The 56,092-nt window shown below is 67.4% G+C and carries 51 protein-coding genes (2 of these 51 cut by a window edge); 17 read left to right on the top strand and 34 right to left on the bottom strand.

Annotated features, from left to right (window positions below; genetic code table 11):
* Positions 1-948, bottom strand: the 5' portion of a protein-coding gene (locus Q8S38_RS06880) for an MFS transporter (protein WP_305679676.1). The gene continues 279 nt to the left of window position 1, outside the view; 948 of the gene's 1,227 nt are visible here — the first part of the coding sequence; its start codon is at positions 946-948; its stop codon lies off the left edge, out of view.
* Positions 949-1,166: 218 nt separating this feature from the next.
* Here Q8S38_RS06880 and Q8S38_RS06875 point away from each other — a divergent pair, with 218 nt between their 5' ends.
* The 8 genes from Q8S38_RS06875 to trmFO all read left to right on the top strand — a co-directional run bounded on the left by Q8S38_RS06875 (position 1,167) and on the right by trmFO (position 12,334).
* Complete coding sequence (locus Q8S38_RS06875; protein WP_305679675.1) at positions 1,167-2,348, top strand: pyridoxal-phosphate-dependent aminotransferase family protein; 1,182 nt, start codon at positions 1,167-1,169, stop codon at positions 2,346-2,348.
* Between the two features lie 458 nt (positions 2,349-2,806).
* A complete protein-coding gene (gene uvrA, locus Q8S38_RS06870) occupies positions 2,807-5,719 on the top strand; it encodes an excinuclease ABC subunit UvrA (protein WP_305679705.1) in 2,913 nt (970 codons plus the stop codon).
* A 234-nt stretch (positions 5,720-5,953) separates the two neighbouring features.
* Positions 5,954-7,654: a putative dsRNA-binding protein gene (locus tag Q8S38_RS06865; protein ID WP_305679674.1), complete on the top strand. Its 1,701-nt coding sequence runs from the start codon at positions 5,954-5,956 to the stop codon at positions 7,652-7,654.
* A 25-nt stretch (positions 7,655-7,679) separates the two neighbouring features.
* Positions 7,680-8,294, top strand: a complete 615-nt coding sequence (locus Q8S38_RS06860; RefSeq protein WP_305679673.1) for a hypothetical protein — start codon at positions 7,680-7,682, stop codon at positions 8,292-8,294.
* Between the two features lie 711 nt (positions 8,295-9,005).
* Complete coding sequence (locus Q8S38_RS06855; RefSeq protein ID WP_305679672.1) at positions 9,006-9,332, top strand: hypothetical protein; 327 nt, start codon at positions 9,006-9,008, stop codon at positions 9,330-9,332.
* A 348-nt stretch (positions 9,333-9,680) separates the two neighbouring features.
* A complete protein-coding gene (locus tag Q8S38_RS06850) occupies positions 9,681-10,187 on the top strand; it encodes an invasion associated locus B family protein (protein WP_305679671.1) in 507 nt (168 codons plus the stop codon).
* A 413-nt stretch (positions 10,188-10,600) separates the two neighbouring features.
* On the top strand, positions 10,601-10,756 hold the full coding sequence (locus tag Q8S38_RS06845; protein ID WP_305679670.1) for a DUF1127 domain-containing protein: 156 nt from the start codon (positions 10,601-10,603) through the stop codon (positions 10,754-10,756).
* A gap of 171 nt (positions 10,757-10,927) precedes the next feature.
* Positions 10,928-12,334, top strand: a complete 1,407-nt coding sequence (trmFO, locus tag Q8S38_RS06840; protein WP_305679669.1) for a methylenetetrahydrofolate--tRNA-(uracil(54)-C(5))-methyltransferase (FADH(2)-oxidizing) TrmFO — start codon at positions 10,928-10,930, stop codon at positions 12,332-12,334.
* A gap of 120 nt (positions 12,335-12,454) precedes the next feature.
* Here the strand turns inward: trmFO and Q8S38_RS06835 are convergent, their stop codons facing one another.
* The 5 genes from Q8S38_RS06835 to yajC form a co-directional block, all read right to left on the bottom strand.
* On the bottom strand, positions 12,455-13,348 hold the full coding sequence (locus Q8S38_RS06835; RefSeq protein WP_305679704.1) for a phytoene/squalene synthase family protein: 894 nt from the start codon (positions 13,346-13,348) through the stop codon (positions 12,455-12,457).
* Positions 13,349-13,530: 182 nt separating this feature from the next.
* Positions 13,531-13,908, bottom strand: a complete 378-nt coding sequence (locus Q8S38_RS06830; protein WP_305679668.1) for an Mth938-like domain-containing protein — start codon at positions 13,906-13,908, stop codon at positions 13,531-13,533.
* Positions 13,909-13,928: 20 nt separating this feature from the next.
* Complete coding sequence (secF, locus tag Q8S38_RS06825; RefSeq protein WP_305679667.1) at positions 13,929-14,882, bottom strand: protein translocase subunit SecF; 954 nt, start codon at positions 14,880-14,882, stop codon at positions 13,929-13,931.
* Positions 14,883-14,912: 30 nt separating this feature from the next.
* Positions 14,913-16,523 carry a protein translocase subunit SecD gene (gene secD, locus Q8S38_RS06820; protein ID WP_305679666.1) on the bottom strand — a complete coding sequence of 537 codons (1,611 nt, stop codon included), beginning with the start codon at positions 16,521-16,523 and terminating at the stop codon, positions 14,913-14,915.
* 72 nt (positions 16,524-16,595) lie between these two features.
* Positions 16,596-16,871, bottom strand: coding sequence for a preprotein translocase subunit YajC (yajC, locus tag Q8S38_RS06815; protein WP_305679703.1), 276 nt, complete (start codon positions 16,869-16,871; stop codon positions 16,596-16,598).
* 318 nt (positions 16,872-17,189) lie between these two features.
* On the opposite strand from yajC, the gene Q8S38_RS06810 reads away from it, so the two are divergent.
* Positions 17,190-18,077 carry an ATP-binding protein gene (locus tag Q8S38_RS06810; protein ID WP_305679665.1) on the top strand — a complete coding sequence of 296 codons (888 nt, stop codon included), beginning with the start codon at positions 17,190-17,192 and terminating at the stop codon, positions 18,075-18,077.
* Between the two features lie 198 nt (positions 18,078-18,275).
* On the opposite strand, the gene Q8S38_RS06805 is transcribed toward Q8S38_RS06810, so the two are convergent.
* From Q8S38_RS06805 to Q8S38_RS06735, 15 genes are all read right to left on the bottom strand, one after another.
* Entirely contained in the window at positions 18,276-19,712 is a 1,437-nt protein-coding gene (locus tag Q8S38_RS06805; RefSeq protein WP_305679664.1) for a LysM peptidoglycan-binding domain-containing M23 family metallopeptidase, read from the bottom strand.
* Positions 19,713-19,876: 164 nt separating this feature from the next.
* The gene (locus Q8S38_RS06800) at positions 19,877-20,563 is read right to left on the bottom strand and encodes a protein-L-isoaspartate O-methyltransferase family protein (RefSeq protein ID WP_305679663.1); all 687 of its coding nucleotides are present in this window, start codon (positions 20,561-20,563) and stop codon (positions 19,877-19,879) included.
* 155 nt (positions 20,564-20,718) lie between these two features.
* Entirely contained in the window at positions 20,719-21,480 is a 762-nt protein-coding gene (gene surE / locus Q8S38_RS06795; protein WP_305679662.1) for a 5'/3'-nucleotidase SurE, read from the bottom strand.
* 227 nt (positions 21,481-21,707) lie between these two features.
* Positions 21,708-23,270 carry a serine--tRNA ligase gene (serS, locus tag Q8S38_RS06790; RefSeq protein WP_305679661.1) on the bottom strand — a complete coding sequence of 521 codons (1,563 nt, stop codon included), beginning with the start codon at positions 23,268-23,270 and terminating at the stop codon, positions 21,708-21,710.
* Between the two features lie 218 nt (positions 23,271-23,488).
* On the bottom strand, positions 23,489-24,313 hold the full coding sequence (gene tatC / locus Q8S38_RS06785) for a twin-arginine translocase subunit TatC (protein WP_371125847.1): 825 nt from the start codon (positions 24,311-24,313) through the stop codon (positions 23,489-23,491).
* Positions 24,310-24,855: a Sec-independent protein translocase protein TatB gene (gene tatB / locus Q8S38_RS06780; protein ID WP_305679660.1), complete on the bottom strand. Its 546-nt coding sequence runs from the start codon at positions 24,853-24,855 to the stop codon at positions 24,310-24,312. The genes tatC and tatB overlap by 4 nt, the downstream gene beginning before the upstream one ends.
* 44 nt (positions 24,856-24,899) lie before the next feature.
* Entirely contained in the window at positions 24,900-25,139 is a 240-nt protein-coding gene (locus Q8S38_RS06775; RefSeq protein ID WP_305679659.1) for a twin-arginine translocase TatA/TatE family subunit, read from the bottom strand.
* Between the two features lie 67 nt (positions 25,140-25,206).
* The gene (locus tag Q8S38_RS06770; protein WP_371125848.1) at positions 25,207-26,253 is read right to left on the bottom strand and encodes an ABC transporter ATP-binding protein; all 1,047 of its coding nucleotides are present in this window, start codon (positions 26,251-26,253) and stop codon (positions 25,207-25,209) included.
* 249 nt (positions 26,254-26,502) lie between these two features.
* On the bottom strand, positions 26,503-27,183 hold the full coding sequence (gene scpB / locus Q8S38_RS06765) for an SMC-Scp complex subunit ScpB (protein ID WP_371125846.1): 681 nt from the start codon (positions 27,181-27,183) through the stop codon (positions 26,503-26,505).
* Positions 27,180-28,010 (bottom strand): segregation and condensation protein A, encoded by an 831-nt coding sequence (locus Q8S38_RS06760; RefSeq protein ID WP_305679657.1) that lies wholly within the window; start codon positions 28,008-28,010, stop codon positions 27,180-27,182. The genes scpB and Q8S38_RS06760 overlap by 4 nt, the downstream gene beginning before the upstream one ends.
* Positions 28,011-28,216: 206 nt before the next feature.
* On the bottom strand, positions 28,217-29,227 hold the full coding sequence (nagZ, locus tag Q8S38_RS06755) for a beta-N-acetylhexosaminidase (protein ID WP_305679656.1): 1,011 nt from the start codon (positions 29,225-29,227) through the stop codon (positions 28,217-28,219).
* Between the two features lie 168 nt (positions 29,228-29,395).
* Entirely contained in the window at positions 29,396-30,490 is a 1,095-nt protein-coding gene (locus Q8S38_RS06750; RefSeq protein ID WP_305679655.1) for a TRAP transporter substrate-binding protein, read from the bottom strand.
* 229 nt (positions 30,491-30,719) lie between these two features.
* The gene (locus Q8S38_RS06745) at positions 30,720-32,426 is read right to left on the bottom strand and encodes an SPOR domain-containing protein (RefSeq protein WP_305679654.1); all 1,707 of its coding nucleotides are present in this window, start codon (positions 32,424-32,426) and stop codon (positions 30,720-30,722) included.
* A gap of 99 nt (positions 32,427-32,525) precedes the next feature.
* Complete coding sequence (gene argS, locus Q8S38_RS06740) at positions 32,526-34,289, bottom strand: arginine--tRNA ligase (RefSeq protein ID WP_305679653.1); 1,764 nt, start codon at positions 34,287-34,289, stop codon at positions 32,526-32,528.
* A 35-nt stretch (positions 34,290-34,324) separates the two neighbouring features.
* Complete coding sequence (locus tag Q8S38_RS06735) at positions 34,325-35,572, bottom strand: deoxyguanosinetriphosphate triphosphohydrolase (RefSeq protein ID WP_305679652.1); 1,248 nt, start codon at positions 35,570-35,572, stop codon at positions 34,325-34,327.
* 85 nt (positions 35,573-35,657) lie between these two features.
* Here Q8S38_RS06735 and Q8S38_RS06730 point away from each other — a divergent pair, with 85 nt between their 5' ends.
* Entirely contained in the window at positions 35,658-36,008 is a 351-nt protein-coding gene (locus Q8S38_RS06730) for a HesB/IscA family protein (RefSeq protein ID WP_305679651.1), read from the top strand.
* Positions 36,009-36,115: 107 nt separating this feature from the next.
* Here Q8S38_RS06730 and Q8S38_RS06725 read toward each other — a convergent pair whose 3' ends face one another.
* Positions 36,116-36,730 carry a cold-shock protein gene (locus tag Q8S38_RS06725; RefSeq protein ID WP_371125845.1) on the bottom strand — a complete coding sequence of 205 codons (615 nt, stop codon included), beginning with the start codon at positions 36,728-36,730 and terminating at the stop codon, positions 36,116-36,118.
* A gap of 175 nt (positions 36,731-36,905) precedes the next feature.
* Here Q8S38_RS06725 and Q8S38_RS06720 point away from each other — a divergent pair, with 175 nt between their 5' ends.
* Together Q8S38_RS06720 and Q8S38_RS06715 are read left to right on the top strand one after the other, a co-directional pair.
* Positions 36,906-37,538 carry a LysE family translocator gene (locus Q8S38_RS06720; protein ID WP_305679650.1) on the top strand — a complete coding sequence of 211 codons (633 nt, stop codon included), beginning with the start codon at positions 36,906-36,908 and terminating at the stop codon, positions 37,536-37,538.
* A 198-nt stretch (positions 37,539-37,736) separates the two neighbouring features.
* Entirely contained in the window at positions 37,737-38,711 is a 975-nt protein-coding gene (locus Q8S38_RS06715; protein WP_305679649.1) for an alpha/beta hydrolase family protein, read from the top strand.
* A 22-nt stretch (positions 38,712-38,733) separates the two neighbouring features.
* On the opposite strand, the gene Q8S38_RS06710 is transcribed toward Q8S38_RS06715, so the two are convergent.
* Positions 38,734-39,189: a DUF3429 domain-containing protein gene (locus Q8S38_RS06710; protein ID WP_305679648.1), complete on the bottom strand. Its 456-nt coding sequence runs from the start codon at positions 39,187-39,189 to the stop codon at positions 38,734-38,736.
* Positions 39,190-39,304: 115 nt separating this feature from the next.
* Entirely contained in the window at positions 39,305-40,051 is a 747-nt protein-coding gene (locus Q8S38_RS06705) for an SIR2 family NAD-dependent protein deacylase (RefSeq protein ID WP_305679647.1), read from the bottom strand.
* A gap of 277 nt (positions 40,052-40,328) precedes the next feature.
* On the opposite strand from Q8S38_RS06705, the gene Q8S38_RS06700 reads away from it, so the two are divergent.
* A complete protein-coding gene (locus tag Q8S38_RS06700) occupies positions 40,329-41,513 on the top strand; it encodes an aminotransferase (protein WP_305679646.1) in 1,185 nt (394 codons plus the stop codon).
* A gap of 145 nt (positions 41,514-41,658) precedes the next feature.
* Here Q8S38_RS06700 and Q8S38_RS06695 read toward each other — a convergent pair whose 3' ends face one another.
* The 4 genes from Q8S38_RS06695 to Q8S38_RS06680 all read right to left on the bottom strand — a co-directional run bounded on the left by Q8S38_RS06695 (position 41,659) and on the right by Q8S38_RS06680 (position 44,722).
* A complete protein-coding gene (locus Q8S38_RS06695) occupies positions 41,659-42,051 on the bottom strand; it encodes a hypothetical protein (RefSeq protein ID WP_305679645.1) in 393 nt (130 codons plus the stop codon).
* A 156-nt stretch (positions 42,052-42,207) separates the two neighbouring features.
* Positions 42,208-42,576: a hypothetical protein gene (locus tag Q8S38_RS06690; RefSeq protein ID WP_305679644.1), complete on the bottom strand. Its 369-nt coding sequence runs from the start codon at positions 42,574-42,576 to the stop codon at positions 42,208-42,210.
* A gap of 60 nt (positions 42,577-42,636) precedes the next feature.
* A complete protein-coding gene (locus Q8S38_RS06685) occupies positions 42,637-44,166 on the bottom strand; it encodes a UxaA family hydrolase (RefSeq protein WP_305679643.1) in 1,530 nt (509 codons plus the stop codon).
* A 214-nt stretch (positions 44,167-44,380) separates the two neighbouring features.
* On the bottom strand, positions 44,381-44,722 hold the full coding sequence (locus tag Q8S38_RS06680; RefSeq protein WP_305679642.1) for a phasin family protein: 342 nt from the start codon (positions 44,720-44,722) through the stop codon (positions 44,381-44,383).
* A gap of 373 nt (positions 44,723-45,095) precedes the next feature.
* Between Q8S38_RS06680 and Q8S38_RS06675 the strand changes: the two genes are divergently transcribed.
* The gene (locus tag Q8S38_RS06675) at positions 45,096-46,709 is read left to right on the top strand and encodes an SPOR domain-containing protein (RefSeq protein ID WP_371125844.1); all 1,614 of its coding nucleotides are present in this window, start codon (positions 45,096-45,098) and stop codon (positions 46,707-46,709) included.
* Between the two features lie 63 nt (positions 46,710-46,772).
* Here the strand turns inward: Q8S38_RS06675 and Q8S38_RS06670 are convergent, their stop codons facing one another.
* Together Q8S38_RS06670 and Q8S38_RS06665 are read right to left on the bottom strand one after the other, a co-directional pair.
* Positions 46,773-47,486 carry a DnaJ domain-containing protein gene (locus Q8S38_RS06670; protein WP_305679640.1) on the bottom strand — a complete coding sequence of 238 codons (714 nt, stop codon included), beginning with the start codon at positions 47,484-47,486 and terminating at the stop codon, positions 46,773-46,775.
* On the bottom strand, positions 47,483-48,226 hold the full coding sequence (locus Q8S38_RS06665; RefSeq protein WP_305679639.1) for a VWA domain-containing protein: 744 nt from the start codon (positions 48,224-48,226) through the stop codon (positions 47,483-47,485). Before Q8S38_RS06665 ends, Q8S38_RS06670 begins: the two co-directional genes overlap by 4 nt.
* Before the next feature lie 90 nt (positions 48,227-48,316).
* Between Q8S38_RS06665 and panC the strand changes: the two genes are divergently transcribed.
* Both panC and Q8S38_RS06655 read left to right on the top strand, forming a co-directional pair.
* Positions 48,317-49,165 carry a pantoate--beta-alanine ligase gene (panC, locus tag Q8S38_RS06660; protein ID WP_305679638.1) on the top strand — a complete coding sequence of 283 codons (849 nt, stop codon included), beginning with the start codon at positions 48,317-48,319 and terminating at the stop codon, positions 49,163-49,165.
* A 140-nt stretch (positions 49,166-49,305) separates the two neighbouring features.
* Complete coding sequence (locus Q8S38_RS06655; protein WP_305679637.1) at positions 49,306-51,051, top strand: VWA domain-containing protein; 1,746 nt, start codon at positions 49,306-49,308, stop codon at positions 51,049-51,051.
* A 56-nt stretch (positions 51,052-51,107) separates the two neighbouring features.
* On the opposite strand, the gene Q8S38_RS06650 is transcribed toward Q8S38_RS06655, so the two are convergent.
* Complete coding sequence (locus Q8S38_RS06650; protein WP_305679636.1) at positions 51,108-51,545, bottom strand: DUF1489 family protein; 438 nt, start codon at positions 51,543-51,545, stop codon at positions 51,108-51,110.
* Between the two features lie 202 nt (positions 51,546-51,747).
* Between Q8S38_RS06650 and Q8S38_RS06645 the strand changes: the two genes are divergently transcribed.
* Positions 51,748-52,518: an SDR family NAD(P)-dependent oxidoreductase gene (locus Q8S38_RS06645; RefSeq protein ID WP_305679635.1), complete on the top strand. Its 771-nt coding sequence runs from the start codon at positions 51,748-51,750 to the stop codon at positions 52,516-52,518.
* A 147-nt stretch (positions 52,519-52,665) separates the two neighbouring features.
* Here the strand turns inward: Q8S38_RS06645 and Q8S38_RS06640 are convergent, their stop codons facing one another.
* The 3 genes from Q8S38_RS06640 to Q8S38_RS06630 all read right to left on the bottom strand — a co-directional run.
* Complete coding sequence (locus Q8S38_RS06640) at positions 52,666-54,651, bottom strand: acetyl/propionyl/methylcrotonyl-CoA carboxylase subunit alpha (RefSeq protein WP_305679634.1); 1,986 nt, start codon at positions 54,649-54,651, stop codon at positions 52,666-52,668.
* A gap of 29 nt (positions 54,652-54,680) precedes the next feature.
* Complete coding sequence (locus Q8S38_RS06635) at positions 54,681-55,328, bottom strand: cation efflux transmembrane domain-containing protein (protein ID WP_305679633.1); 648 nt, start codon at positions 55,326-55,328, stop codon at positions 54,681-54,683.
* Between the two features lie 162 nt (positions 55,329-55,490).
* On the bottom strand, positions 55,491-56,092 hold the 3' portion of the coding sequence (locus Q8S38_RS06630) for an SDR family oxidoreductase (RefSeq protein ID WP_305679632.1). The gene runs 175 nt beyond the window's last position; 602 of the gene's 777 nt are visible here — the last part of the coding sequence; its start codon lies beyond the right edge, outside the window; it ends in the stop codon at positions 55,491-55,493.

The following is a 56,092-nucleotide window of genomic DNA, read 5'->3' as shown; positions in this document are numbered from 1 at the left end:
CACCCCGGTCCAGAACAGGTCGGCGAAGGGCAGCATCAGCGTGAACGGCAGCGCGCCCAGGATCGAGAACCAGATGATCTTGTTGCGGCCGATCCGGTCACCCATGATGCCGCCGAAGATCGCGCCCGCCGCCGAGGAGCCGAGGAACAGGAACAGCATGACCTGCGAGGTCTGCACGCTGACCCCGAACTTGCCGATCAGGTAGAAGGTGTAGAACGAGCTGAAGCTCTGCGAATAGGCGTTCTTCGAGAACAGCAGGATCACCAGGATCGTGACCGCGAAGGCAACCGCCGCCGTCGAGCGCGCTGGGGCCGCCGCAGCCGCCTTCGCCTTTGCAGGTGCCGCCGCCTGCTGGCGCTGCAGCTGCGCATAGCGCCCGGCGGTCCAGGTCATCAGCATCATCGCGACCAGAGCCGCGGCGGAGAACCAGGCCAGGCTCGCCTGCCCGCGCGGCACGATGATGAAGGCGGCCAGCAGAGGCCCGAGCGCCCCGCCCGTCTGTCCGCCGACCTGGAAGATGCCCTGCGCCAGCCCGTGACGCCCGCCCGAGGCGTTGCGCGCCATGCGCGTCGCCTCCGGGTGGAAGATCGAGGAACCGAGCCCGACGCAGCCCGCCGAGAGCAGCAGCAGCGGGTAGCTGCCGGCATAGGCCAGCCCGATCAGCCCGGCGAGCGTGAAACCCATGCCCGCGACCATCGAATAGGGCATCGGGTTCTTGTCGGTATAGGCCCCGACCAGCGGTTGAAACAGCGAGGCGGTGATCTGGAAGGTCAGGGTGATCAGGCCGATCTGCCCGAAATCCAGGCCATAGGCGGTCTTGATGATCGGGTAGATCGCCGGGATCAGCGACTGCATCATGTCGTTGAGCAGATGCGTCGCGCTGAGCGCCAGCAGCACCGGCATGGCGGCGGCCTGGGCGATGCGGGCGGGCGGCGTGGTGGCGGTCATGTCCGAGGGGTATCCGGTTCGAGCCAGGCCATTTTGCTAGCCATTGAACCGGCGCGAGCCGCTAAGCCAGCGAAATGAATGCAGGGGCGCCATGCAGCAGCCCGCCGGTGACGGCATGACCCTGCGGCGTGCACGGCTCTTGCTTGTGGGCCGGCACTGTCGCTATGGCGACAGGGCCCCCCCTCAGGCACCCCGCCGCCACACAGGATTCCCGTCAGATGAGCGTCGCCAACGGCCGGCACATCCTCGCGATGCCGGGGCCGACCAATATCCCCGACCGCGTGCTCCAGGCGATGATGCGCCCGGCCGAGGAGCTGAGCTCGAAGCCGATCGTCGATCTGACGGAGTCGGTGCTGGCCGATCTCAAGCGCGTCTTCCGCACCACCGGCGAGACCTTCGTCTACGCCGCCAACGGCCATGGCGGCTGGGAGGCGGCGCTGACCAATGTGCTGTCGCGCGGCGACAAGGTGCTGGTGCTGGCGAGCGGCCGCTTCGCCATCGGCTGGGGCGAGATGGCCGCCTTCATGGGCGCCGATGTCGAGGTTCTGCCGGGAAGCTGGCGCGCTGCGATCGACCCCGCCGCCGTCGAGGCACGGCTGCGCGCCGATGACGGCCACGCCATCAAGGCCGTGCTGATGGTGCAGATCGACACCGCCTCGGGCGTCGTCAACGACGTCCCGGCCGTGCGCCGCGCCATCGACGCCGCAGGCCACCCGGCCCTGTTCATGGTCGACGGCGTCGCCTCGGTCGGCTGCATGCCCTTCGAGATGGATTCCTGGGGCGTCGACGTCGCCATGTCGGCCTCCCAAAAAGGGCTGATGACCTCGCCGGGGCTGGCCTTCGTCGCCGCCAACGAGAAGGCGATTGCCGCGCACAAGACCGCGACGATGAAGACGCTCTACTGGGACTGGTCGTCGCGGATGAACACGCTCGCCTATATGAAGCATTGCGGCACCGCGCCCGAGCATCTGCTCTTCGGCCTGCGCGCGGCGCTCGACATGATCTTCGAGGAGGGGCTGGAGGCCGTCTGGGAGCGCCACCGCCTCCTCGCCGGCGCGACCCATGCCGCCGTGGCACGCTGGTCGCAAGGCCAGGCCGTGACCTTCAACATCACAGACCCCGCCCAGCGCGCCCCCTCCGTCACGCCGATCCTGGTCCAGGGCGTCGAATCCACCGTGATCACCAACTTCGCCCGCGATATCGGCGGCGTCTCGCTCGGGCTCGGCATCGGCGATCTCACCGGCAAGGCCTTCCGCATCGCCCATATGGGCCATGTCAACGCGCCGACCGTGCTGGGAACGCTCGGCGTCGTCGAGATGGCGCTGCAGGCGAAGGGCGTGCCGCACGGTTCCGGCGGCGTCGATGCGGCGGTGGCGTATCTCGGGGCTGCGACAGCCTGAGCGTTCTCCAGTTCTGGTGACCAAGTCGTAAGGCGGGGTCATCCCGGGCGGAGCGAAGCGCAGACCCGGGATCCATTCCGGAACGCTGCTCGGTCAGCTTCCGGAATGGATCCCGGGTCTCCCGGAGCCTGCCCTTGGGGCGGCCGAAGGCCGGACCCGAGGGGTCGCCCGGGACGACGGCGCGTCAGGCGACGAGCCGCCCCCCCACTCCTGCCACACCCTGTCAGCATCGCGCCCCGCGACGACGCGCCGCTGGCGGCTTGCGTGATAGACAACGCCGCCGCCCGCCCCATGGGCTGGTGTGGCGCGGCTTTTGCCCTATCTCTACGCTTCATCCCTGACCGGACGCCCCCATGGCTCGCAAACCTTCCACCGGCGGCACATCCGCGTCCGGCTCCCGTACCGCCCCCGTCGGCAACAAGACCTCGCTCGCCGACCAGGCCGCGTCGCTGGAGGCGATGTTCGACGAGGCCCGCCGCACCGACTCGCGCATGATCACTGTGCGCGGCGCCCGCGAGCACAATCTCAAGAACGTCGACCTCGCGATTCCCCGCGACAAGCTCGTCGTCTTCACCGGGCTGTCGGGCTCGGGCAAATCCTCGCTCGCCTTCGACACGATCTATGCCGAGGGCCAGCGCCGCTATGTCGAGAGCCTCTCGGCCTATGCCCGCCAGTTCCTGGAGATGATGAGCAAGCCCGATGTCGACCAGATCGACGGGCTCTCGCCGGCGATCTCGATCGAGCAGAAGACGACCTCGAAGAACCCGCGCTCCACCGTCGGTACCGTCACTGAGATCCACGACTACATGCGCCTGCTCTGGGCGCGCGCCGGCGTGCCCTATTCGCCCACGACCGGCCTGCCGATCGAGAGCCAGACCGTGCAGCAGATGGTCGACCGGCTGGTCGAGCTGCCGGAGAAGACGCGCGGCTACCTGCTCGCCCCCGTCGTGCGCGGCCGCAAGGGCGAGTTCCGCAAGGAGATGGCAGAGTGGCTCAAGCGCGGCTTCCAGCGCGTGAAGATCAATGGCGAGTTCGTCGAGATTCCCGATGCGCCCGCGCTCGACAAGAAGTTCAAGCACGACATCGACGTCGTCGTCGATCGCCTTGTGATCCGGCCCGATCTCGGCGCGCGCCTCGCCGACTCGCTGGAGCAGGCGCTCGACCTCACCGACGGCATCGCCGTCTTCGAATATGCCGACGAGAAGGAGGAGGACGGCTCGCCGCGCCGCATCGTCTTCTCCTCGAAATTCGCCTGCCCGGTCTCCGGCTTCACGATCCCCGAGATCGAGCCCAGACTCTTTTCATTCAACAACCCCTTCGGCGCCTGCCCGGCCTGCGACGGCCTCGGCCACGAGATGCGCATCGACCCGGACATGATCGTCCCGGATCCCTCGCTCAGCCTGAAGAAGGGCGCCATCGCGCCCTGGGCCAAGTCGACCTCGCCCTATTACGGCCAGACGCTGGAGGCGCTCTCGCGCCATCTCGGCTTCTCGATGACCAAGCCCTGGGCCGAGCTCCCCGACAGCGCCAAGATCTCGATCCTGTTCGGCACCGGCGCCGAGCCGGTCCGCATGGCCTATAATGACGGGCTGCGCGCCTATGAGGTGAGGAAGCCCTTCGAGGGCGTCATCACCAATATGGAGCGGCGCTGGAAGGAGACAGAGTCGGACTGGGCCCGCGAGGAGATCGGCCGCTTCATGTCCGAGACGCCCTGCAAGGCCTGCCAGGGCTTCCGGCTCAAGCCCGAGGCGCTCGCGGTCAAGATCGACGGCTGCCATATCGGCGAGATCTCGCGGCTCTCGGTCAAGGACGCGCTCGACTGGGTCACCCGCCTGCCCTCGCGCCTCAGCCAGAAGCAGAACGAGATCGCCCCGCGCATCCTCAAGGAGATTCGCGACCGGCTGACCTTCCTGCTCGATGTCGGGCTGGAATACCTGACGCTGGCCCGCGCCTCGGGCACGCTCTCGGGCGGCGAGAGCCAGCGCATCCGGCTGGCGTCACAGATCGGCTCCGGCCTCACCGGCGTGCTCTATGTGCTGGACGAGCCCTCGATCGGCCTGCACCAGCGCGACAATGAGCGGCTGCTCGGCACGCTGCGCCGGCTGCGCGACCTCGGCAACACCGTCATCGTCGTCGAGCATGACGAGGACGCGATCCTCACCGCCGATTACGTCGTCGATGTCGGCCCCGGCGCCGGCATCCATGGCGGGCGCATCGTCGCCCAGGGCACGCCGCAGCAGATCCTCGACAATCCCGACTCGCTCACCGGCAAATACCTCACCGGCGAGATGTCGGTCGCGGTGCCCGTGCGCCGCCGCAAGGCGCAGAAGGGGCGTTCGCTCAGGATCGTCGGCGCCCGCGGCAACAACCTCAAGGATGTCTCGGTCGAGATCCCGCTCGGGCTGTTCACCTGCATCACCGGCGTCTCCGGCGGCGGCAAGTCGACGCTGGTCATCGACACGCTCTACAAGGCGGTGGCGCGCAAGCTCAACGGCGCGATCGACCACCCCGCCCCGCATGACCGCATCGAGGGCATCGAGCATCTCGACAAGGTCATCGACATCGACCAGTCGCCGATCGGCCGCACCCCGCGCTCCAACCCCGCGACCTATACCGGCGCCTTCACGCCGATCCGGGACTGGTTCTCCGGCCTGCCCGAGGCCAAGGCGCGCGGCTACCAGCCGGGCCGCTTCTCGTTCAACGTCAAGGGCGGCCGCTGCGAGGCCTGCCAGGGCGACGGCGTCATCAAGATCGAGATGCACTTCCTGCCGGATGTCTACGTCACCTGCGACGTCTGCAAGGGCAAGCGCTATGACCGCGAGACGCTGGAGGTGAAATACCGCGACCACTCCATCGCCGACGTGCTCGACATGTCCGTCGAGGAGGCCAAGGACCTGTTCAAGGCCGTGCCCTCGATCCGCGACAAGATGGAGACGCTCGCCCGCGTCGGGCTCGACTATGTCAAGGTCGGCCAGCAGGCGACGACGCTCTCGGGCGGCGAGGCCCAGCGCGTCAAGCTCTCCAAGGAGCTTTCCAAGCGCGCCACCGGCCGCACCCTCTACATCCTGGACGAGCCGACCACCGGCCTGCATTTCCACGACGTCGCCAAGCTGATGGAGGTGCTGCACGAGCTGGTCGAGCAGGGCAACTCCGTCGTCGTCATCGAGCACAACCTCGAAGTGGTGAAGACGGCCGACTGGGTGATCGACATGGGGCCCGAGGGCGGCGACGGCGGCGGCGTCGTGGTGGCCGAGGGCACGCCCGAGGCGATCGTCAAGGCCGGCAAGGGCCACACCGCCCGCTTCCTCAAGGAGGTGCTGGAGCGGCGGCCGATCGCGAAGGGCAAGGCGGTGCGGGAGGCGGCGGAGTGACGGTTCGGGCGCAATTCCTCACCCGTCTCCCACGGTAGCGCCTGCACCAATCCTGCACCAATCCTGCGGCTCGGGAGGCACGCCACGGCGACGAACTCCGAACAATGGGCAGCGTACCGCAAAAGACCTTGGCGACCCCGAATCGTCATCAAATTGAAAGTTTTTTGATCATCGCTTGCATTGGCACCGCCTGCCTGCTGTAATCTGCGCGTGTCAAAGATGCGTTGATCAATCATGAGCCTTGAACTATCAACACTTCGGCTAAATCATGTTCTCGCCGAAATGTCAGCGCGCGTTCGGGATATATATACCTCCGAGATCGAGCGTTTTGATGCGTCGATCACGGCGATGGAGAATCGACTAGCTGCGATAGTAAGTATGATTGAATCTCACAAAATTTACTGCGATTATTTTTCGCAACGCGTCAATCATTATATAAATGCACCAAAAAAATATGAATTTATATATTCTATACGACACAGTTCTTTGATTGGACACGAAGCTGGGCAAATAGATAGTGAATTTTCTCATTTCTATCAAAATATAAGTTCAACTACCGCTTCGGCCGGTAAGTCGATCTATAATTACTTAACTCTCAGAATACTTATACGATCGGGTTTCTTTTTATCGAGAGGCAGAGAACACGGATCGTTTGCCTGCAACCACCTTGGGCGCTTGGATTTTATTGCAACTGTTTGGCAAAAATCCGATCTAGGTAATATTTGCACAGATCAAAATCATATATTCTCGGAGTCAGATCTTTCTCGAGCATATTTCGAAACTATTCATTCGCTACACATAAACGGTTCAAGTTTCTCGGATATTGAGGATTTTATAATTCGCACTGCCGATCCAGTAGGCACTTTAGCAAAATATGAGTACGATATTTTAATTATACGAGATCCAAAGACTTTTTTGCAGGAATATACTCAGGATTGTTTTGGAAATACACCATCATACGTCGTCACAAAGATTGAGGGCCGCCCCGAGCACGACCCAGCATTTGAAGCTTCTACATCGATCCCAGGGGTCGGCGAGATACAAGAAGTTGGTAGCTCAAAGCGAGCCGCAACGGTCCTTGTAGCGGAATCCATACTATCCAAACTGGAAGACCTAAATCAGCCACAATTTAGGAAGTATCAAGAAAAACGAATAAACGAATACTATAACAAAACACGCTGTACAGCATTACGTTGGGTTCCCTCTGATAGACAAGTCAAGCAGGCGCGTTCCTGGATTAACACCCATAAGTTGCGATGGAACGTCAGCGATAAAGATACAATTTCTTGTTTCTCAACGACATCAACCTATGATCAGAATGGCGCGTGTACGCATTGTAGCGGCACCGCAGCATTAGTTGGCAGTCAATTTATAGCAGCAATAGCCCTATCCTGTCAAAGCAACGCACCCAACAACATCAGAGTACCGGTCGCTACAGATAAACTCAGAGAGATTTACTGCGTAGAAGCTGGAGAGAAACAAATTTTTATTAAACATCATGAAATTAGCAAAGCACAATTACACGACATAATACAGAGTTTAATGTACGCTAATTCAGTGGTTTCAACAGAAGAAAATTTTCAATTTCTAAAGTCAATTTTTGAAAGTAGCCTCGAAAACTATAATAAAAAATTTGATCTTGGAGATAGATCTGCAGGGCAGATCGAGACGTTTATTGATATCAACGCACGTTTTAATGATAAAGCTCCATACTCTCAAATCCTTCAAGAATTTACTCAATCATTTTCTGACCGAGCAAAGCCTGATTTCTTGACGTATCCCGATACCAAAAACATGCATGCTCCAAACCACAAAGTCGTCTGCAAATACAAAAATAATACAACGACTGGATTCGGATCAACACTAAAGGCGGCGCGTAATGTCGCTTCATATAATATGCTTATAGCGATTTATAGGGATAGCAAAATTGTTTGACCAAAATCATCTAAATGAAAACAGTATGAAAATCAAACTGCTGCATGAAATCGATATTGTGCGCCAACTGGGATTCGATCTTAACAAATTATTTTATAAGCATTCAGCCTCCGGTATAACGATTAGGGAATACTCTATATCTATAGTAAACAGACTTTTGGAGCTGTCTGAAGATTGCATTGAAAGTTTAGAACGTGGCCGCATGATAACGGCAAGTATGACAGCAAGAGGCTTGCTGGAAACAGCAGGGACGTTTATTGATTTTATCGACAAGATGATTAGAGCGCGAAACGCCAATGATAAAGAGAAATTTCGCAATACTTTAAGAAAACATTTCTTTGCATCTCGAGAATTCGAGACAGAGCTAGGAATAAAATCGCCACATGTCGCTGATGGAATCAGGTTTCTAGACAAGCATATGCCCGAAGCATCTGACATCTATAACGTTCTATGCGAGGCGGTCCACCCAAATTGGGCCGGCACAGGGGGGCTGATCATGCATAATAGTCGAGATAGCCCAATATTTATGAGGTCGTATTTTGCTATATGCAGGTCATACGATTCCTTAGCGGCGACAGATAAAGTATCGCGCAGCTCTTTTATTGGTCCATTAAGGCCAGATATGCTTCTCGGCTGGTAATAAAACAATAATATCAAAAAACTAAATCATTTGTTCACGTGTATACGTTTTATTGTAATAATATTGATATTCATTTTTTGAATTGGCTGATTATCGACCACGCTCGCTTTTGAGTACTATGGCAGACGCAGACTGAAGCAACATGGTCCCTGTCAACTGTGACTGGTCACATGCGGTGCCAATCTCATCGCGGTTCCCACGCAACCTTATCCCCGCCCTCCCCGCATCCCCCATACTCCCCTCGCCCATCACCCAAACGGGGCGGCCAACCGGAGGTGTGCCAGTGGCTGGGTGAAGGGTCGGCGCCTGCGGCTGGTTTCACACGCCAGTCCCGGGAGGTTTCGGGGCACCGCCCTGGGGGTACTACGGCCCCTGTGCGAGGAGCTCGCTGGAACGGTCGTCGGCAAACGCCGTCGTCCCATGCCCAAATAGACGCGACAACCCGATGAGGGGCACTGGCGTCGAAAGGGCTCGCGGCGATGGCCGGCCTTCGACCCGATAAGCGCGGCCCGGAGACGAAAAACGCCGAAGGCGGAGCGCCGGGGGGCGTGCGACGGGTGGCTCAATCCTGTCGCGCCGCAGCCTGGCTCAACGGTTGCGGCCTCTATACCCCGCGCCTCGCGGCGCTCCGCCAGCCCCGTTCTCGCAAACCGACGCTGCAACAGCGGGCGGGGGCCGGCGCTCGCCCCCTCCCCGCAAGGGAGACGATCCATGACGCAACGACGCGGCCGCTTCGCCGACATCCCGCCCATCACCGATTTCGAGAGCTGCCAGAGGGTGCGGCCGCTGCTGCTGCATCGCTGCGGCGATCTCGTCCAGGTCTGGAGCTTCTGCCCGAACCGGACCTGCCGGCGCCAGCGGAGCTGCCGGCGCAGCGACGGAGCATGCTTCATCGCCTTCATGCAGGCTGCCCCCGACACGGAACGCCGCCGCTTCCGATACGCCATCGAGAACCGGCAGGCCGGGCTCGACCCGGACGAGGCCTGCCGCCGCGCCGATGCCCGCGTCGCCGAGGAGATCGCGCAGGACGGCGGGTGAGCGGCGCGGCGGCTCAGGAGGCCTATCCGTGCCCTTCCCCCTCGCCGTCATCCCGGGCGCAGCCCTCGGGTCCGATCTAAGATCGGCCCAAGGATAAACTCCGCGGAGACCCGGGATCCATGCCGGAACGCTGGTTCCGAGAGGGTCCGGAATGGATCCCGGATCGGCGCCGCTGACGCGGCTTGTCCGGGATGACGGCAGTGAGGGTGAGGCCATCTGGTCGGACGGACCCGCCCCGGCATGCCCCTTGGGCACCCATGGGAGCGCCAAGCCAGACCCGCCCGCCATGGTCACGCCTCGTTAACCGCTACCCTCGCACCCTGCCCGCTTCGTAGGAAAGGAGACAGGATGACGAGATCCGCCACCCGCGCCGCCCTCATCGCCGCCACGCTCGGCCTTGGCCCTCTGCCGGCCGCAGCCGCCACCGCCACCCCGCTCGGCCAGTATGGCAGCTGGAACGCCGCCGCCTTCGGCCAGGGCGAGGCGCGCAGCTGCTACATCCTCGCCACCCCCACCAGCGCCGCGCCCGAGACGCTGCGCCATGGCGACGTGTATTTCTTCGTCAAGGAGAGCGAGACGCCGCAGCGCACCGAAGCCAGCCTGCAGGCCGGCTATGAGTTCGCCACCGGCTCGGAGGTCACCGTCACCATCGGCGACGACACCTTCCGCATGATCACCCAGGGAAGCCATGCCTGGCTGCGCCGGGTCGAGCGCGAGCCGGAGCTGCTGGCGGCGATGCGCGCCGGCCGCATCATGGAGCTGGAGGCCCGCTCCGGCCGCGGCAACGAGACGCGCTACGCGTTCTCGCTCGCCGGCGTCACCGCCGCCTCGCGCCATCTCGCGGCCTGCGACTGAGAAGGAGGCCGGGCGGCCGGCCGAATCGCCGGATTCGCGCCGCCCGGCCCGGTTTGCGCTCCCGAACGCGCCGATTCGCCACGAGAATGGTGAATCGACGCTTATATGCAGCGCAACATCGTTAAGGGGCCTATCCTGCCCAAACCGGCGGCAGATCGGACCCTGGCCCCTGAGCAGCCACGGCCCTTGATCAGCGATTAGGCAGAAACGCGACGAATCTTACCGATCCGTTAACCGCTGGACGCGGGCGAAGCGGCAAAAGTGAAGGTTTTGAGAATGGTTCATGCGCTGATCGCATAACGGAACTGACGTGATGCCTCTGTTTGCGCCGCACTGGCTCACTTATATGCACTGCACAACGAATTCGTCGCTGTGGGCACCGACCCGCTCCGGAAACCTAGTAGGACCCCGTTATGTTCGTCACCATGATCGCCGCCAAGATCCGCTCTTACCTGCGCTATCGCGAGACCGTTCGCGAGCTCTCCCGCCTGACCGACCGCGAGCTCGATGATCTCGGCCTGTCGCGCTCGGAAATCACCTTCGTCGCGCGCACCCACGCCGCCGTCTGAAGGCTCGGCGCTCCGCAACCGGGGCGCCGGTCACGCCTGGTATCTCCTGGACGAAGCGACCCTCCCTCGCGACGTCCGGTTGAAGAGCGAATGCCCGCCGCAAGGCGGGCATTTTGCATTTCGGGCCCGGCTTCCCTTGACGTCGGCGGCGGCGGGCGACACATCGAGGCGATGGAACCCGTTCACATCATCGGCGGCGGTCTCGCCGGCTCCGAAGCCGCCTGGCAGATCGCCAGGGCCGGCGTCCCCGTCATCCTCCACGAGATGCGGCCCGTCCGCGGCACCGAGGCGCACAAGACGGAAGGGCTGGCCGAGCTCGTCTGCTCCAACTCCTTCCGCTCCGACGATTCGCTCTCCAACGCGGTGGGCCAGCTCCACTGGGAGATGCGCCGGCTCGATTCGCTGATCATGGCGACCGGCGACGCCCATCAGGTCCCGGCCGGCGGCGCGCTGGCCGTCGACCGCGACGGCTTCTCCCAGGGCGTCACCGCGGCGCTCGAGGCCCATCCGCTGGTCACGATCGACCGCGCCGAGATCGCGGGCCTCCCCCCGGCGGACTGGGACAGCGTCATCATCGCCACCGGCCCGCTGACCTCGCCCGCCCTCGCCTCTGGCATCCAGTCGCTGACCGGGGAGGATGCGCTCGCCTTCTTCGACGCCATCGCCCCGATCGTGCATTTCGATTCGGTCGACATGGACCAGGCCTGGTTCCAGTCGCGCTATGACAAGGCGGGTCCAGGCGGCACCGGCGCCGACTACATCAACTGCCCCCTCGACCGCGACCAGTACGAGGCCTTCATCGACGCGCTGCTCGCGGCGGAGACGACCGAGTTCAAGGAATGGGAGGGCACGCCCTATTTCGACGGCTGCCTGCCGATCGAGGTGATGGCGCAGCGCGGCCGCGAGACCCTGCGCTGGGGCCCGATGAAGCCGGTCGGCCTGACCAACAAGCATAACCCGACGGTCAAGGCCTATGCGGTGGTGCAGCTGCGCCAGGACAATGCGCTCGGCACCCTGTTCAACATGACCGGCTTCCAGACCAAGCTGAAATATGGCGAGCAGGCCGCGATCTTCCGGATGATCCCGGGCCTGCAGAACGCCGAGTTCGCGCGGCTCGGCGGTATCCACCGCAACACCTATCTCAACTCGCCGAAACTGCTCGACGAGCGGCTCCGCCTGAAAGCCGATCCGCGCCTGCGCTTTGCCGGGCAGATCACCGGCTGCGAGGGCTATGTCGAAAGCGCCGCGATCGGCCTGCTGGCGGGCCGCATGGCGGCGGCCGAGCGGCTCGGCCAGGCGCTCGACCTGCCGCCCGCGACAACGGCGCTGGGCGCGCTGGTCAACCACATCACCGGCGGCCACATCGTCACCATCGACGAAGGCCCGCGCTCCTTCCAGCCGATGAACATCAATTTCGGGCTGTTTCCCCATATCGAGGGCCAGGCGACGCATGGCCCCGACGGCAAGAAGCTGAAGGGCCCGGCCAAGAGCGTCGCCCGCAAGCATGCGCTGACCGCGCGCGCGAAGGTCGAGATGGAGGCCTGGGCCGGCGGGGAGCAGGCTCAGGCGGCGGAGTAACCAAGGCTCGTCATGCTCGGGCGCAGACCCGAGCATCTCAGGACGAGAAAGCGTGCGAGCATCTCCGGCCAGAGATTCTCGGGTCTGCGCTTCGGCTCCGCCCGAGAATGACGAGGTTGCTCAGCCAGCCGCCTTCGCCGCGCGCCAGATCGCCCATTGCCGCTGCCAAGCCGGCATGGTGATGATCGTGCGGTAGGGATCGTAGCCCGAGCGCTCCATGCGCTTGAGATAGGGCTCGACCAGCACCACCGGCAGGAAGGCCGGCATCACCGCGGGCGGGATCGTCGCCCGCAACTCGCGCAGCTTCCCCAGATGCCCGCGCGCGATCGCGCGCATCTCCTTCAGCGAATAGAGCACGCCCGGCCCGCCGCGCCCGCGCACGATGTCGTCGCGGGTGACGCCGTTGCGGGCGAGGATGTCGCCGGGCAGATAGACCTGCCCCTCGGCCGCATGCCAGGGGAAGGCGCGCATCAGCCCCGTCAGCGCATAAGCGACGCCGGCATAGCCCGCGGCCGCCGCCCCGCCGGGATCGCGGCCATTGGCGAGGATGATCGAGGCCAGCCGGATCAGCGCGCTCGCGGTCTCGCCGGCATAGCCCTCGAGATCGCGCTGCGACGGCATCGGGTCGTCATAGAGATCGAAGATGCGCGCCTCGATCAGCCCGGTCAGCGGCGCGATCGGCAGGCGGTAGCGGGCGATGGTGTCGAGCAGCGCGGCCGCGACCGGATGGGCCTGCACTTCGCCGGCACTCTGCCCCTCGAGCAGATCGCGCCACCACTGCATCCGCACCTCGCCCGGCAGCGGTTCGCTGACCAGCGCGCGCACGCGGGCAATCTCCAGACTGAAGGCATAGAGCGCCATCAAGGCCGGGCGCTGCGATTCGGGCGCGTAGAGGCAGGCGATGTAGCGGTCGTGATCCTGCTCGCGCACCACGCTGGCGCAGTGCGCATAGGCCTGCGGCAGCGCCGAAGGCGTGGTCTCGCTGCGACGGTCGGTCTCGGTTGCCTGCGGCATCATCTGGCCTCGATCCGGTGCCTGCCCCCTGGCCACGTATGCGGCAGTGTAGGACGAGGCGCGGGTCGCTGGCTACGCCTCTCGGACATGGGGGACGCGATTTGGCCGACGCGAATGGGGCCGGACCACGCGACGCCGGGCGCAGCCTCACCCGCAAAGGCCGCGCAGCGGCGCAGGCCGCCCTAATCCACCGCGATCAGCGCGGCGGCGACGCGGCGATCCTCGCCGACGAGCACATTGTAGGTTCGCGCCGCGGCGCCGGTCGCCATGCCCTCGACCGTGATGCCGCGCTCCTTGAGCAGGGCGCGCCAGGCGTGGGGAATGAAGGCGATGTCGGCGCCGGTGCCGATCAGCAGGAAGTCGATCGTGTCGGCTTCGTCCAGCACCCGCTGGAAGCTTTGTGCGGTGACGTCGGCAAAACAGGTCACCGGCCAGATCGCGATTCCCGCCGGCGTCGCCAGGATCGAGCCGACATGGCCCATGCCGGCGAAGCGGAAGCCGCCGGCGCCGAAGGCGTCGAGAGGGTGGCGGCCGGGAACGAAACCGTCGAAGCGGGGCATGCCGGGCCGGCCCGCGTCGCTCAGTTCTTGGCCTTGGCCCCGGCGGGCAGCTTGTCGTCGGCGCCCTCGGAGCGGCTGAAACCCGACCGGACGTCGAGATAGAGCAGGACCGGCGTCGAGATGAACATCGCGGAATAGGTGCAGACGACGACGCCAAACAGCATCACCAGCGCAAAGCCCTCGATCGCCGTGCCGCCGAAGATCACCAGCGCGACCAGCGCCAGCACCGTCGTGGTCGAGGTGATCGCCGTGCGCGACAGCGTCGAGTTCACCGAAAGGTCGAGCAGGTCGGGAATCGACATCGTCTTGTAGCGTCGCAGCAATTCGCGCGTGCGGTCGAACACCACCACGGTCTCGTTCAGCGAATAACCGACGATGGTCAGGATCGCCGCGATCGAGGTCAGGTTGAACTCGAGCTGCGTGATCAGGAAGAAGCCCAGCGTCAGCACGATGTCGTGCAGCGTGCCCAGGATCGCCCCGATCGCGAGCTGCATCTCGAAGCGGAACCAGAGATAGATCAGCACGCCCATGATCGCGAGCACGACGCCGAGCGTGCCGGCCTGGACCAGCTCGCCGGAGACGCGCGGACCGACCGTCTCGACCCGGCGGAAATCATAAGCCGCCGAGAAGGCGTCGCGCGCCTTGACCACGACCTGCTGCTGCGCCACCTCGCCGCCCGGCTGCAGGGCAAAGCGCATCGAGATTTCGCCGGCCGCGCCGAATTCCTGGACCTCGGCCTCGCCGAAGCCCAGCGCATTGGCGCTCTGCCGGACCTGCGCGATATCCGGCCGTCCCGCCTTGGACTGCATCTCGATCAGCGTACCGCCGCGGAAATCGATGCCGAAATTCAGCCCGACCGTCAGGAACAGGAAGAGCACCAGCAGCGAATAGGCAGCCGAGAACGGGTAGCTGAAACGCCGGAAGCGGACGAATTTGAAAGTCGTACCATCGGGAACGATGCGAAGCAGACGCATGCGCTGATCTCCTTGAACAGTGGGCTTGCGTCAGAAAGGCAGGGCCTTGGGGCGGGCCCAGCGATACCACAGCGCGATCAGCATCCGGGTCAGCGTCACCGCCGTGATGACGGTGGTCAGGATGCCGAGAATGAACACGACGGCGAAGCCGCGCACCGGGCCCGACCCCAGCGCAAACAGCGCCAGCGCCGCGATCAGCATGGTGACGTTGGAATCGATGATCGTGGCGAAGGCGCGCTGGAAACCCGCCTCCAGCGCCGAGACCAGCGAGCGTCCCTGATGCGATTCCTCGCGCATGCGCTCATAGATCAGCACGTTGGAATCGACCGCCGTGCCGATCGTCAGGACGATGCCGGCGATGCCCGGCAGCGTCATCGTCGCGCCCAGAACCGACATCAGCCCGAAGATCAGGCAGACATGCACCAATAGCGCGATCGAGGCGATCAGGCCGAACACGCCATACGTGCCGATCATGTAAAGGATCACCAGCACGCAGGCGATCAGCGTCGCCATCTTGCCGGCCTGGATCGAATCGGCGCCCAGGCCTGGGCCGACGGTGCGCTCCTCGACGATCGTCATCTTCGCCGGCAGCGCGCCGGCGCGCAGCAGGATGGCGAGGTTGTTGACCGATTCGACGGTGAAGTTGCCGGAGATCTGGCCCGAGCCGCCGGTGATCGGCGACTGGATGACCGGGGACGAGATGACCTTGTTGTCGAGCACGATGGCGAGCGCCCGGCCGAGATTCTCGGTCGTCGCCTGGCCGAAGCGCTGGGCGCCGCGGATGTTGAAGCGGAAATTCACGATCGGCTGCGAGGTCCGCGAATCGAAGGCGGGCTGCGCGTCGATCAGATCCTCACCCTCGACGATGACACGGCGCTCGACCGGCACCAGCGAGCCGCCGGCATCCTGCGAGGGCAGCATGTCGACATCGCCACCCTGGCTGTCGGCGACCATGCGGAACTGCAGCTTGGCGGTCTGGCCGAGAATATCCTTCAGCCGCTGCGGGTCCTGCAGGCCCGGCACCTGGACGAGGATGCGGTCGAGGCCCTGGCGCTGGATGTTGGGCTCGGTCGTCCCGAGCGCATCGACGCGGCGGCGCAGCACCTCCATCGCCTGCTCGACGGCACGGCGCACGCGCTCATTGGCGCCGGCCTCCGTGACCGACAGCTGGATCAGCCCATCGGGCTGTTCGGCGATGTCGATGGTCTGGTTGCCCGACGGCCCGAAGGCGCCGAGGGTGCCGATCGGCTGCGCGAGTTCGCGCAGCTTCGGCAGAAGCTTGGCCCGGTCGGCGGCCTCGGGAACGCGCACGCTCACGCCGCGCCCGGTCATGCCGATGCCGCCCGAGAACCCGACACGCTCCTCGCGCAGGATGCGCCGCACGTCGTCGCGCAGCTGCGTCACCTGGCTGCGCACCAGATCGGCGCGGTCGATCTCGAGCAGCACATGCGAGCCGCCCTGCAAATCGAGGCCGAGAACGACGGCATGGATCGGCAGCAGGATGCGCGGAATCCAGGACGGCGCGCCCTGCTCGATCGCCTTGCGGGTCTCGGGCGAAAACAGGTTCGGCAGCGCGAAACCGCAGCCGAAGAGCAGCACGAGCAGGACGACGATGACCTTGCGGGTCTGGAAACGGAGCATCTGCGTGTAAAGCCTTGTTGTCGCGCGCCAGCCCGTTCAGGGGCCGGCATCGTCAGCCCGGCGGGGCCTTGTTCAGCTCTTGACCGGCTCGCCCTTGGCGCGAACGTCGGTGATCATGCCCTTGACGAGCTTGACCCTGACGCCGTCGGCGATTTCCGCCTCGAGTTCAGCATCGTCCGTCACCTTGGTCACCTTGGCGATGATACCGCCGGAGGTCACGACCGTATCGCCGCGCCGCACGTTCTTGATCATCTCCTGATGCGCCTTCACCCGCTTCTGCTGGGGACGGATGATCAGGAACCACATGATCACGAAGATCAGCACGAAGGGCACCAGCGACATCAGCATGTCGGTGGAACCACCGGCGCCGGCAGCCTGGGCGAAAGCGGGGGTGATCACGAAAGGGCTCCTTCATCGCGGCGGCGCAGCACGCCCCCGGCCGCAGGGCGCGGCAGAAATCGTCACAGGCCTCTAAAAACGCGCGGACTATAGCCAGAGACGCCGTTAAATCAATCGGACGCGCCTGGCTCGCCGGCAGCGCTCATCACCTATGGGCTTGGCGCTGTTCGCGCAATGGGCTTGCGCTTTGGCGCGACACGCCGTTTACCCTCTGGAGCGCCGTACCGCCGGGTACGGCCGTTGTCGAGACCCGCCCGAAGGCCCGCCATGACCGTCCCCTTCAAGACCGACACCGATGCGACGCTGACCGCCCTGCTGCGCATCGCCGATGCGCTCGAGCGGATCGCGCCGCCCGCGCGCAAGCCCGCCGACCTGACGCTCGCCGACGCCTTCGTCTGGCATCCGGCCGGCAGCGAACTCTCGCCCGTCGCCCGCGTCAACCGCGTGGCGCTGTCGCTGCTGCGCGGCGTCGACCGCGTCCGCGACACGCTGGCGGAGAACACCGAGCGCTTCGCGCGCGGCCTGCCGGCCAACAATGTCCTGCTCTGGGGCGCCCGCGGCATGGGCAAATCGTCGCTGGTCAAGTCGGTCCATGCCGACACCAACACGCGCCTCGCCGGCCAGGCCCTGCCCCTCAAGCTGATCGAAATCCACCGCGAGGACATCGAGAGCCTGCCCGTGCTGATGGGCCTGCTGCGCCCGGACGCGCACCGCGCGATCGTCTTCTGCGACGATCTCTCCTTCGACGGCGACGACACCTCCTACAAATCGCTGAAGGCCGCGCTCGATGGCGGCGTCGAGGGGCGGCCCGGCAATGTCGTGTTCTACGCGACCTCGAACCGCCGCCATCTGATGCCGCGCGACATGATGGACAATGAGCGTTCGACCGCGATCAATCCGGGCGAGGCGATCGAGGAGAAGGTCTCGCTCTCGGACCGGTTCGGCCTCTGGCTCGGCTTCCACAAATGCAGCCAGGACGAGTATCTCGCGATGATCGAGGGCTATGCCGGCCATTTCGGGCTGACGATCGATGCGCAGACCCTGCGCCACGAGGCGCTCGAATGGGCGACGACGCGCGGCTCGCGCTCCGGCCGCACCGCCTGGCAGTACATCCAGGACCTCGCGGGACGGCTGGGGACGAAGCTGGAGGGATGAGCCGGCACCCCGTCATTCTCGGGCTAAGCGCAGCGAAGACCCGAGAATCTCAGACAGGAAGAGGCTCGATAACGAGATCGTCGGGTCAAGCCCGACCATGACGGTCATCAGGCAAAAAAAGAGCGGGGCGGCCATTCCTGGGGCCGCCCCGCTGTGTTCCGACCGGTGGGGTCTCGCGGAGACCGGTCGAAGCTGAACTCAGTTGTTGAGATAGGGCGTCGGATCGACCGGCGCGGAGCCCTTGCGCAGCTCGAAATGCAGCTGCGGCGAGGAGACGTTGCCGGTCTGGCCTGAACTCGCGACGACCTGTCCGCGCTTCACCGTCTCGCCGCGCTTCACCTTGATCTCGCCATTATGGGCATAGGCCGAGACGTAGCCGTTGGGATGGCGGATCAGGACGAGGTTGCCGTAGCCCTTCAGCTCGTTGCCGGCATAGGCCACGGTGCCGCCCTCGGCCGCCTTGACCGGCGTGCCTTCCGGCACGGCGATGTTGATGCCTTCATTGCCGCCCCGGCCGCTGAAGCCGGCGATGACGCGGCCGCGCGCGGGCCAGCGGAAATCGGCCTTCTCGCTGGTCTCTTCGGCTTTCGGCAGGCTCGCGGTGGTGGCAGGCTCCGGCGCGGATTTCGGCACGGCGCTGGCCTTGGGCTCGGCGGCGGGCGCACTGGCGACGACGACCGGCTTGGCGGCCTCGACCGGGCGAGCGGGCTTCACCTCAGCGCTGGCGGGCCTGGTGGCGGCGACAGGCTTGGGAGCGACGGCGGCGACGGCCGGCTTGGCCACGGGAGTGGCTGCAACCGGCGTGGACGCCTTCGCGGCGGCCTTGGCCTTCGCCTCGGCGGCAAAACGAGCCCGCGATTCGCGCATCGCCAGCGCATCGGCCTCAGCTTTCGCCTTGGCTTCGGCAGCAGCCGCCGCCTTGGCCTGGGCAGCACTGGCCTTGGTGTCGGCGGCGGCCTGCACCGACGTCCGGCTGGCCTGGACCGGCGCAGCGGGACGAACCGGCGCGAGCGAAGCGGCAGGCGCCGGGCCGGTAACGAAGCGCGAGGCATCCGAGCGCGGCATATCGGCGCGAACCTCGGCCGGGGCCTGGGCGAACTGCTGACGCGGAGCCGGCGCGGCTGCAGGCGTCGCGCCTGCCGCGTTGTAGACGGGAATCGTCAGGCGCGAGCCCGGCGCGATCGTGGGGCTCGACAGGCCATTGGCCGAGATCAGCGCCGCGCGCGGCACGCCGTAGCGCGACGAGATCATGTCGAGCGTCTCGCCCTGGGCGACGACGATCGGCGTGCCACCCTGAGCCGACCAGCCCGAAGCATTGCCGGCCATCGGCTGCGGCGCGGCGCTTCGCAGGGCGACGGCCGATTGCGGCGGCGGCAAGGGCTGGGAGCGCACCGCCGTCATCGCCGGCGCGGGCGCCGCGTAGACGGCCGTGCTGGCCGAGCGACCGATCGAGCCTGTCGTGGCCGGATCGCGTCCTGGCGCTGCAGCTTCGGCGGTCTTGAAGGGGCTGGCGAAGGGCGTGTCGGTGAAGCGCATCGTTTCCGACGAGCAGGCGCTGACACCCAGGGCGAGCAGGCACGCCGTCGAAGCGCGCAGAACGACACTGAATTTGACCGATCCGGCTGGGCTACGCATGGAACTGGCACTCGCAAACGACGCAACTCGATAGCCAGCATTAAAGCCGTGTTCAGGTTACGAAAGCGTTTCGCACCGCCCCGTCGCGTTTGCTTTTTCGCGGAACGGCCGCGACCGGCGCGGAACCGGCGCCGGCTGGAGGCCGGATGCCGGATCGGCAGTGCCTAGAGCGCCCGCGCCAGCCCCGGGATCAGCGGCGGCAGGCGCACGGCGGGGCCCGGCACATGGTCGAAGCCGCCATCGGCCAGCCGCGTCACCACCACGCGCCGCGCCGCGCCCTCGACCCGCAGCGCCCCGACCAGCCGTCCGCCGGGCGCCAGCCGCAGCAGCAGCGCCTCGGGGATCGCATGGGTGACGCCATTGACCAGGATGCGGTCGAACCGGCCCAGCGTCCGGTCGGCCTGGAAGCCGTCGGCATGGCGCAGTTCGACCGAAGCGCCATAGCCGCTGCCCGCGACGCGCTCATGGGCCGCCAGCGCCAGCGTGCGGTAACGCTCGAGCGAGACCACCGCCCCGCCCATCGCCGCCAGCAGGGCCGTGACATAGCCCGAGCCGGTGCCGACCTCGAGCACGCGTGCGCCGGCCTGCAGGTCGAGCGCGGTGAGGAGCGCCGCGACCGTGTGCGGCGCCGTCATCGTCTGGCCGCAGGGCAGCGGCACGGACACGTCCTGCCGGGCGAGATCGGCGAAGCGCGACGGCGCGAATCGCTCGCGCGCGACCTTCTCCATGGCGCGCAGCACGGCGAGATCGCGCACCCCTTGCGCGCGCAGCGACAACAGGAAGGCGACGGTCCGCTCGCCCTCGCTGGCCGGCAACTCCTCGCTCATGGCGTCGCCCTCGCCGTCGGTCATGGTTCAGTCCGCGCCGACCGACATGACAACCACGTCGTCATCCTGGGCGACCGGAGGTCGACCGGGATCCAATGTCGGGCGCAGGGCTCTACGATGGATCCCGGCGCTGCGCTTCGCTCCGGCCAGGATGATGGCGCAGGTGAGAGAAGCGTCGCTCAAGCAAACACCCGCGCAAAGCGCGTCAGCGTCGGCTCATGCGTCAGGTCGAGTTCGAGCGGCGTGATCGAGATCTTCTTCTCCGCCAGCGCGCGCAGATCGGTGCCGTTGGCCGGCTCGCTCTTGCCGCGGGCAAAGGCGATCCAGAAATACGGGTTGCCGCGCCCGTCCTGGCGCGGCTGGAGCTGCATCAGCTCCTGGTCGCGCCGGCCCTGCACCGTCACCGCGATCCCCGCAACCTCGGCCGGCGCGACATTGGGGAAGTTCAGGTTGAACAGGATCTCCTTGGGGATCCCCTCCTCGAGAATCCGGCGGATGATGCCGGGCGCATGGTGTTCCGCGCAGTCCCAGTGGATGTTCTCGCGCCCGCCGGGACCGTATCCCTGGCTCACCGCGATCGCGGGGATGCCGAGCAGCGTGCCCTCCATGGCGGCGGCGATGGTGCCGGAATAGGTCACGTCCTCGGCAACGTTCTGGCCGCGGTTGACGCCCGACAGGACGATGTCCGGCCGGTTGTCGATCATGATCGAGCGCACTGCCATGATCACGCAATCGGTCGGCGTGCCCGTCACGGCGAAGCGCTTTTCGCCGATCTGCCGCAGCCGCAGCGGGTTCGACAGCGACAGCGAATGCGCCACGCCCGACTGGTCGGTCTCCGGCGCGACGACCCAGACATCGTCGGAGAGCTGCGCCGCGATGCGCTCCATCACAGCGAGGCCCTCGGCGTGGATGCCGTCGTCATTGGTCACGAGAATGCGCATGGTCAGAGGTCTTTCAATAAGGCCGCAACAGGGATGGATGATCGCGGGGAACCCCTCTCCTGTAAGGAGAGGGGCAGGGGTGAGGTGTCGGCCCCTGGACCAGTCGCGCGACGATCTGACGACGGGAGCGGTGAGGTTGCAGCCAAAGCGTCAAACGGCCGACCCTCACCCTGCCCTCTCCCTATGGGAGAGGGTTCCCCGCGCATCATTTCCCACGCGACACGCACTCACGCCTTCTCGATCTTCGTCACGCCGCGCATATAGGGCACCAGCACGTCGGGCACCGTGATCGAGCCGTCGGCGTTCTGGTAGTTCTCCATCACCGCGATCAGCGCCCGGCCGACCGCCGTGCCCGAGCCGTTCAGCGTGTGGACGAAGAACGGGCCCTTGCCGTCCTTGGTCTTGTAGCGGGCGTTCATCCGCCGCGCCTGGAAATCGCCGCAGACCGAGCAGGACGAGATCTCGCGATAGGTCTTCTGCCCGGGCAGCCAGACCTCGATGTCGTAGGTCTTCTGCGAGGCGAAGCCCATATCGCCGGTACACAAGGTCATCACGCGATAATGCAGGTCGAGCTTTTTCAGCACGGCCTCGGCGCAGGCGAGCATGCGCTCATGCTCCTCCGCCGACTTCTCGGGCGTGGTGATCGAGACCAGCTCGACCTTCTCGAACTGGTGCTGCCGCAGCATGCCGCGCGTGTCGCGCCCGGCCGAGCCGGCCTCGGCCCGGAAACAGGGGGTCAGCGCGGTGTAGCGGCGCGGCAGCTCCTCCTCGGAGAGGATCGATTCGCGGACGAGATTGGTGAGCGGGACTTCGGCCGTGGGGATGAGCCAGAGACCACCCGCGAAAGCCTTGGCGAATTCGGCGCCACGCGCCTGCCCATGGCGCGCGACGGCGAGATCGCGGCGCAACTTCTGGACAAAGACGTCGATCTGGATCCGCTCATCCTCGCGGACCTTGTCGTCATAGAGCGCCTGCATCACCGACTGGAAGGTCGTTTCCTCCAGCTTCCCGGCTTCGGAGTTCCGGTCATCAGCCAGCGCTTCCCAGATTTCAGCCGCAGGGCCGTGCTGCCTGAGATTGTCTGGCATCTCGAAGGCAAGCGCCCGAAACTGGTCGCTGACGAATTTGGGTAACTGCGCCGTGCCGAACATCGCCTCGTCGCGCACCAGCAGCGGCGGCATCACCTCCGTATAGCCATGCTCCTCGGTGTGGGTGTCGAGCATGAACTGCCCGATCGCGCGGCTGAGGCGCGCGATCTGACGCTCCAGCACGACGAAGCGCGAACCCGACAGCTTGGCGGCCGTCTCGAAGTCCATCTGGCCGAGCGCCTCGCCGAGCTCGAAATGCTCCTTGGGCGCGAAATTCTGGCCGAACAGCCGCCCGCCTGATTTTTCGGGCGCCTCGCCATGGATTGACTTGACGACATTGCCATGCTCGTCGGCACCCTCGGGCACGTCGTCCTTGGGCATGTTGGGGATCGCCGCGAGCTGCTCGTCGAGCGCCTCCTTGGCGGCCTTCTCCTCGAACTCCAGCGCCGGCTGCAGCTCCTTCAGGCCCGCGACCTCGGCCTTGAGCTGCTCGGCGAGGGCAACATCCTTCGCCCCCATCGCCTTGCCGATCTCCTTGGAGAGGGCGTTGCGGCGCTCCTGCGAGGCCTGGGCCTTCGCAATGGCCGAGCGGCGCGTGTCGTCGAGCGCCAGCAGCAAGGCCGAGAGCGGCGCGAGCCCCCGCCGCTTCAGCCCGGTATCGAACGCCGGGGCGTTCTCGCGAATCCATTTGATGTCGTACATCGTCGTCAGGCCATGCCGTCAGGGGAACAGGCCGTTGCTCTAGACCGGGATCGCGCGCGAGGGAACAGGGTTCGTGACGAACGAGCCCCTACCAGCCCTCTCCGTCATGGTCGGGCTTGTCCCGACCATCCACGTCTTCTCTCGTCGAGCCCTATGACTAAGACGTGGATGCTCGCCACAAGGGCGAGCATGACGCCAAGTCCCCTGAAGGACGAATACTACTCGCTCGCCGCATCCGCAGCGTCGTCGGCCGCCTGCTTGGCCGCGCGCTTGCGCTCGACATAGCCGACCGAAAAGATCGACAGCTCGTAGAGCAGCAGCATCGGCACGGCGAGCATGAGCTGCGAAATCACGTCCGGCGGGGTCAGGATCGCGGCGACGACGAAGACGAAGACGATCGCGTAGCGGCGCTTTTCCTTCAGGAACACGGTGTCGAGGATGCCGGCCTGGCCGAGCAGGGTCAGGATCACCGGCAGCTGGAAGGAGATGCCGAAGGCGAAGATCAGCGTCATGATCAGCGAGAGATATTCGCTGACCTTGGGCAACAGCGCGATGCCGGCCTGCCCGTCGGTGGCCGCCTGCTGCATGCCGATGGAGAACTTCATCAGCACCGGCATGGCGAAGAAGAACACCATCGCCGCGCCCGCGACGAAGAAGATCGGCGTCGCCGCGAGATAGGGCGCAAACGCGGCGCGCTCGTTCTTGTAGAGCCCCGGCGCGACGAACTTGTAGATCTGCGTCGCGATCACCGGGAAGGCGAAGAAGCCCGCCCCGAAGGCCGCGATCTTGATCTGGGTAAAGAGATATTCCAGCGGTGCGGTGTAGATCAGCTGGACATTGGCGCCCGGCCCCGCCGCCCAGACATAGGGCTGAACGAGCACGTTGTAGATCTGCGTCGCGAAGGCGAAGCAGATGAAGAACATCACCAGGAAGGCGACCAGCGACTTGATCAGCCGGGCGCGCAGTTCGATCAGATGGTCGATCAGCGGCGCGCGGGAGGCCTCGATCTCGTCTTCGCCGTCGCGGGTGTTGGCGATGGTCATGCCGCGCTCCCTTCGCCGGAATCGGCGGCTGCGGTCTTGCGCTTGCGCGGCGTCTTCTCAGGCGCGGGCTGCGCCGCCGGTTCGGCCTCGGCCGCCTCGGGCGCGGCCTTGCGGACGCGCTTGGGCTTGGGTTCGGGCGCCGGCTCGGCGGCGGCCGCGACCTCGGACGGCGCGATCGTGACCGGCGGCAGCGGGTCGGGCACGGGAATGGCCGCGAGCTTGGCCTCGGCCTCCTTCAGCGCCGCATCGTCGAGACCGGTCGAGGCCGGCATCTCGATCGGCTTGAAATCGGAACTCCAGCTCTCGCTGTTCATCGCCGTCGACACCGAGCCACCGACATCCTCGACCTGTTTCTTCAGGTCGTGGAGCTCGGCCTCGCGCATCGCGTCGTTGAACTGGCCCTGAAACTCGGTAGCCATGCGACGCATCTTGCCGACCGCCTGGCCGACGGCCCGCATCGCCTTCGGCAGGTCCTTGGGGCCGATCACGACGAGCGCGACGGCCCCGACCAGCATGAATTCGCTCCAGGCGATGTCGAACATCGACAGTTCGTCCTCTCAGCCTCCCGCGAAGGGAAGGCCAGGCCTCAGGCCTTGGTCTCGGCCTTCGCGGGCGCGGAAGGGGTGGCCTGCGCGTCGATGATCTTGGGATCGGCAGGGGTCGCGGCTGTGGGCGCCGGCGGGGTCTCGTCCTCGGCCATACCCTTCTTGAACGACTTGATGCCCTTGGCGACGTCGCCCATCAACTCGGAAACCTTGCCGCGACCGAACAGCAGCATCACGATGACGCCGACGACGATCCAGTGCCAGATGCTGACGCCACCCATGGCGAACTCCCTCGATTTGAATGTTGCCGGGGGCTTGCGACCCCGGATCAAGCTGTCGCGGCGGAACCTATGTGTCCCCCGCAGGGAACACAAGAACTTCGTCGGTGGGAATGTCGAGGCCGACATCGTCGCCCTCCCCGATGACGCCCGCCAGCGAGGCCCGCACCGACAGCAGGCGCTCGAACCCGTCGACCGCGATCAGCAGGTGATCGACCTCGCCGAGGAAGCGCCGGGTCACCACCCGCCCCGGCAGGCAGAAGCCCTTCGGAACGATCCGGATCGCATGCGGCCGGATGCAGGCCACCGCCTCGCTGCCCTCCGCCAGAGCCGGCGCCGGAAACCGCCCGAACGGCGTATCGACCGCCCCGCGCCGGACGCGACCGGCGACCTCGGTAAAGTCGCAGAAGAATCGGGCGGCAAAGAGACTGCCGGGCCGGCGGTAGAGATCCTCGCCGGTGCCGATCTGCACGATCGCGCCCGAGCGCATCAGCACGATCCGGTCGGCGATGCGCATCGCATCCTCGGGGTCATGCGTCACGATGATCGAGGTGGCGCCGGTTTCGTGCAGCAGCGCCGCCGTCTCGTCGCGCACCACGTCGCGCAGGCGCCGGTCGAGATTGGAAAACGGCTCGTCCATCAGGAGCACGCCGGGCCGCGGCGCCACGGCGCGCGCCAGCGCGACGCGCTGCTGCTCGCCGCCCGAGAGCATATGCGGATAGGATTCGGCGAGATCGGCCAGGCCGACGCGGGCGATAGCGCGCAGCGCGGTGGCATCGGCGGAGGCTTCGCTCTGGCCGCGGCGGGAGAGCCCGAAGCGGACATTCTCGCGCACCGAGAGATGCGGAAACAGCGCATAGTCCTGAAACACCAGCCCGACGCCACGCCGCTCGGGCTCGACGAAGCTGTCGCGCGAGGACACGTCGCGGCCCTCAAGCAGGACGCGGCCCGCGCTCGGCCGCTCGACGCCTGCCGCCAGCCGCAGCAGGGTCGTCTTGCCGCAGCCCGACTGGCCAAGCAGCGCGACGATCTCGCCGGGCTCGACCGACAGCGAGACGTTCTTGAGCGCAGTGACATCGCCGAAGCGCTGGGTCACGCCGTCGAAGCCCAGCGCCATCGGAATCGCGGCGCCCGCCGTGCCACGGCGCCCCCAGCTCAGCCAGCGCGATTTGGTTTCGTTGGCGACCAACGGATGCTCCAGTTTGCAACGGCCTGCTTCGTCATCCTGGGGCGACCGGAGGTCGTCCCGGGATCCATCGAAGGGCGCGACGGAGCCCGATGATGGATCCCGGACGGCGCGGCTTTCGCCGCTTGTCCAGGATGACGGGGAAGGCTGGTGCCGAAAGATGCCCGCCCTGTGCGGCGCTCAGCCGTTCTCGTCAAGCGGCGTGAACAGGTCGCCGAGCGGATCCTCGTCGGCGCGCAGGTCTGGATCGTCGTCGGGAACCGGCATGGCGAGGTCGCGCGTCAGCCGCCCCTCGATGAAGCCCGAGCCCTTGAGTTCCTCCAGTCCCGGCAGGTCGTCGATGCGGCCGAGCCCGAAATGATCGAGGAATCCCGGCGTCGTGCCGAAGGTGACGGGCCGCCCCGGCGACCGGCGCCGGCCGCGCAGGCGCACCCAGCCCGCCTCGATCAGGATATCGAGCGTGCCCTTGGCGGTGGCGACGCCGCGGATCTCCTCGATCTCGGCCCGCGTCACCGGCTGGTGATAGGCGATGATCGCCAGCACCTCGAGCGCCGCCCGCGACAATTTGCGCGGGGGCTCGGCCTCCGCCGCCAGCAGATAGCCGAGATCGGGCGCGGTGCGGAAGGCGTAAGCCCCGGCGACCGCGCGCAGGTTGACCCCGCGCGGCTCGTAGAGCGCCGTCAGCCGCGCCAGGACCTGGCCGATGTCGATACCCGCGGGCACGCAGCGCGCCAGTTCCTCGGCCGGCAGCGGCTGGGCGGAGGCAAACAGCAGCGCCTCGACCACGCGCATCGCCTGCGCGAAGGCTTCAAGGCCGTCCTCGATCTCGGCCTGGGCCGGCTGCGTCGTCGCGTCCGTCATGACGCGTCCCCGCTCGCCAACGGCAGCACCGGCGGGCGGGCCGAGCGGCGGCGCAGATAAAGCGGCGCGAAGGCATCGTCCTGGCGCAGATCGAGCACGCCCTCCTTGACCATCTCGAGCATGGCCGAGAGCGCGGATGCCCGCACCGTCGCCGCCATCTCGCGGGCGGGCAGCCCATGCGAGACCATGTAGCGCGTCAGATAGGGATCGATCTGCGTCCAGTCGCCGGCCTGCCCGACCAGCCGCTGCAAGGCCTCACGCGCCTCGACCAGCGACCAGACGACGCGCTGGCCGACCGAGATATGGCCCTGCACGCGCTTCATCCGCTGCTGCGCATAGGCCGCCAGCAGATCGTAGAGTTCCGCCTCCCAGACCGGCCGGGCCCCGGCGACGATCGCCTCCGGCGCCCCGCGCGCGAACACGTCATGCCCCAGCCGCTCGCGCGAGGACAGCTTGCGCGCCGCCGCCCGGATCGCCTCCAGCCGGCGCAGGCGCAAGGCGAGCGCGGTGGCGAGATCGGCCGCGCTCGGCTCCTCGCCCTTGGGCGGCTCGGGCAGCAGCAGCCGCGACTTGAGATAGGCCAGCCACGCCGCCATCACCAGATAATCGGCCGCGAGTTCAAGCCGCAGCGCCCGCGCCTGCTCGACGAAGACGAGGTATTGCTCGGCCAGCGCCAGGATCGAGATGCGGTGCAGATCGACCTTCTGCCGGCGCGCCAGATCGAGCAGAAGATCGAGCGGGCCTTCATAGCCGTCGACGTCGACGAGCAGCGCCGGCTCGTCATCGCGATGCGCGCCGTCATCCTCGAATGGCAGTTGCGCCGCCATGGCCGGCCATCCCCTGCTTCGATCGCGCCGATCCCATCCGCAGCCCTCATCCTGAGGAGCCGCGCAGCGGCGTCTCGAAGGATGCTCCAGGAGGCGCCCAAGCGATCTGGAGCATCCTTCGAGACGCAAGCCTTGCGGCTTGCTCCTCAAGATGAGGGCTGTGGGGTGGGGACAGGCGCTACGCCCCGACAGCCACGTTCGGACGTTCAGCCGCTCAACGCAAGCGCGCTCGCGACCTGCGCGCGGGCGGCCTCGACATCCAGCGGCTCGGGTTCATGGCGGATGCGGGCCAGCGCCATCGCGGCGCGGCGGGCTCGGTCGCCCTTCATCGCCGGCACGGCCCCGGCGATGGCGACCATCTCCTCCATGATGCCGTGGCAATGCAGCACGACATCGACCCCGGCGCGGATCGCGGCGCGCGCCTTCTGCGCAAAACCACCCGAAAGCGCCTTCATCGAGATGTCGTCGGTCATGATCAGCCCGTCATAGCGCAGCTCGCCGCGCATGATCTCCTGCACGACCTTGCGCGACACCGTCGCCGGGTTCTTCGGGTCGAGCGCGGTGAAGACGACATGCGCCGTCATCGCCATCGGCATGTCCGCGAGATGCCGGAAGGGCCGGAAATCATGCGCCCGCAGCTCCGCCAGCGAGGCCTCGACGATCGGCAGGTCGTGATGGCTGTCGGCCCGCGCGCGGCCGTGGCCGGGCATGTGCTTGATCACCGGCAGCACGCCGCCGGCCATCAGCCCCTCCGCCGCGGCGCGCCCGAGCTGGGCGACACGGTCGGGCTCATGCGCATAGGCGCGGTCGCCGATGACGTCGTGGCTGCCGGCGACGGGAACGTCGAGCACCGGCAGGCAGTCGACATCGATGCCCACGGACTTCAGATCATGCGCCATCAGCCGGGCGGAGAGCCTGACGATCTCGCGCTGCGCCACGGGGTCGTTGATCGCGAGGAAGGCCTGTGCGGCCGGATATTTCGGCCAGTGCGGCGGGGCCATGCGCTGCACCCGCCCGCCCTCCTGGTCGATCAGGATCGGCGCATGCCAGCCCACCGTCTCGCGCATTTCGGCCGTCAGGGCAGCAACCTGAGCCGGATCCTGCGTGTTGCGCCGGAACAGGATGAAACCCCAGGGCCGCGCCTCCCTGAAGAAGGCGCGCTCGTCAGGAGTGAGGCTCGTGCCGAGGCAGCCGGCGATGAAGGCGCGTGAGGTCATGGTGCTGGGGTAGGAAGCGCCGCGGGCGCGGTCAACCCTCCGCCGTCATCCTGGCCGGGCCGCGAAGCGGCGCGGCCCGGGAGCCATCACAGGGCGTCGGAGCCCCAGGATGGATCCCGGGCGACCTGCGGTCGCCCGGGATGACGGTTGAGGTTCGGACGAAACGCCTCAGCGCATCTGCTGCGCCATCTGGGCGTTGAAGGCGTCGAAGGGCAGCTCGGCGACGCGGAACCAGAGGTTCTCCTTCTTCCAGTAGGGCAGGAAGGAGTCGTAGAACGTCTTGAATTCGGCGTTCTTGGCGGCCAGCTCGGCATACATGGCGAAGGCCTCCTTGAAGGCCGCCAGCATCACCTCCTGCGGGAAGGGCCGCAGCTCCGCCCCCGTGCCGGCGAGACGCACCAGCGCATCGGGATTGCCGTGGTCGTATTTGGCAACGCAGAGCGCGTTCGCCTCGGCGCAGGCCGCCTCGACGATCGCCTTGTAGGACGCGGGCAGCGCGTTCCACTTCTCGAGATTGACGAGGAAGCTGACATTGGCGTTCCCCTCCCAGAAGCCGGGGTAGTAGTAGTATTTCGCGACCTTCTGGAAGCCGAGCTTCTCGTCGTCGAGCGGGCCGGAGAACTCGACCGCATCGAGCGTGCCGCGCTCCAGCGCCGGATAGATGTCGCCGCCGGCGATCTGCTGCGGCACGACGCCGAGCTTGGACATGATCTGCCCGCCGAGCCCGGCGATGCGCATCTTCAGGCCCTTGAGATCCTCGAGCGACTTGATCTCCTTGCGGAACCAGCCGCCCATCTGCGCGCCGGTGTTGCCCGAGGGGATGGTGTAGAGGCCCTGCTTCTTCATGAAGGCGCGGCAGAGCTCGAGCCCGCCGCCAGCATAGAGCCAGGCGTTCTGCTGGCGGGTGTTGAAGCCGAAGGGCAGCGAGGTCTCGAAGGCGAAGGCCGGGTCCTTGCCGATATAGAAGCTCGACAGGGTGTGGCTGCATTCGACCGTGCCGTTCTGCACGGCATCGAGCGCCTGCAGACCGGGCACGATCTCGCCGGGCGCGAAGACCTGGATCTGGAAGTTGCCGTCGGTCGCCTCGGCGACGCGCTTGGCGACCTGGGTCGAGAGCCCAAACAGCGTGTCGAGGCTCTTGGGATAGCTCGAGGTCAGCCGCCAGCTGATCTTGGGCTGCGTCTGGGCGATGGCGGGTGCCGCGATCAGCGCGCTGCCGGCGGCGCCGCCCGCGGCGGTCTTGACGAAGTTGCGACGATCCATGGTGTCCTCCAGATAGGCTTTCGGTCTTCGGTCGCCGCGCCCCTCGAGGAGCGCCTCCAGCGACTCTGCTGCGCGCCTCTTCGCACGAAACCCGATGGCGGACCACCGACCGGCCGACGGGGACGCCTTGCGCCGGACGCCAAAGCAAAACCGGCGGCGCGAGGGCGCCGCCGGTCGGGAGGTCTGACAGATCAGGTCGCGGCGGTCGGCCGCGATGCCTTCGGAAGGCTCAGTTCTTGGCGATGAAGCACTGCCCGCCCGCCGCCTGGAGCGCCGTGCACATCGAGGTGGCGTCCTCGCGCGAATACGGGCCCACGCGCAGGCGGAACACGGTCTTGCCGCCGGCCAGTTCAGTCCGGCGCACGATCGGCGACTGACCGCCGAGCTGGCCGGGATATTTGCGCTGCAGCGCCGCGAAGGTCGCACGCGCCTCCGATTCGCTGCCCGGCGCACCGAGCTGGACCACGAAATCGCCGGTTCCGCTGCGGATGGCGGCAGTGGCGGGCGCCGGCGCGGCCGGCGTCTGCGCAGCCGGAGCCACATTGGCGATGCGCAGCGGCGCCGAAGGCGTCGTCGCGGGCGCTGCGGCGCGCTCCTGCACCTTGGCGGCTTCGGCGGCAGGCGCTGCGGCAGGCGTCGCGGCAGGGCGCGGCGGCACCGCCGCGGTGGTCGGGTTGGCCGGGGCGATCGCCGCCGGGCGGGCCGGCGGAGCCGAACCGGTAGACAGCGGCACGGCGCCGTTGGTGTAACCGGACACGCCATTGGCCGGCGGCGCGGGCGTGCCATCGGGACGGATCGAGACCGTCCGCACGCGACGCGGCTCGCCCAGCCCCGGAACCGGCGGCACCGGAGTGAGCAGAGGCTCGGACGGTGTCACGATGGAGGCGGCAGCGCCCGGAGCCTGGGCCGGCGCGACCGGGGTGGCGGCCGGCGTCGTCGCCGTGCCCGTACCCGGGCCGGGCAGCACGACGCGGGTCGGCAGAGAGCGGGCCGCCTGCTGCACGTCGACCGGCTGTTCCTCGCGGCTGACGACCTTCGTCTGCGCAGGTGCCGTCTCGCCCGGACGCTCGTAGATCTGCTTGTTCTGGTTGGGAATTTCAGCCCCGCCGGGATTGACCGGCTCGACCTTGGTCGGCCCGGCGGCGGCCGTGATGGTCGGGGGCAGCCCGTCCGTGCTCTTCGTCGGACTGCGCAGCGACATCACGGCGCCGACGCCGACCACACCGACCACCAGGATCGCGGCGGCGGCATAGAGCCCCTTGCGGGACCGGCGCGGCTCCAGATCCGGCATGTCGTCATCGACCGGCCCATCGTCATGGACAGGCAGGACCGACTGGAAGGACGGGACCTCGCCGGGCATCTGCTGGTCGTAGGGCGCCGGATAACCGCGCTCCTCGTCCAGGTCCCGCGGAGCCGGGGCGAGATCGGGCGCGACGGCGGCGCGCTGATAGCTCTGCGGCGCAGGCCGCGCGAAGCTCTCGTCGGACTCGTCGAAGCGCGGCTCGGCCCGCAGCGGGGCGACCGCGGCGGGCGCGGGACGTCCGGCATCGCTGCGACGCAGCAGGGCCTCGAATTCGTCGAGCGCACCGCGGAGTTCGGCGGGCGGCGGCGACTGCTCCGCGACTGCCTGGAACTGCTGCACGGCGTCGAAGGACGGCTCGTGACGCGAGATCTCGGGACGATCCGCCTCCTGGCGGCCGATTTCGGGCCGGGGCTGGACCTGCGCAGGCCGCGAACCCGGCACGAGCTGGGGCGCAGCCGCCTGGCCGCGATGGCCGAAGATGTCTTTCAGCGGATCGCCCTGATCGACGATGCGCGTCAGCTCCGCCAGCGGGTCGGCCGGCTGCCCGACCCTGGGCGCCTGCCCGGCGCTGCGAAGCTGGCGCTCGAGATCTTCGAGATCGAGGGCGAAACGGTTTCTAGCTGGCTCACTCATGGCATGATCCATTCCAGCGCAGGCCGATGGCTGCCATGGGAACCCCCAATGCGCCACGCGGTCAACCTGACCTTGTGCGCGCCGAGGGCCAGGGGGCCGTCAGCGCATCTCTTCCGGCGCCGCAACTCCCGCGACTGCCAGACCGGAAGCAAGGACGCTGCGCACCGCATGCACAAACGCCAACCTCGCCACAGTCAACTCTCGATCAGTTTGATTAACGAACCGTAATTGCGGCGAGTCTTTGCCCTTGTTCCACAAAGAATGGAAAGCGCTGGCCAGCTCATGCACGAAGAAGGCCACGCGATGTGGCTCATGGGCGCTCGCCGCGCCTTCGATGATTCGCGGATAGGCCGCGATCAACTTGACGATACCCACCTCCGCCTCGTCGTCGAGGCGCGCCAGGTCGGCGCCGACGAGAGCGGCGGGCGACAGATCGAGATCGGGAAAGGCCTCGCGCGCCTGCCGGAAGATCGAGGCGCAGCGCGCATGCGCATACTGGACATAGAAGACCGGGTTGTCCTTCGACTGCTCGACCACCTTGGCGAGGTCGAAGTCGAGCGTCGCGTCGTTCTTGCGGAAGATCATCATGAAGCGCACCGCATCGCGGCCGACCTCGTCGATCACCTCGCGCAGCGTGACGAAATCGCCCGAGCGCTTCGACATCTTCACCGGCTCGCCATGGCGCAGCAGCTTGACCAGCTGGCACAGCTTGACGTCGAGCGAACCCTTCTCATGCGTGACGGCCTTAACCGCCGCCTGCATGCGCTTGACGTAGCCGCCATGGTCGGCGCCCCAGACGTCGATCATCTGGGCAAAGCCGCGGGTGAACTTCGAGCGGTGATAGGCGATGTCGTTGGCGAAATAGGTGTAGCTGCCATCCGACTTCAGCAGCGGCCGGTCGACATCGTCGCCGAACTGGGTGGCGCGGAACAGCGCCTGCTCGCGATCCTCCCAGTCCTCGTCCTTCTGGCCCTTGGGCGGCGGCAGCCGGCCCTGATAGATCAGGTCGCGGGCGCGCAGATCCGCGATCGTCTCGGCGACCGCATCGCCGCCACCGGCGACGCTCTGCAGCGAGCGCTCCGAGAAGAACACGTCATGGACGACGCCTAGCGCGGCGAGGTCGTCGCGGATCATCGCCATCATGCCGTCGATCGCCACGCCGCGCACCAGCGGCAGCCATTCGGCTTCCGGCAGGGCGAGAAGTGCATCGCCATGCACCTTCGCCAGGGTCTCGCCGACCGAGACGAGATAATCGCCGGGATAGAGCCCTTCCGGAATCGTGATCGTCTCGCCCAGTGCCTCGCGGTAGCGCAGGAAGGCCGAGCGGGCGAGCACGTCGACCTGCGCGCCGGCATCGTTGATGTAGTATTCCCGCGTCACCTCATGGCCGGCGAAGGCGAGGATGTTGGCCAGCGAATCGCCGAACACGGCGCCGCGGCCATGGCCGACATGCATCGGCCCGGTCGGATTGGCCGAGACATATTCGACATTGATCTTCGGCTCCGGCTTGGCCGCGCCACGCCCGTAATCGAGCCCGCGCGCCACCGCATCCCTGAGGATGGCGGTGAAGACGGCCGGCTGCAGCGTCAGATTGATGAAGCCGGGCCCCGCGATCTCCGCCTTGACGATCTCGCCGTCCTTGACGAGTTCCTCGACCAGCAGCGCGGCCAGCGCGCGCGGGTTGGTGCCGGCCTCCTTGGCCAGCACCATCGCGGCGTTGGTCGCGAGATCGCCATGGCTGGCATCGCGCGTCGGCTCGACCACGACGCGGCCGAGATCGAGCCCGGCCGGCAGCGCACCGCGCGCCGACAGCGCCGACAGGGCGGCGGTGACGCGGGCGGAATAGGTCTCGAACAGGTTCATAGCGGCCAAGATCTGCTGAAAAGGAGAGCCCGGCCCTATCGCAGCGAGGGGGTTGCGTCAAACAGGCGGCGGTGCTCGTCGAGCGCGTACCAGTCGGTCATGCCGGCGATGTAGTCGGCGATGCGCCGCGCCCGCCGATGAGCGTCGAGACTCTCGCACCCCGCCGCCCACTCGGCCGGCATCAGTGCGGGATCGGCGCTGAAGCGGCCGAACAGGTCCCGCACCACCTGGGCCGCGTCGCGGCGGATCGGCGCGATCCGGGCATGGCGATACATGTTGGGATAGAGGAAGGCCTTGATGTCACGGTCGGCGGCTTCGATTCCCGCCGGGAAGGCGATGACCGGGTGCCCCGCCCGCCGGATCGCATCGGCATCAGCCGGCGCCAGCGCCGCCAGCCGCGCCTGCGACTCGGAGATGACGCCCTCGACGAAGCGCGTGATCACCCGGCGCACCAGCTCATTGGTGGCGCGCGCCGTCTCCAGCCCCGGATGCAAGCCTTCGATCTCGTCGAGCAGGGCGGCCAGGAACGGCACGGCCCGCAGTTCCGCATGGCCGAACAGCCCGGCCCGCAAGCCGTCGTCGATGTCGTGCGCGTTGTAGGCGATGTCGTCGGCGAGCGCCGCGACCTGCGCTTCCGCGGAGGCATAGGAGTCGAGCCAGAGGTCCTGCCTGGCCTGGTATTCGACGATCGCTGCGGGGATGCCCGTCTGCGCATAGCGGTCGGTCGGGGAGCCGTCCGCCAGCAGCAGCGGGCCGTTGTGCTTGACCAGCCCCTCCAGCGTCTCCCAGGTCAGGTTCAGCCCGTCGAAACCGGCATAGCGCCGCTCCAGCCGGGTCACGATCCGCAGCGTCTGGGCGTTGTGGTCGAAGCCGCCGGCATCGGCCATACAGTCGGCCAGCGCATCCTCGCCGGTATGACCGAAGGGCGTATGGCCGAGGTCATGCGCCAGCGCCAGCGCCTCGGCGAGGTCCTCGTCGAGCCCCAGCGCCCGCGCCAGGGCGCGCGCGATCTGCGCCACCTCGATCGTATGCGTCAGCCTTGTGCGGAAATGGTCGCCCTCATGCGAGACGAAGACCTGCGTCTTGTGCTTGAGCCGGCGGAAGGCGGTGGAGTGGATGATGCGGTCGCGGTCGCGCTGGAACGGATTGCGCGTCGGCGAGGCCGGCTCCGCGATCAGCCGGCCGCGGCTGGTGGCGGTCCGGCAGGCGTAAGGCGCGCGCCAGCGATCGCCGGGCTCGCGCGCGGAAACGGCCCCGAAGGCGGTGGTGTCTGGCTGCGGCATGGCGGGCCCGTCGCTGCCCCGGCTTGTGGAGGCGTTGCGGCGCACTTACCTTTGCGGGTAACGAAGGTGCAAGGAGCATCTGCCGATGACGACCGATCTTCAGGCCCAACCGCGCGGCATCGCCGTGACCGGGAAGGCCGCGACCCGCATTCTCTCGGTGATGGCGAAGGAACCGCCGGGCTCGATGCTGCGCGTCAGCGTCGTCGGCGGCGGCTGCTCGGGCTTTCAGTACATCTTCGACGTTGACCAGGAGAAGGCGCCTGGCGACCTGGTCATCGAGCGCGACGGCGCCACCGTGCTGATCGACGAGACCTCGCTCGATCTTCTCGAAGGCTGCACCATCGACTTCGTCGACGACCTGATAGGCCAGTCCTTCAAGATCACCAACCCGAACGCGACGAGTTCCTGCGGCTGCGGGACGTCGTTTGCGCTCTGACACGTCATGGTCGGGCTTGACCCGACCATCTCCGGCAAGAAGAAGTGCCCTCTGCGGCGGGAGATGCTCGGGTCAAGCCCGAGCATGACGGCATCGCCGAACTCAGCTCAGTGCGAGATCGGCGCCCCGCCCTGCTCCAGCCGGATCTCGGCCGCCATCAGGCCCTTGGGCCCGGGTCCGTAGCGCACCAGCACGACCTGGCCGGGAATCAGTTCGACCAGCCCGTAGCGCCGCATCGTCTCCATATGCACGAAGATGTCGGGCGCGTTCTCGCCGGCCGAGACGAAGCCGAAGCCGCGCAGGCGATTGAACCACTTCACCGTCATCCGCTCGAGCCCGCTCGTCGGGGTGACCTGGACATTGGTGCGCGCCAGCGGCATCTCGGCCGGGTGGCGGGCCGCGGTGGTGTCGATCGAGAGCACGCGGATCGCCTGTCGGCCGCGCGGCTTCTCGATTGCTTCAAGCACGATGTGAGCGCCTTCGGCGATGGCGTTGAAACCATCGCGCTTCAGGATCGTGACATGGACGAGGACGTCGGCCCCGCCATCCTCGGGCACGACGAAACCGTAGCCCTTGCTGACGTCGAACCATTTGACATGGCCGCTGACCTCGACGCCGGTCTCCGGGCCGAGCCCTTCGGGCCCGTCGAGCCGCATGACGCGGTTGAGCGACTGGATCGGCCCGATCGGCCTCCGCCCACTCTCTCCGAACTCATCGGACATCTGCCGCCACCCCCGCCCGAAACGCTTGATTCGCAGGGCGAAGATACCATTGCTGACGAGTCGCGATACAGCCGGCTTCGCGTCATCCACATCCGCGATGGTCGAAAAACTCGATTGGTCCTGCGGTTTGCGCTAGATCATGACCGACGCGGCAGGCGCGTCCGCGGAGGATGCGATGCCCGATCTCGCGACATTGGCGCTGTTCACCGCCGCCTGCGCGGTGCTGACCGCGACGCCGGGCCCCGACATGCTGCTGATCGCTTCGCGCAGCCTCGGTCAGGGGCGCAGCGCCGGCTTCCTGACCTATGCCGGCATCGCGGCCGGCAGCTATCTCCAGGCTTTTGCCGCGGCCTTTGGCCTGTCGCAGCTCTTCCTGCTGGTGCCCGCGGCCTATGACGCGCTGCGTTTTCTCGGCGCGGCCTATCTCGCCTGGCTCGCCTGGACGACCCTGCGCGCCCAGGCGCCCCTGTTCGCCCCGAGCGCCGACGCAACCCGCCTGCCGCTGCGCAGAATCTTTCTGCAGGGCCTGCTGACCAATCTGCTCAATCCCAAGATGGCGCTGTTCATGCTGGCGCTGCTGCCGCAGTTCCTGAAGCCCGAGGCCGGCTCGATCGCGCTGCAGGTCGTGGTGCTGGCGACGATCCTCAACCTGATGGGGCTGCTCGCCAACGGTGTGGTCATCCTGACCGCGAGCCGGCTCGGTCAGGCGCTCGCCGCCCGCCCCCATCTCGCCCGCTGGCCGCAGAAGCTGATGGGCGCGGTGTTCGGGATGCTGGCCCTGCGGCTCGCTTTGGCCTCGCGGGAGTGATGGCCGCCCAAATCGGAAACGCAGGCTCGGTGGTCCGGCGCAACGCACGAGATTGATAACGACCGACCCATTATCATCGCGCCGTCGCGCAGGTCCGACAGGCTTGTGCCGATGCGTTTGAACGGCCGGCTGGAGCCGGTGACTGGAAGGTCGGGCTGGCACATGCAGCGGCTATCAAGGTGGGCCATCGCCGTTTTGATGGTCGGGCAGGCCCAGGCAGCTCTGGCGCAGAGGCTGGAACTCCCGGCGGGGGCGCCGACCACGCCCAGAGAGCTCGCGATCCCGCGTGCCGGAGAACCGTTCGATCCTTACGAAGCGCTGCATGGCTCGCGCAGCTCACCGGCCCAGTGTTTGACCGTGCCTGACGGCTTCTGGGTCGAATTCGACGGCAAAGGCGATTGCATCCGCGCCTATTCGCACGGGTTGAACTCAGCCGAAAATCCGGTGGTCCTGGTCTATTTCAGCGGCGACGTGATGCTGAAGACGAGAACGGCCGTTCGCTTCATCGCGCCCGGCTATGAGCGGCGCTCGCCCGATGGGCTCCAGCGCGACATGGCGCGATGGTCCCGGGAGGCGGGGCGTCCCACCATCTTCCTGGCGCGTCCGGGCATGTACGGATCGTCGGGCGACCACAACGCGCGCCGCGAGTTGCGTGAGGTGATGCTGATGGACCGCGCGCTCAACGCGATCAAGAATCGCTATGGTGTCTCGCGTTTCATTCTGGCGGGTCAGTCCGGCGGCGGGCAGATCGCGGCGGCCCTCTTGAACCGGCGCCACGACATTTCAGCCGCGGCGCTGTCGTCGGCCTTGCTGTCCGTCCGTGAGGTCACGCGACACTGGGACAAGCGGCGCACCGTTCAAAGCACCAACATCCAGGCCCTTCACGATCCGATCGACCATGTCGGGCGCATCCCCACGCAGCCCAGGCCGTCGATCGTCGTTCTGTCGGATCGCGAGGATCGGATCGTTCCCTATGAAAGCCAGCTGGCCTATGTGCGACGGCTGCAGGCAACAGGCTTCGAACCACTGCATGTGCTGATGACGGCCGCCGACAAGACGCGGCACGGGCTCGCGCGCCACGGCCAGCGTGCGGCCGCGATGATGGCGCGCGGCGAGCCGACCGCGACCATCAGGGCCGAACTGGAGAAACAGGCCTCGCAGGCGAACCCGTGACGGCCTTTCGGCGACGGACCCGTCAGGCCGCAGCCGCAGCCACGCCCAGGAGCACGGCGACCGCGCCCGACAGGCCCAGTCGCAGCCGGCCATACCATTCGGGCGCGACATCGCGGCAGTAGAGGCCGAAATCCAGCAGGCCGAGCAGGATGAAGGCCGCGCAAAGGGTCCATAGCGCGCCGACGGGCGCGAGCAGCGTGGCGCCCCAGCCGATCAGGGCCGGCACCACCGCGATGATGAAATCCCGCCGCTGCACGGCCTCGTTCTCATAGCCGATCGCGATCCCCCAGCGCACGCCCCCGAGGAAGGACAGGATCGCGACGCCGTAGACGATCAGGGCCTGCGTCAGCCGGCCACCGCCGCCGAGCACCGGCAGCGTCAGCCCGGCCAGGATTCCGACGGTGCAGGCCAGGAACGGGATGATGCCGGCGACACCGAGCGCCAGAGCGGCGGGCGGAATGGTTTTCTCGCTGGACATGGCTAGCCTTCGACGGGGATGCGGACAAGAGGGCGGCGGGCGCCCTGCCCCATAGCCTGTTTTGCCGCAGCCTCAAGCCCTCTTGCGGCGTCCGGTCGCAAACGTCGCAGGGGCTTCAGCCCGCCAACCGCCCCAGCACCGCCCGGATCTCGGCCCGCACGACGAGATCCGCGATGGCGTCGAGTTCGGTTGGCTCGCGGTTGACGATGACCAGCCGCGCGCCCTGCTTCTTGGCGATGATCGGCAGCGTCGCCGCCGGATAGACCACGAGCGACGAGCCGACGACCAGGAAAAGCTCAGCCTCCAGCGCCAGTTGCTGGGCCCGGCTCATCTTGTCCTGCGGCATCGCTTGGCCGAAGGAGACCGTGGCGGATTTCACCGGCCCGGCGCAGATCAGGCAGTCGGGCGGTTCGCCGGTGGCCTCGAAGACGGGCCGGATCGCCGCCAGTTCGTGCCGCCAGCCGCAGGTCAGGCAGGTCGCATAGGTGCCGTTGCCATGCAGCTCAATGACGCGGTCGTCGGGCACGCCCGAGGCCTGGTGCAGACCGTCGATGTTCTGGGTGATGATAGCGGGCGAGCGGCCCTCCCCGACCAATCGGGCCAGAGCCCGATGCCCGATGTTCGGCACAGCGTCCGCGTAATGATCGTCCATCGCGAATTTCCGCCGCCACGCCTCGATGCGCGCCTCCCGGCTCCTGACGAAGGCCTCGAAGGGGATCGGCTTGTTGACCATCCAGGGCGAGCCGGGCGTGCGGAAATCCGGCACGCCCGATTCGGTCGAGATGCCGGCACCGGTGAAGGCGACGATGCTGCCGGCCCGGTCGAGCAGGTCGTGCAGCGCCTCGATGGCGTCGTCTGGCATCCAGGTCGTCCCTCTCCGTTATCAAGAGGATATAAGATGCAGCCACAGTCCGGGCAGCGTCTTTTCATCGCATTCGACGCCCTCATCCTGAAGAGCCGCGATACGCGGCGTCTCGAAGGATGCTCCAGCCTGGCGCCGGCACCTCCTGAACGATCCTTCGAGACGCGATCTTTCAGATCGCTCCTCAGGATGAGGCTTGCGGGATAGGGCGCTGTGCTGTGAGGAGCTTGCCCGCGCCGATTGACGAAGGCCCACCCGCGTCCCAAAGCTGCGCACCATGCTTGCCCCGTCTCACGCCGCCCTGAACCCCGATCTCCTCGACACCGCCACGCCGCCGATCCCGCAGGCGCAAGCCTGGGCGCGCGCCTATGACGGGCGCAGCGGCCCGCTGGTTGACCTCTCGCAGGCCGTGCCGGGCTCGCCCCCGCCAGCCGCGCTGCTGGAGCGGCTGGCGCAGGCCGCCGCCTCTCCCGACGCCACGCGCTACGGCCCGATCACCGGCGACATGCCCCTGCGCGAGGCCTATGCGGCCGAAATCGCCCGGGTCTACGGTGCCCCCTTCAAGGCGGGCGAGGTCGCGATCACCTCGGGCTGCAACCAGGCCTTCGTCATGACGATGATGGCAGTGGCGCGGGCTGGCCAGAACGTGCTGCTGCCGGCGCCCTGGTACTTCAACCACGAGATGACGCTGCGCATGCTCGGCATCGAGGCACGGCCGCTGCCCTGCGATCCGGCGGCCGGCTTCGTGCCCGATGTCGCCGCGGCGGAGGCGCTGATCGACACCGGCACGCGCGCCATCGTGCTGGTGACACCCAACAATCCGACGGGCGCGATCTATCCGCCCGCCACCATCGCCGCCTTCGCGGAGCTGTGCGCGCGGCGCGGTCTCTGGCTGGTGCTCGACGAGACCTATCGTGATTTCCTGCCTGCCGGCGCTGCGGCCCCGCATGAGGTCTTCGCCGCAACGCCCTGGCAGGACTCCGTCATCGGCCTCTACAGCTTCTCCAAGGCCTATGCTGTGCCGGGCTGGCGGCTGGGCGCGATCACGGCCGGCGAAGCCGTGATGGCCGAGATCGCCAAGGTGCTCGACTGTGTCCAGATCAGTCCGGTGCGGGCCGGCCAGACGGCCGTGACCTGGGGCATCGACGGCATCCGCGACTGGCGCGAGGCCAACCGGGCCGAGATCAACGCCCGCGCCGCGCTGTTCCGCGAGGCGATGGCCCCGCTCAATGACTGGCGCGTGCTCGCGGCCGGCGCCTATTTCGCCTATGTCGCGCACCCCTTCCCCGGTGTACCGGCGGCGGATGTGGTGCGCGCTTTGGTGCAGGAGCGCGGCGTGCTCGCCTTGCCCGGCCCCTATTTCGGCCCGGGCCAGGAGCGGCATTTGCGCATCGCCATCGCCAATGTCGCCGCCGACCGGATCGGCGCGCTGAGCGAGCGGCTGCGCGGGTTTACGCTGTGACGTGACGCGTCATGCTCGGGCTTGACCCGAGCATCACGGAAACCCGCCCATTCTCGTCCTGAGATTCTCGGGTCTTCGCGGCGTTTATCCTTGGGCCGATCGAAGATCGGACCCGAGGGCTGCGCCCGAGAATGACGCGCGACCGCTACCGCAGCAGCGCCGCATAGCGATCCCGATACGCCCAGACCAGCAGCGATCCCAGCGCCACCAGGATCACCGCGACAGGCAGTCCTTGCGGATTGAGCACCAGGTGGAACAGCACGATCACCGCCATCACCGGCGCGATCAGCGCGAGCCCGAGCGCCGGCGCGATATTGCCCAGCAGGCTCAACGCGCCGACGAGGTTGACCGTCTTCAGCAGTGGCCAGACGAAGCCGGAGGCCTGCAGCGTCTGCTCGAAGGCGACACCGCGGCTGCTGGTCGGCGGATGGATCAGATGCGTGCCGGTGGCCAGCCACCAGAAGCCGTCGACGGCGGAGACGAGGAAGAGCAGCCCCAGCAAGACGCGCGGAACCGTGACGAGCAGAAGGGTCTTCATAACGAACCTCAGGCGAAGGACGAGAACAAGCCGGCGCGCTGGCTATTGGCGCGGCTCCGTTACATCGTCATTTCAGCCTGCGTCGGGGTTCACGATCTCGAATAAAAAAGCCGGGCGCGAGCCCGGCTTTCCGTATCGTCGATGGTGCGTGATCGATCACGGGCAGAACCAGATCGCCCCGACGGTGACGCAGCCGCGGGTGCGCCAGTTCCCGGGCCGTGCGCCGTAACGGCGATAGCCGGGAGGGGCGGAGCGAAAGCGGGCGCCGGGCGCATAGCGCGGGCGCGGCCCGTAGCGCCGAACACCGGGACCACCGCGGCGATACTGCTGGTTGCCACGAAACTGCCGGTTTCCCCGATATTGAGGCTCATTGCCACGGACCTGAACAGTCTCGATATCGAGGGGCTGAGCCGCGCCGAGAAGACCGGTCGAGGCGGCCGGGGCCGAAACCGGTGTGGCGATCGCGGGCCCTGCAACGAGCAGAAAGGCCGCGAGAACGGCGGTGGTGAGCGCGTGACGGGTCATGGCATCCCTTTTCCCATTTGATGGGAGGGAACGCCCAAACCAGCGCCCCGGTTCCGGCGCTCACATCGTCGCGCCGATCTGCCAAGGCACGAATTCGGCGTCGCCATAGCCCATCTCCTCGGACTTGGACTTCTCGCCCGAGGCGACCTTCAGCAGATAGTCGAAAATCTCCTGGCCCTTCTCCTCCAGCGTCACGCCGTCGAGGACATCGCCGCAATTGATGTCCATGTCGTCGGTCTGCTTGAGATACATCGGCGTGTTGGTGGCGAGCTTGATCGAGGGCGTCGGCTTGCAGCCATAGGCGGAGCCGCGCCCGGTCGTGAAGGCGAGGATGTTGGCCCCGCCTGCCACCTGACCCGTCGCCGAGACGGGATCGTAGCCGGGCGTGTCCATGTAGACGAAGCCCTTGGAGCGCACCGGCTCGGCATAGTGGTAGACGGCGGCCAGCGTCTTGGTGCCGCCCTTGGCGGCGGCGCCCAGCGACTTCTCCAGGATGGTCGTCAACCCGCCCGCCTTGTTGCCAGGCGAGGGATTGTTGTTCATGTCCATGCGGGCGCGCGCCGTGTAGTCCTCCCACCACTTGATGATGCCGACGAGCTTCTCGCCGGTCTCGCGGTTGGCGGCGCGACGGGTGAGCAGATGCTCGGCGCCGTAGATCTCCGGCGTCTCGGAGAGGATGGCCGTGCCGCCATGCTCGACCAGGATGTCGACCGCCTTGCCCAGCGCCGGGTTGGCGGTGATGCCGGAATAGCCGTCCGAGCCGCCGCACTGCAGGGCCAGCATCAACTCGGACGCCGGCACGGTCTCGCGCCGCGCGCGGTTGGCGATCGGCAGCATCACCTTGAGCGCCTCGATTCCCGCGGCGACCGCCTTGCGGGTGCCGCCGGTCTCCTGAATCGTCAGCGTGCGGAAGACGTCGCTCTCCTCGACGCCATAGGCGTCCTTCATCCGCTTGATCTGAAAACCCTCGCAGCCGAGACCGACCACGAGAACCGCAGCCATGTTCGGGTTGCAGGCATAGCCCCAGGTGGTGCGCTTCAGCACCTCGAAGCTCTCGCCATTGTAGTCGATGCCGCAGCCCGTGCCGTGGGTCAGCGCGATGACGCCGTCGACATTCGGATAATCGGCGAGCAGCCCGGAGCGCTTGACCTCCTCGGCCATGAAGCGGGCGGCCGAGGCCGAGCAGTTCACCGAGGTCAGGATGCCCACATAGTTGCGCGTGCCGGCCTTGCCATTGGCGCGGCGGAAGCCTTCGAAAGTCGCCTGCTGCTCCACCGGCAGCACGAATTCGGGCTTGGCCTCGGCGCAGAAGGCATAGTCGCGCTCGAACGCGTGGAAGCCGGTGTTGTGCTCGTGAACCCATTCGCCGGGCGGAATGTCGACAGTGGCGAAGCCGATGATCTGGCCGAACTTGCGGATCGGCTCGCCGGTGGCGATGGCGCTCAGCGCCAGCTTGTGGCCGCGCGGAATCCGCTTCAGCGCCGTCACCCCGGCGGCCGTCACGCCGAGATCGATCGGATCGACGGCGACGGCGACATTGTCGATCGCGTTCAGCCTGAGGGTGCGCGGCGGGATGGCTTTGTCGAGCATCGGATGAGAACCACTGGCTAGCAAGCCACGGCCCACCGCGGCGATGCCCAAGACATGCGCTTCCTCGCGCCAGTTTTCAATCGGTTCAAAGAGGCTTCCAGCTGCTGCAGCGCAGCATCAGGGCCCGAGTCGGGCAAAGAAAAACCCGGCCTCGCGGCCGGGTTTGATAGCGTGTCAGCGAACCTGCGCGCCGCGTCAGCGGCGCGGGCTCAGCTCACTTGGCGGCCGGGACGCCCTTGGCGACGATGCCTTCGAACGGCTTGTAAGCGTCCTTGGCCAGGGCGGTGTAGAGCTCGCCCATCTTCGTCATCTGGGCGACGGCGCCCTCGAAGGCGGTCTTGACGTAGTCGGTCTGGATCTCGATGGCCTTGTCGATGGTCTTGACGGCGGCGAGCTTCTCGAGCGCAGCGGTGCCGGTCTCGAACGACTTCTTGGCGTAGTCGGTCGCCTCGACGGCGATGGTCTGGACGCTCTTGGAGGTCGCGCCGAAAGCCTTCAGGGCCGCATCGACGTTGTCCTTGGAAGCCTTCTGGATGGTTTCGAACTGCTGGATCATGTTTCTTCCCTCGGCACGGATGCCGCCTCTTGCTGACGAGCCTGAAGGCCCGGGTTTGGCGCCCCTGGGTCAGATGAAAAGCGTTCACCACCGGGACGCCACTGATATTGTGCAGCGCAACATGAATGTCAAGGCGATGCTGCAATGCGCCAAACGCATCACGCTGCCGCTACGGCAGACGGCGAGATCGTTCGCTTTTTAACGGCTCCGTAACCGCACCCGCCTAACCTCCAAAACTGTGTCCCATATGCCACGCCGCAAGGCGCGGATCCGGGATCGGGGCGACAGTACGAGTTGAGGCGTGTTCATGGCTTTTGGTTGCGTTGTGTCCAGGCGCGTGCGCTCTCGCGCGCTCGTGGCAATGATCGGCATCGTGGCAGTCGCGGTTGCGGCGGTCGCCTCGCCTGCCGAGGCGGCGCGCAAGAAGAAGCGCCCGGCCGGCGGCGGCTATGCCCCGCCCTATGCAGCGATGGTCGTCGACGCCAGAACGGGCCGGACCTTGCATGCGGTCAACGAGGATGCGCCCCGCATCCCCGCCTCGATCACCAAGGTCATGACGCTCTATGTGCTGTTCGAGCAGATGGAGCGCGGCCGCTTCAACATGAATTCGGAGCTGACGGTTTCGGCCCATGCCGCCCGCCAGGAGCCCTCCAAGATCGGCTTCGCCCCCGGCGAGACCATCACCGTCCGCGACGCCATCCTCGCGCTGATCACCAAATCGGCCAATGACGTGGCCATGACGGTCGCCGAGAATGTCGGCGGCTCGGAGGATGAGTTCGCCCGCATGATGACGGCGCGGGCCCGCTCGCTCGGCATGGGCCGCACGACCTTCTACAACCCCCACGGCCTGCCTCACAGCCCGCCGAACATGACCACGGCGCGCGATCTGACGATCCTCGCCCGCGCCATCCAGGAGCGTTTCCCGCGCTACTACCCGATGTTCTCGACCCGCGTGTTCAACTACGCCGGCGGCGCCTATCGCAACCACAACAAGCTGCTCGGCCGCATCGAAGGCGTGGACGGGATCAAGACCGGCTACACCCGCCTCTCGGGCTTCAACCTGATGACCTCGGCCAAGGCCGACGGCCGCCATGTCGTCTCGGTGGTGCTGGGCGGCCGCTCCGGCGCCTCGCGCGACAAGATCATGGCCGATCTCGTCGTCGCGACGCTGCCCAGGGCCGCGACCAGCGGCCGCGCCTCGACCCTCGTCGCCGAGGCGCCCGAGGCCGAGGAGCGCGCTCCCGAGCGGGCACCCGAGCGCATCCAGGAGCGTCCGCGCCCGGCCGCGCCGGTCGTGGCCGCCGCCGTCGCCGAGCCTGCCCCGCTGCCGGTGCCGCGTCCGCGCGTCGAAACGCAGGCGCCGCTCCCCGCCGCCGCCCGCGCCTACGCTCCGGTGCCGACCACCACCCCGATCGCCCCGCCGCGTCCGGTCAGCGCCGGTGCGCAGCAGCTGCAGCTCTCCGGCATGCGCCCGGTCGCCGCGACAACGACGCCGCCCGCCATGCGCTGGTCGATCGGCGCCCCCGCCGCCGACGGCAAGATCCTGCGGCCGCCGGCGAATGTCGACGTCACCTCCTCGATCGCGAAGGTGGCCGAGCCTGAGGCCGCCCAGCCCGTCAAGGTCGCAGCGGTTCACGTCCCGCCCGCCCCGGACGCTGGCGTGACCACGCTCGCCAAGGTGGCCGAGAAGGCCGCCGAGCCGGCCAGGACCAGCGAGAGCCGCCCCGTCGTCGCCACGGCCGGCAAGTGGATCATTCAGCTCGGCGCCACCGACGACGAGGCCAAGGCCAGGGACATCCTGGCCCGGGCCCGGACCAAGGCGGCGGGCCCCCTCGCCGACGCAACGCCGCTGACGGAAAAGGTCGAAAAGGGCGGCACGACGCTGTTCCGCGCCCGCTTCGCCGGCTTCGACGACTCCAAGGATGCCGAGCGGGCCTGCGCCAGGCTCAAGCGCGACGGCTTCGCCTGCTTCGCCGCCCGCGGCTGACGGACAAGGACAAGGATCGCTGACATGTCGTACCAGACCTCATCCCTGTTTCCCGCCGGCGGCTCACTTCAGAAGGACGTCCTTGGCCTGGTTGACGCGGGCGGCAAGTCCGCTGGTGCCCCCGGCATCCGGGTGGATGCGCTTCATCAGGGCGCGATGGGCCTCGCGGACCGCCTCCTCTCCCGCCCCAGGCTGAAGCCCCAGGATCTCGTAGGCCTCCTGATGCGACATCGCGCCCGAGCCCGTCGCGCGGCCCTGCCCCGCGTCGCGGTGACGATCAGCGTCTTCACGCCAGCCGGGCGACCGGCGGTCGAGATAAGCCTCTAGCAGGCGGGCGCCCTCGGGATCCTGCGCGAGGCATTCGCGCATCAGATCGGCAATCTCCGCCAGCGTCAGATCATCGAGGCTGCGGCCGGCGAAGCGGCCGGCGCTGACCGTCCCGGTCATGCCGCCGCTGTCATGATCGAGTTCCATCGCCAGCAGCTGCGAGGCGACGCGCGAGCGCGCCCCAGGCGTCTCGGTCGAGGACGCCCCCCAGGGAAAGCGGATGCCGCCGGGCCCGGTCGCGCTCCAGCCGAGCAGCCAGGCGCCGATGCCGCCGACGAAGATCGCCATGTCGGCGCGGCCGCGCATCATCAGCAGGGCGGCGACGCCCAGCGACAGCACCCCACCTCCGCCCTTGAGCGCCTTGGCGAGCACCTTCGGATTGGTGCTCGCAAACAGCTTCGACAGCCACCAGATCAGCAGAACGGCGGCGATCCCGTAAAGCAGCGTCACCGCCGACCTCCGTCCATTGATCCCAGCAGCCCGCGCACGGCCGGGCTGCCGGCGGCGAGCTTCAGCATCGCCTCGCGCCCGCCCGCCGCATAGGCGGCGGCGGCGCGCAGCAGATCGAGCAGCGAATCGGGTGCGGCCGCGTCGAAGCGGGCATGGGCGCCGCCGGTCAGCCGGGCCATGGTGGCGAAGGCCGCGCTTGCGGCGGGATCATGCCCCTCCTGGAACAGGAAGCCGCGGATGCCGCGCAGGCCGAGCTCGCCCGCCAGACCGGCGAGCGCATCGACCTCCTCCTCCATCGCATCGCCGACGAAGACGAAGGCACGGATCGGCACGCTGCGCGCCTCGTCGCGGACATGCTTGAGAACACGGGCGATCTGCGTCTGGCCGCCCTGGCAGGCAATGCCCGACATCAGCCCGTTCAGCCGGCGCGGCTCGCCGACCCAGCTCGAGGCGCGGCATTCGGCCAGCCCGCGGAAATAGACGAGCTGCACGGCGAGCCCGCCGCTCGTCGCCGCGACCTCGAACATCCGCGCCTGCAGCGAGCAGGCAAGGTCCCAGCTCGGCTGGCGGCTCATCGTCGCGTCGAGCGCGAAGACGAGGCGGCCCGCCTGCCCGGTCGCCAGCGGCGCGAGCTGCTTCGCCGCCCCCAGGAAGCGGTCGATCTCGCCGGGCGCCGAACGGCCCGCCGCCACGCCCGTGCCGGCCCGCTTGTCCAGTGCCTTGTCGCTCTTGTCCGTCATCGCCTTGATATTGGCGGTTTGCCGGACATTTGCTACCCGTCCCCCGACGCGACATGACCGACTGCACAGCCCATTGACGAAAGAAGCGCCATGACCGGGATCGCGATCTTCGAGACCGTCGCCGCGATGCGGCAGGCCGTCGCGGGCTGGCATGCCGCGGGCGAGAAGGTCGGCCTCGTGCCGACGATGGGCGCGCTCCATGAAGGCCATATCGCGCTCGTCAAGGAAGCGCAGCGGCGCGCACAGCGCGTCATCGTCACGATCTTCGTCAATCCGACGCAGTTCGCACCGCATGAGGACTTCAAGAAGTATCCGCGCACCTTCGACGACGACTGCGCCAAGCTGGTCGCCGCCGGCGCCGATGCGGTGTTCTTCCCGCCCGTCGAGGAGATGTACCCGGCCGGCTTCGCCACCCGCGTGCTGCTGCTGGGGCCGGCCGCGGTCGGGCTCGACGACCGCTTCCGGCCGACCCATTTCGAGGGCGTCGCGACAATCTGCTGCAAGCTGTTCACCCAGTCGCGCGCCGATCTCGCGGTCTTCGGCGAGAAGGACTACCAGCAGCTCAAGGTCGTGACCCGCATGGCGGCCGATCTCGACCTCGGCATCGAGATCGTGCCGCTGCCGACCTTCCGCGAGGCCGACGGCCTCGCCATGTCCTCGCGCAACCGCTACCTCGCGCCGCAGGACCGCGCGCTGGCGCCGCTGCTGCATACAGTGATGCAGGCGCTGGCGGTCCGCATCCGCAACCGCGAGGACCTCTTCCGCGCCGTCGGCGAGGCCCAGGGCGAGATCATTTCGGCGGGATTCGAACTCGATTATCTCGAGGCCCGCCATGCCGTAACGCTGGCCCCGGTGACCTCGCTCGCCGACGGACCGATCCGGATTTTGGTCGCGGCGCGGCTCGGCGCGACGCGGCTGATCGACAACATCGCGGTTTGAAGAAGTCGAGGACGCAGGCCTGAGCCGCCACGCGCTGTTTCCCGTCGATCCCCTTCCCGTTCGGCAGCATGGCCGTTATCTCTGGCGGAGGCTCGGCTGGACGCGGCCTCCCCCTGAAGTGGCTCGGCACGGAGGCGTTGATGCGGATCTGGATGATAGCCCTGGGCGTGTTGCTGGCGGTGGCCACCCCGGCAAGGGCCGAGCAATCCCTGATCGTGCTCGACGCCTCGGGCTCCATGTGGGGCCGGATCGACGGCAAGCCCAAGCTCGAGATCGCCCGCGAGGCGCTGAGAACTGTCCTGGGCGGGATGGTACCGGAGAAAGAGATCGGCCTGCTCGCCTATGGCCATCGCGAAAAGGGCAATTGCGCGGACATCGAACTGGTGGTGGCGCCGGGCCGCAACAAGGCCAATGCGATCAACGAAGCAGCCGGGAAACTGCGCTTCCTCGGCAAGACGCCGCTGACGGAGGCGGTCAGGCAGGCCGCCATCGCGCTGCGCTACACCGAAGAGAAGGCCACCGTCATCCTGATCACCGACGGGATCGAGACCTGCCAGGCTGACCCCTGCGCGCTGGGGGCCGAGCTCGCCAAGGCGGGGGTCGGCTTCACGGCACATGTCGTCGGCTTCGACCTGTCGCGCGAGGACGGCCGCAAGGTCGCCTGCCTGGCCGAGAAGACCGGGGGCCGCTACATCGCGGCCAACAACGCCGCGCAGCTGCAGGATGCGCTCAAGACCACCGTCAGCGGCACGGTCCGCCCCGCGGCGGCACAGGCCGTCAAACGGCCGCCGGCGACGGTCCGGACCGGCGCGAAGCCGAGCATCGGCCAGAGCTTCGCCGCGGACTGGACCGGCCCCGGCGCCGCCGGCGACTATCTCGACATCGTCCCGGCCGGGAGCAAGGGCTTCGACGCGGAGCTGTCTTACGTCTATGTCGAGGGCGGCAAGGGCGCGACACTGCGCGCGCCCGGCCGGCCCGGCAGCTATGAGCTGCGCTATGTCTGGATGGGTCCCGACGGTCGGCATGCGCTGGCGACGACGCGCATCGAGGTGGCCGACGCCCCCCATGCGCTCGAGGCCCCGGCCCGCATCGCGGCCGGCACGAGCTTCGACGTGTCCTGGAAGGGACCCGGCCAACCGGGCGATTATGTCGATCTCGTCCGCCGCGGACATACGGCGCCCGATGGCGAGATTGCCTATGCCTATCTCGACAGCGGCAACCCGGTCCGGCTGAAGGCTCCCGGCGAGGCCGGTCCCTATCAGCTGCGCTACATCCTCGCCGCCCCGGACGGCCGCAAGTCGCTGGTCGCCATCCCGCTGGAGGTCACGCCCTCCGTGGCGACGCTCGCCTTCCCGCCCGATGCGGTGGCCGGCTCCAATATCTCGGTCCACTGGCGCGGTCCCGGCGCGGCGGGAGACTATGTCGATCTGGTGCGACAGGGGCATCGCGACGCCTCAGGCGAGCTCGCCTATGCCTATGTCGAGCAGTCCGAGGACCAGGAAACCGTGGCGCTCCGGGCGCCCGGCGCTCCCGGCGCCTACCGCATCCGCTATGTCCTCGCGGCGGCCGGAGGACACACGATTCTCGCCGAGGTGCCGCTGACCGTCAGGGCCGCCACGGCCAGCCTCGAAGCCCCCGCCAGCGTCCGGCCGGGAGAGGACTTTGCCGTGTCATGGCAAGGCCCCAATGGCGAGGGCGACTATGTCGACCTCGTCCCGGCCGGCTCCCGCGAGACCAGCGGCGAGCTGAGCTATGTCTATACGCAGGCTGCCTCGGATGGCCGGCTCGCAGCGCCCGACCAGCCGGGACGCTACGACATCCGCTACATCCTCAAGGCGGGCGACGGCCTCAGCGTGCTGGCGAGGCGCAGCATCGAGGTCCGCTGAGCGGCCGGAGCCGCCCCCGTCCCGTTCTGCACTGCATCGCGAGCGACAGAGGACGTTTACAGCAGCCCCAGCTCCGCCAGCTCCCGCCGCAGCGCCTCCGGCATCGCGCCGAGATCGCCGCTGCGGCCGTCGATGTCGCGCGGCGCATCCTTGTCGGTGAGGTAGCGCCAGCCCTGGAAAGGCCGGCACGGGCGCGGCTCCAGCGGCACGACGACCGGCTCCAGCACGAGATGGCAGCGGCCGATGCCATCGCCATCGGTGAAGGGGCGCACCGCCAGCAGCCTCTGCCGCGCCGCGATCTGGCCCTTGATCACCCAGTAGAGCGAGCCGCCGTCGAGCAGCTCGTCGAGGCGCTTGGGCACCATGCGCGTCGTGTGGATCTGCTCGGCCGTGCGGCCCAGCCGCCGCTCCAGCGTCAGCCGCTCCTCGATCCAGTCTTCCAGATCGCCGATCGATTCGGCGCCGACGCAGAGCTTGAGAAGGTGGAGAGGCATGGCGCGCAACCTAATGCCGGCAAGGCGACCCGGCCAGCACTCGTCGCGTTTCTCCACAGAGACGGCGTCATGCCAGGGCCGGCATCATTCTCGGGCGCAGCCAAGCGGAGGCCCGAGAATCGCTTGCAGGAGATGCTCGGGTCTGCGCCCGAGCATGACGCTCGGGACTGCGCTATCACTGCGGCAGAATGGGGAGACGAACATGCGCGGACTGACAGGCAAGGCCATTCTCGTCACCGGCTCGTCGAGCGGCATCGGCTATGCGATGGCGCAGCGCCTCGTCGCCGACGGCGCGCGGGTCCTGATTCACGGCCGCGACCAGGCCGAGGTCGACGCCGCCTGCGGCGAACTCGGCTCGGCCGCAATGGGCGCCACCGGAGACCTCGCCGATCCCGCGACGGCGCAGGCCCTTGTCGATGTAACGGTCGAGGCGTTCGGGCGCATCGACGGGCTGGTCAACAATGCCGGCATCTATCCGCGCGGGGCGATCGGCGACAGCATGGCGGAATTCTTCGACCATGTCTTCGCAATCAACACCCGCGCGCCGCTGCTCTGTGCCGAGGCCGCGATCCGGACCTTCCGCCGGCAGGACTCGGGAGGCGCGATCGTCACCGTCGGCTCGATCAACGCCTGGTGCGGCCTGGCGAACCTGACCGTCTACTCCATGTCGAAGGGCGCGCTGATGACGATGACGCGCAACCTCGCCGATGCGCTGGGGCCCGAGCGCATCCGGGTCAACCAGCTCAATGTCGGCTGGACCTTCACGGCCAATGAGGACGCGACCCAGCAGCGCGAGGGCCGCGAGCCCGGCTGGGAAACGCAAGTCCCGCTCCGCCACGCCCCGACCGGCCGCATCATGCAGCCCGCCGAGATCGCCGCGCATACCGCCTTCTGGCTCTCCGACGAGAGCGCGCCGGTCTCAGGCCAGATCTACGAGGTCGAGCAGTTCCCGGTCGTCGGGCGGATGGGGTAGCAGCGCTTCCACCCGTCATTGCGAGCGCAGCGAAGCAATCCGGCCCGCGCGCTGGATGTCTGCTGGATTGCTTCGCTGCGCTCGCAATGACGCGTGGTCCTCGCAAAGCGAGCAAGCAAACGCCCGCAAGTGACGCCCGCGATTCGCCTATTCTCCCAGTACCACGACCTTCGCGCCTTCCGCCACCTGCGCGCCCGGCGCGGCCCCGATCTCGCTGACCGTGCCGTCGCGCGGGGCGGTCAGGACATGCTCCATCTTCATCGCTTCGACGATGGCGAGCCGCTGGCCCTTCACGACCGCATCGCCGGCGGCGACGAAGAGCGCGATCAGCTTGCCATGCATCGGCGCCTTGATGACGCCGCCTGAACCCGCGGCCGCGTCGAGATCGACGCTGAACGGGTCGAACAGCGCAACGGATGTCTGCCGGCCGCGATGCAGCGCCAGCCAGGTGCCGTGCTCGCCCTCGGCGAGAGAGATCTCATGCTCGCCCTCGTCGATCTCGTGGCCGGGCAGGCTGACGCGGGCGCCAGCCTCGTGCCACTCGATCCGCGCCTCGACCCGCTCGCCATCGACCAGCAGCGGCAACCCGAGCGCCGGGCGCGGCATCAGCGAGAAGGCATCCGCCACGAGCCAGGGCGAGCGCGCTTCGCCATCGACGCGCTCGGCCGCCTGCAGCACGCAAGCGAGCTCGCGCTCCTCCTCGAGTTGGAGCGCCGCCGCCGCCACCGCCGCCGCGTCGAGCGGCTGGGGCTGCGCCCCGAGCGCGGCGCTGTTGCGCTCGATGAAGCCGGTGTCGAAAGGCCCCTCGCGAAAGCCCTTCGCCTCCGTCAGCTTCTTCAGGAAGGCGAGATTGGTCCGCGGCCCGGCGACGACCGTCTCGCCCAGCGCCGCGCCCAGCCGGTCCAGCGCTTCGTCGCGCGTCGCGCCATGGGCGATGATCTTGGCGATCATCGGATCGTAGAATGGGGTGACCGTGTCACCGGCCTCGACGCCGGTGTCGATGCGGATGCCCTCGGCGACCGGGAACTGCAGCGCCCAGAGCTTGCCGGTCGAGGGCAGGAAGCCCTTCTCGGGATCCTCCGCATAAAGCCGCGCCTCGACGGCATGGCCGGTCGCGGTGACCTCGGCCTGGGAGAAGTCGAGCGGCTCGCCGGCGGCGACCTTCAGTTGCAGCTCGACGAGATCGAGCCCGGTGATCGCCTCGGTGACCGGATGCTCCACCTGAAGCCGGGTGTTCATCTCCATGAAGTAGAAGCGGTCGGCGCGCAGGCCGTCGCGCCCGTCGGCGATGAACTCGACCGTACCGGCCCCGACATAGCCGACGGCCTTCGCCGCTTCGGTGGCGGCCTTGCCCATGGCGGCGCGGACGTCGGCGGTCATGCCCGGCGCCGGCGCCTCCTCGATGACCTTCTGGTGGCGGCGCTGCAGCGAGCAGTCGCGCTCGAACAGATGGACGACGTTGCCATGGCTGTCGCCGAAGACCTGGATTTCGACATGGCGCGGCGAGAGCACATATTTCTCGACCAGCACGCGCCCATCGCCGAAGGCGCTCTGCCCCTCGCGCTGGGCGCTGGTCAGCGCATCCGCGAAATCTTCCGCGCGGTCGACCTTCTTCATGCCCTTGCCGCCGCCGCCCGCCACCGCCTTGATCAGTACGGGATAACCGATCCGCTGCGCCTCCCTGGCCAGGAAATCGACGCCCTGCTCGGCCCCGTGATAACCCGGCACCACCGGCACATTGGCCTTTTCGACCAGCGCCTTGGCGGCGTCCTTCAGCCCCATCGCGCGGATGGCGGAGGCCGGGGGCCCGACGAAGACGATGCCCGCCTGCGCGCAGGCCTCGGCGAAATCGGCGTTCTCGGAGAGGAAGCCATAGCCGGGATGGATGCAGGCGGCGCCGGATTCCTTCGCCACCGCCAGGATCTTGGCCGCGTCGAGATAGCTCTCGCGGGCCGGCGCCGGGCCGATCCGGTAGGCCTCGTCGGCCATCTGCACGAACAGCGCCTCCGCATCGGCGTCGGAGTAAACCGCAATGGTGCGCAGGCTCAGGCGCCTGGCTGTGCGGATGACCCGGCAGGCGATCTCGCCGCGATTGGCGATCAGGATGGAAGGCAGTTTCTCGGCGATCGACATGGCGGCTTTCCCGGGAAGGCAGGCCGCCTTTATAGCCCGGCTGCCGGGGCTGTCGCCGCCTTGTTCTGCAAAGGCACCTCGGCAGGCTTCGCGCGCAGCGAACGCCAGATCGCCCAGCTCGCCTGGAAGCACAGCCCCGCGACGAAGAGATCAAAGAGATATTCCGGCCAGCGCACCGGGGCGACACGGGCCGCGAGCCCCAGCAAGGCGAAGCCCGTGGTCGAGATCACGTCGTTGCGCGACGACAGCCAGGTCGCCTTGATGACGGGATTGTCCTCGCCCCGGAAGCGCCAGAGCACGGCGACGATCAGGACCGCGATGACCACCGCGCTGCCGGCCGAGAAGCCCAGCGCCCAGACCTCGATCGGTCGCGGCGTGACGATCTTGGCGGCAAGGTCGTAAAGCGTGTGCAGGCCGGCCATCGCCATCACCGCGCCGATGGCGATGGCCGCCAGCCGCTCGGCCCGGGCATCGCGGCCGAAGACGACCGCCGCCACGCCATAGAGCGCGACATCGTAGACCCAGTCGACGCCGTCCTTGAACAGCTGGGCATTGCCGACCGCCAGCGCCCAGGCGACGACGCCGCTGGCGAAGACGAGGATGCCGAGCGCGATGCCCCAGATGGTCAGGGTGTAGGCGCGGGCGGTTTTGGCCTCGACCGGAAGATGCTCACTCATGCGTCAAAAACCACCGCGTCATCCTGGACAAGCCGCGGCACGCGGCGCAGCTTCGGGATCCATCATAGAGCGCTGAGCCCTACGAAGGATCCCGGGACTTCGCTGCGCGAAGCCCAGGATGACGATGCGGATTCGGCAACCGGGTGCAAACGGCCTGCCCTCTCACCCGCGCCCGACAAACGGCGCGGTCGTCGCCATCACCGTGACGAAGAGCACATTCGCCTCCGGCGGCAGGCTCGCCATGTGCAGCACGGTCGTCGCGACATTGTCGACGTCCATGACGGCCTCGACCTTGATCGAGCCATCCGCCTGCGGCACGCCGGTGGTCATCTTGCGGGCCATCTCGGTCAGCGCGTTGCCGATGTCGACCTGGCCGACGGCGATGCCGTATTTGCGCCCGTCGAGCGAGGCGGTCTTGGTCAGGCCGGTGATGGCGTGCTTGGTCGCCGTGTAGGCGACCGAGTTCGGCCGCGGCGCATGGGCCGAGATCGAGCCGTTGTTGATGATGCGCCCGCCCTGGGGAACCTGGTCGCGCATCGCCTTGAACGCCTCCTGCGTGCACAGGAACGGGCCGGTCAGATTGGTGTCGACCACCTTCTGCCAGTCCTCCAGCGAGAGGTCTTCCAGCATGATGCCGCCGGGCGCGTTGACGCCGGCATTGTTGAACAGCACGTCGACGCGGCCGAAGGCGGCCTTCGTCCTGGCGAACAGCGCCTCCACCGAGACCTTGTCGGTGACGTCGGTCGGCACCGCCAGGGCCCGCC

The sequence above is a fragment of the Allobosea sp. genome, from assembly GCF_030695125.1.
Lineage (GTDB): Bacteria > Pseudomonadota > Alphaproteobacteria > Rhizobiales > Beijerinckiaceae > Allobosea.
Note: the sequence above shows the minus strand (reverse complement) of the source record. Positions and strands in the feature narration are given on the sequence as shown.

Bases quoted from the DNA above. Each gene is read 5' to 3' on its own strand.
- Q8S38_RS06875 (WP_305679675.1), top strand. From the start codon at position 1,167: ATGAGCGTCGCCAACGGCCGGCACATCCTCGCGATGCCGGGGCCGACC.
- uvrA (WP_305679705.1), top strand. From the start codon at position 2,807: ATGTTCGACGAGGCCCGCCGCACCGACTCGCGCATGATCACTGTGCGC.
- Q8S38_RS06865 (WP_305679674.1), top strand. From the start codon at position 5,954: ATGAGCCTTGAACTATCAACACTTCGGCTAAATCATGTTCTCGCCGAA.
- Q8S38_RS06860 (WP_305679673.1), top strand. From the start codon at position 7,680: ATGAAAATCAAACTGCTGCATGAAATCGATATTGTGCGCCAACTGGGA.
- Q8S38_RS06855 (WP_305679672.1), top strand. From the start codon at position 9,006: ATGACGCAACGACGCGGCCGCTTCGCCGACATCCCGCCCATCACCGAT.
- Q8S38_RS06850 (WP_305679671.1), top strand. From the start codon at position 9,681: ATGACGAGATCCGCCACCCGCGCCGCCCTCATCGCCGCCACGCTCGGC.
- Q8S38_RS06845 (WP_305679670.1), top strand. From the start codon at position 10,601: ATGTTCGTCACCATGATCGCCGCCAAGATCCGCTCTTACCTGCGCTAT.
- trmFO (WP_305679669.1), top strand. From the start codon at position 10,928: ATGGAACCCGTTCACATCATCGGCGGCGGTCTCGCCGGCTCCGAAGCC.
- Q8S38_RS06835 (WP_305679704.1), bottom strand. From the start codon at position 13,348: ATGCCGCAGGCAACCGAGACCGACCGTCGCAGCGAGACCACGCCTTCG.
- Q8S38_RS06830 (WP_305679668.1), bottom strand. From the start codon at position 13,908: ATGCCCCGCTTCGACGGTTTCGTTCCCGGCCGCCACCCTCTCGACGCC.
- secF (WP_305679667.1), bottom strand. From the start codon at position 14,882: ATGCGTCTGCTTCGCATCGTTCCCGATGGTACGACTTTCAAATTCGTC.
- secD (WP_305679666.1), bottom strand. From the start codon at position 16,523: ATGCTCCGTTTCCAGACCCGCAAGGTCATCGTCGTCCTGCTCGTGCTG.
- yajC (WP_305679703.1), bottom strand. From the start codon at position 16,871: ATGCTGATGTCGCTGGTGCCCTTCGTGCTGATCTTCGTGATCATGTGG.
- Q8S38_RS06810 (WP_305679665.1), top strand. From the start codon at position 17,190: ATGACCGTCCCCTTCAAGACCGACACCGATGCGACGCTGACCGCCCTG.
- Q8S38_RS06805 (WP_305679664.1), bottom strand. From the start codon at position 19,712: ATGCGTAGCCCAGCCGGATCGGTCAAATTCAGTGTCGTTCTGCGCGCT.
- Q8S38_RS06800 (WP_305679663.1), bottom strand. From the start codon at position 20,563: ATGACCGACGGCGAGGGCGACGCCATGAGCGAGGAGTTGCCGGCCAGC.
- surE (WP_305679662.1), bottom strand. From the start codon at position 21,480: ATGCGCATTCTCGTGACCAATGACGACGGCATCCACGCCGAGGGCCTC.
- serS (WP_305679661.1), bottom strand. From the start codon at position 23,270: ATGTACGACATCAAATGGATTCGCGAGAACGCCCCGGCGTTCGATACC.
- tatC (WP_371125847.1), bottom strand. From the start codon at position 24,313: ATGACCATCGCCAACACCCGCGACGGCGAAGACGAGATCGAGGCCTCC.
- tatB (WP_305679660.1), bottom strand. From the start codon at position 24,855: ATGTTCGACATCGCCTGGAGCGAATTCATGCTGGTCGGGGCCGTCGCG.
- Q8S38_RS06775 (WP_305679659.1), bottom strand. From the start codon at position 25,139: ATGGGTGGCGTCAGCATCTGGCACTGGATCGTCGTCGGCGTCATCGTG.
- Q8S38_RS06770 (WP_371125848.1), bottom strand. From the start codon at position 26,253: ATGGCGCTGGGCTTCGACGGCGTGACCCAGCGCTTCGGCGATGTCACT.
- scpB (WP_371125846.1), bottom strand. From the start codon at position 27,183: ATGACGGACGCGACGACGCAGCCGGCCCAGGCCGAGATCGAGGACGGC.
- Q8S38_RS06760 (WP_305679657.1), bottom strand. From the start codon at position 28,010: ATGGCGGCGCAACTGCCATTCGAGGATGACGGCGCGCATCGCGATGAC.
- nagZ (WP_305679656.1), bottom strand. From the start codon at position 29,227: ATGACCTCACGCGCCTTCATCGCCGGCTGCCTCGGCACGAGCCTCACT.
- Q8S38_RS06750 (WP_305679655.1), bottom strand. From the start codon at position 30,490: ATGGATCGTCGCAACTTCGTCAAGACCGCCGCGGGCGGCGCCGCCGGC.
- Q8S38_RS06745 (WP_305679654.1), bottom strand. From the start codon at position 32,426: ATGAGTGAGCCAGCTAGAAACCGTTTCGCCCTCGATCTCGAAGATCTC.
- argS (WP_305679653.1), bottom strand. From the start codon at position 34,289: ATGAACCTGTTCGAGACCTATTCCGCCCGCGTCACCGCCGCCCTGTCG.
- Q8S38_RS06735 (WP_305679652.1), bottom strand. From the start codon at position 35,572: ATGCCGCAGCCAGACACCACCGCCTTCGGGGCCGTTTCCGCGCGCGAG.
- Q8S38_RS06730 (WP_305679651.1), top strand. From the start codon at position 35,658: ATGACGACCGATCTTCAGGCCCAACCGCGCGGCATCGCCGTGACCGGG.
- Q8S38_RS06725 (WP_371125845.1), bottom strand. From the start codon at position 36,730: ATGTCCGATGAGTTCGGAGAGAGTGGGCGGAGGCCGATCGGGCCGATC.
- Q8S38_RS06720 (WP_305679650.1), top strand. From the start codon at position 36,906: ATGCCCGATCTCGCGACATTGGCGCTGTTCACCGCCGCCTGCGCGGTG.
- Q8S38_RS06715 (WP_305679649.1), top strand. From the start codon at position 37,737: ATGGTCGGGCAGGCCCAGGCAGCTCTGGCGCAGAGGCTGGAACTCCCG.
- Q8S38_RS06710 (WP_305679648.1), bottom strand. From the start codon at position 39,189: ATGTCCAGCGAGAAAACCATTCCGCCCGCCGCTCTGGCGCTCGGTGTC.
- Q8S38_RS06705 (WP_305679647.1), bottom strand. From the start codon at position 40,051: ATGCCAGACGACGCCATCGAGGCGCTGCACGACCTGCTCGACCGGGCC.
- Q8S38_RS06700 (WP_305679646.1), top strand. From the start codon at position 40,329: ATGCTTGCCCCGTCTCACGCCGCCCTGAACCCCGATCTCCTCGACACC.
- Q8S38_RS06695 (WP_305679645.1), bottom strand. From the start codon at position 42,051: ATGAAGACCCTTCTGCTCGTCACGGTTCCGCGCGTCTTGCTGGGGCTG.
- Q8S38_RS06690 (WP_305679644.1), bottom strand. From the start codon at position 42,576: ATGACCCGTCACGCGCTCACCACCGCCGTTCTCGCGGCCTTTCTGCTC.
- Q8S38_RS06685 (WP_305679643.1), bottom strand. From the start codon at position 44,166: ATGCTCGACAAAGCCATCCCGCCGCGCACCCTCAGGCTGAACGCGATC.
- Q8S38_RS06680 (WP_305679642.1), bottom strand. From the start codon at position 44,722: ATGATCCAGCAGTTCGAAACCATCCAGAAGGCTTCCAAGGACAACGTC.
- Q8S38_RS06665 (WP_305679639.1), bottom strand. From the start codon at position 48,226: ATGACGGACAAGAGCGACAAGGCACTGGACAAGCGGGCCGGCACGGGC.
- panC (WP_305679638.1), top strand. From the start codon at position 48,317: ATGACCGGGATCGCGATCTTCGAGACCGTCGCCGCGATGCGGCAGGCC.
- Q8S38_RS06655 (WP_305679637.1), top strand. From the start codon at position 49,306: ATGCGGATCTGGATGATAGCCCTGGGCGTGTTGCTGGCGGTGGCCACC.
- Q8S38_RS06650 (WP_305679636.1), bottom strand. From the start codon at position 51,545: ATGCCTCTCCACCTTCTCAAGCTCTGCGTCGGCGCCGAATCGATCGGC.
- Q8S38_RS06645 (WP_305679635.1), top strand. From the start codon at position 51,748: ATGCGCGGACTGACAGGCAAGGCCATTCTCGTCACCGGCTCGTCGAGC.
- Q8S38_RS06640 (WP_305679634.1), bottom strand. From the start codon at position 54,651: ATGTCGATCGCCGAGAAACTGCCTTCCATCCTGATCGCCAATCGCGGC.
- Q8S38_RS06635 (WP_305679633.1), bottom strand. From the start codon at position 55,328: ATGAGTGAGCATCTTCCGGTCGAGGCCAAAACCGCCCGCGCCTACACC.